Source organism: Ruegeria sp. BHSB058, from assembly GCF_059613285.1.
Genome location: NZ_JBXWSF010000005.1, coordinates 1 through 54382, shown reverse-complemented (window position 1 = coordinate 54382; position 54382 = coordinate 1). Strand labels below are relative to the sequence as shown.

Annotated in this window: 57 protein-coding genes (1 of these 57 cut by a window edge); 24 read left to right on the top strand and 33 right to left on the bottom strand. The window is 60.8% G+C overall.

Going from position 1 to position 54382, the window contains the following annotated elements; genetic code table 11:
* The 3 genes from AC2FNB_RS02285 to AC2FNB_RS02275 all read right to left on the bottom strand — a co-directional run.
* Positions 1 to 886, bottom strand: the 5' portion of a protein-coding gene (locus tag AC2FNB_RS02285) for an ABC transporter permease (RefSeq protein WP_480749420.1). 53 nt of this gene lie to the left of the window's left edge; 886 of the gene's 939 nt are visible here — the first part of the coding sequence; the start codon lies at positions 884 to 886; its stop codon lies off the left edge, out of view.
* A gap of 87 nt (positions 887 to 973) precedes the next feature.
* Complete coding sequence (locus AC2FNB_RS02280; RefSeq protein ID WP_496744217.1) at positions 974 to 2536, bottom strand: ABC transporter substrate-binding protein; 1563 nt, start codon at positions 2534 to 2536, stop codon at positions 974 to 976.
* Positions 2537 to 2564: 28 nt separating this feature from the next.
* Entirely contained in the window at positions 2565 to 4541 is a 1977-nt protein-coding gene (locus AC2FNB_RS02275; RefSeq protein WP_496744215.1) for a CocE/NonD family hydrolase, read from the bottom strand.
* Between the two features lie 131 nt (positions 4542 to 4672).
* On the opposite strand from AC2FNB_RS02275, the gene AC2FNB_RS02270 reads away from it, so the two are divergent.
* Positions 4673 to 5473: a helix-turn-helix transcriptional regulator gene (locus AC2FNB_RS02270; protein WP_496744213.1), complete on the top strand. Its 801-nt coding sequence runs from the start codon at positions 4673 to 4675 to the stop codon at positions 5471 to 5473.
* 367 nt (positions 5474 to 5840) lie between these two features.
* Here the strand turns inward: AC2FNB_RS02270 and AC2FNB_RS02265 are convergent, their stop codons facing one another.
* Positions 5841 to 6332, bottom strand: coding sequence for an RNA pyrophosphohydrolase (locus AC2FNB_RS02265; RefSeq protein WP_496744211.1), 492 nt, complete (start codon positions 6330 to 6332; stop codon positions 5841 to 5843).
* Between the two features lie 137 nt (positions 6333 to 6469).
* Between AC2FNB_RS02265 and AC2FNB_RS02260 the strand changes: the two genes are divergently transcribed.
* On the top strand, positions 6470 to 8497 hold the full coding sequence (locus AC2FNB_RS02260) for an FAD-dependent oxidoreductase (RefSeq protein WP_496744209.1): 2028 nt from the start codon (positions 6470 to 6472) through the stop codon (positions 8495 to 8497).
* A 172-nt stretch (positions 8498 to 8669) separates the two neighbouring features.
* Here AC2FNB_RS02260 and AC2FNB_RS02255 read toward each other — a convergent pair whose 3' ends face one another.
* From AC2FNB_RS02255 to meaB, 7 genes are all read right to left on the bottom strand, one after another.
* The gene (locus AC2FNB_RS02255) at positions 8670 to 9035 is read right to left on the bottom strand and encodes a YybH family protein (RefSeq protein WP_480749426.1); all 366 of its coding nucleotides are present in this window, start codon (positions 9033 to 9035) and stop codon (positions 8670 to 8672) included.
* 216 nt (positions 9036 to 9251) lie between these two features.
* Positions 9252 to 9692 carry a copper chaperone PCu(A)C gene (locus tag AC2FNB_RS02250; protein WP_496744207.1) on the bottom strand — a complete coding sequence of 147 codons (441 nt, stop codon included), beginning with the start codon at positions 9690 to 9692 and terminating at the stop codon, positions 9252 to 9254.
* A gap of 51 nt (positions 9693 to 9743) precedes the next feature.
* Positions 9744 to 10103: a hypothetical protein gene (locus AC2FNB_RS02245; RefSeq protein WP_480749428.1), complete on the bottom strand. Its 360-nt coding sequence runs from the start codon at positions 10101 to 10103 to the stop codon at positions 9744 to 9746.
* Between the two features lie 85 nt (positions 10104 to 10188).
* Positions 10189 to 10617 carry a CBS domain-containing protein gene (locus tag AC2FNB_RS02240; protein WP_480749429.1) on the bottom strand — a complete coding sequence of 143 codons (429 nt, stop codon included), beginning with the start codon at positions 10615 to 10617 and terminating at the stop codon, positions 10189 to 10191.
* Positions 10618 to 10768: 151 nt separating this feature from the next.
* Complete coding sequence (locus AC2FNB_RS02235) at positions 10769 to 11425, bottom strand: pyridoxamine 5'-phosphate oxidase family protein (RefSeq protein WP_496744204.1); 657 nt, start codon at positions 11423 to 11425, stop codon at positions 10769 to 10771.
* 123 nt (positions 11426 to 11548) lie between these two features.
* On the bottom strand, positions 11549 to 11836 hold the full coding sequence (gene rpmB / locus AC2FNB_RS02230; RefSeq protein WP_480599182.1) for a 50S ribosomal protein L28: 288 nt from the start codon (positions 11834 to 11836) through the stop codon (positions 11549 to 11551).
* A gap of 236 nt (positions 11837 to 12072) precedes the next feature.
* Entirely contained in the window at positions 12073 to 13050 is a 978-nt protein-coding gene (meaB, locus tag AC2FNB_RS02225; RefSeq protein WP_496744202.1) for a methylmalonyl Co-A mutase-associated GTPase MeaB, read from the bottom strand.
* 125 nt (positions 13051 to 13175) lie between these two features.
* Between meaB and hrpB the strand changes: the two genes are divergently transcribed.
* On the top strand, positions 13176 to 15623 hold the full coding sequence (gene hrpB, locus AC2FNB_RS02220) for an ATP-dependent helicase HrpB (protein WP_496744200.1): 2448 nt from the start codon (positions 13176 to 13178) through the stop codon (positions 15621 to 15623).
* Between the two features lie 47 nt (positions 15624 to 15670).
* Here hrpB and AC2FNB_RS02215 read toward each other — a convergent pair whose 3' ends face one another.
* A complete protein-coding gene (locus AC2FNB_RS02215) occupies positions 15671 to 17281 on the bottom strand; it encodes a GMC family oxidoreductase (RefSeq protein ID WP_480749433.1) in 1611 nt (536 codons plus the stop codon).
* Between the two features lie 125 nt (positions 17282 to 17406).
* Between AC2FNB_RS02215 and AC2FNB_RS02210 the strand changes: the two genes are divergently transcribed.
* Entirely contained in the window at positions 17407 to 18321 is a 915-nt protein-coding gene (locus AC2FNB_RS02210) for an alpha/beta fold hydrolase (protein WP_496744198.1), read from the top strand.
* A gap of 39 nt (positions 18322 to 18360) precedes the next feature.
* Here the strand turns inward: AC2FNB_RS02210 and AC2FNB_RS02205 are convergent, their stop codons facing one another.
* Positions 18361 to 19170 carry a class I SAM-dependent methyltransferase gene (locus AC2FNB_RS02205; protein ID WP_496744196.1) on the bottom strand — a complete coding sequence of 270 codons (810 nt, stop codon included), beginning with the start codon at positions 19168 to 19170 and terminating at the stop codon, positions 18361 to 18363.
* A gap of 168 nt (positions 19171 to 19338) precedes the next feature.
* Between AC2FNB_RS02205 and AC2FNB_RS02200 the strand changes: the two genes are divergently transcribed.
* Positions 19339 to 20097, top strand: coding sequence for a hypothetical protein (locus AC2FNB_RS02200; RefSeq protein ID WP_496744194.1), 759 nt, complete (start codon positions 19339 to 19341; stop codon positions 20095 to 20097).
* Between the two features lie 98 nt (positions 20098 to 20195).
* On the top strand, positions 20196 to 20693 hold the full coding sequence (locus tag AC2FNB_RS02195) for a GNAT family N-acetyltransferase (RefSeq protein WP_480749437.1): 498 nt from the start codon (positions 20196 to 20198) through the stop codon (positions 20691 to 20693).
* Positions 20694 to 20788: 95 nt separating this feature from the next.
* Here the strand turns inward: AC2FNB_RS02195 and gnd are convergent, their stop codons facing one another.
* On the bottom strand, positions 20789 to 22186 hold the full coding sequence (gnd, locus tag AC2FNB_RS02190; protein WP_496744192.1) for an NADP-dependent phosphogluconate dehydrogenase: 1398 nt from the start codon (positions 22184 to 22186) through the stop codon (positions 20789 to 20791).
* 198 nt (positions 22187 to 22384) lie between these two features.
* Here gnd and AC2FNB_RS02185 point away from each other — a divergent pair, with 198 nt between their 5' ends.
* Together AC2FNB_RS02185 and AC2FNB_RS02180 are read left to right on the top strand one after the other, a co-directional pair.
* Positions 22385 to 22807 (top strand): NUDIX hydrolase, encoded by a 423-nt coding sequence (locus AC2FNB_RS02185; RefSeq protein WP_496744190.1) that lies wholly within the window; start codon positions 22385 to 22387, stop codon positions 22805 to 22807.
* Between the two features lie 92 nt (positions 22808 to 22899).
* Entirely contained in the window at positions 22900 to 24378 is a 1479-nt protein-coding gene (locus AC2FNB_RS02180; protein WP_480749440.1) for an inorganic phosphate transporter, read from the top strand.
* A 21-nt stretch (positions 24379 to 24399) separates the two neighbouring features.
* Here the strand turns inward: AC2FNB_RS02180 and AC2FNB_RS02175 are convergent, their stop codons facing one another.
* The 4 genes from AC2FNB_RS02175 to AC2FNB_RS02160 all read right to left on the bottom strand — a co-directional run bounded on the left by AC2FNB_RS02175 (position 24400) and on the right by AC2FNB_RS02160 (position 29105).
* Positions 24400 to 25728: a metal-dependent hydrolase family protein gene (locus AC2FNB_RS02175; RefSeq protein ID WP_496744188.1), complete on the bottom strand. Its 1329-nt coding sequence runs from the start codon at positions 25726 to 25728 to the stop codon at positions 24400 to 24402.
* Positions 25729 to 25850: 122 nt separating this feature from the next.
* Entirely contained in the window at positions 25851 to 26852 is a 1002-nt protein-coding gene (locus tag AC2FNB_RS02170; protein ID WP_496744187.1) for a helix-turn-helix domain-containing protein, read from the bottom strand.
* Between the two features lie 217 nt (positions 26853 to 27069).
* On the bottom strand, positions 27070 to 28065 hold the full coding sequence (locus tag AC2FNB_RS02165; protein WP_496744186.1) for a 2-dehydropantoate 2-reductase: 996 nt from the start codon (positions 28063 to 28065) through the stop codon (positions 27070 to 27072).
* Positions 28066 to 28127: 62 nt separating this feature from the next.
* The gene (locus AC2FNB_RS02160) at positions 28128 to 29105 is read right to left on the bottom strand and encodes a sterol desaturase family protein (protein WP_496744184.1); all 978 of its coding nucleotides are present in this window, start codon (positions 29103 to 29105) and stop codon (positions 28128 to 28130) included.
* 103 nt (positions 29106 to 29208) lie between these two features.
* Between AC2FNB_RS02160 and AC2FNB_RS02155 the strand changes: the two genes are divergently transcribed.
* Positions 29209 to 30186, top strand: a complete 978-nt coding sequence (locus tag AC2FNB_RS02155; RefSeq protein WP_480749445.1) for a LysR family transcriptional regulator — start codon at positions 29209 to 29211, stop codon at positions 30184 to 30186.
* Here AC2FNB_RS02155 and argF read toward each other — a convergent pair.
* The 3 genes from argF to AC2FNB_RS02140 all read right to left on the bottom strand — a co-directional run bounded on the left by argF (position 30161) and on the right by AC2FNB_RS02140 (position 32854).
* Positions 30161 to 31087 carry an ornithine carbamoyltransferase gene (argF, locus tag AC2FNB_RS02150; RefSeq protein ID WP_496744182.1) on the bottom strand — a complete coding sequence of 309 codons (927 nt, stop codon included), beginning with the start codon at positions 31085 to 31087 and terminating at the stop codon, positions 30161 to 30163. The two genes, AC2FNB_RS02155 and argF, sit on opposite strands and share 26 nt — an antisense overlap.
* A gap of 76 nt (positions 31088 to 31163) precedes the next feature.
* Complete coding sequence (locus AC2FNB_RS02145; protein ID WP_480749447.1) at positions 31164 to 32351, bottom strand: aspartate aminotransferase family protein; 1188 nt, start codon at positions 32349 to 32351, stop codon at positions 31164 to 31166.
* A gap of 242 nt (positions 32352 to 32593) precedes the next feature.
* On the bottom strand, positions 32594 to 32854 hold the full coding sequence (locus AC2FNB_RS02140) for a zinc ribbon domain-containing protein (protein ID WP_209598147.1): 261 nt from the start codon (positions 32852 to 32854) through the stop codon (positions 32594 to 32596).
* Positions 32855 to 32928: 74 nt separating this feature from the next.
* On the opposite strand from AC2FNB_RS02140, the gene AC2FNB_RS02135 reads away from it, so the two are divergent.
* From AC2FNB_RS02135 to AC2FNB_RS02125, 3 genes are all read left to right on the top strand, one after another.
* The gene (locus AC2FNB_RS02135) at positions 32929 to 33294 is read left to right on the top strand and encodes a MerR family transcriptional regulator (protein WP_496744180.1); all 366 of its coding nucleotides are present in this window, start codon (positions 32929 to 32931) and stop codon (positions 33292 to 33294) included.
* A gap of 52 nt (positions 33295 to 33346) precedes the next feature.
* Entirely contained in the window at positions 33347 to 34225 is an 879-nt protein-coding gene (locus AC2FNB_RS02130; RefSeq protein WP_496744178.1) for a DMT family transporter, read from the top strand.
* Between the two features lie 130 nt (positions 34226 to 34355).
* A complete protein-coding gene (locus AC2FNB_RS02125; protein ID WP_496744176.1) occupies positions 34356 to 35597 on the top strand; it encodes an MFS transporter in 1242 nt (413 codons plus the stop codon).
* Here AC2FNB_RS02125 and AC2FNB_RS02120 read toward each other — a convergent pair.
* Entirely contained in the window at positions 35594 to 36397 is an 804-nt protein-coding gene (locus AC2FNB_RS02120; RefSeq protein WP_480749582.1) for an ABC transporter permease, read from the bottom strand. The genes AC2FNB_RS02125 and AC2FNB_RS02120 overlap by 4 nt on opposite strands.
* Before the next feature lie 129 nt (positions 36398 to 36526).
* On the opposite strand from AC2FNB_RS02120, the gene AC2FNB_RS02115 reads away from it, so the two are divergent.
* Entirely contained in the window at positions 36527 to 37102 is a 576-nt protein-coding gene (locus AC2FNB_RS02115; protein WP_480749451.1) for a GcrA family cell cycle regulator, read from the top strand.
* A gap of 259 nt (positions 37103 to 37361) precedes the next feature.
* On the opposite strand, the gene AC2FNB_RS02110 is transcribed toward AC2FNB_RS02115, so the two are convergent.
* A complete protein-coding gene (locus tag AC2FNB_RS02110; protein WP_496744174.1) occupies positions 37362 to 37877 on the bottom strand; it encodes a YHS domain-containing (seleno)protein in 516 nt (171 codons plus the stop codon).
* A 246-nt stretch (positions 37878 to 38123) separates the two neighbouring features.
* Between AC2FNB_RS02110 and yghU the strand changes: the two genes are divergently transcribed.
* Positions 38124 to 39002 carry a glutathione-dependent disulfide-bond oxidoreductase gene (gene yghU, locus AC2FNB_RS02105; RefSeq protein ID WP_480749453.1) on the top strand — a complete coding sequence of 293 codons (879 nt, stop codon included), beginning with the start codon at positions 38124 to 38126 and terminating at the stop codon, positions 39000 to 39002.
* A 48-nt stretch (positions 39003 to 39050) separates the two neighbouring features.
* Here yghU and AC2FNB_RS02100 read toward each other — a convergent pair whose 3' ends face one another.
* Positions 39051 to 39839, bottom strand: coding sequence for an SseB family protein (locus AC2FNB_RS02100; protein ID WP_496744172.1), 789 nt, complete (start codon positions 39837 to 39839; stop codon positions 39051 to 39053).
* Positions 39832 to 40422 (bottom strand): uracil-DNA glycosylase family protein, encoded by a 591-nt coding sequence (locus AC2FNB_RS02095; protein ID WP_496744171.1) that lies wholly within the window; start codon positions 40420 to 40422, stop codon positions 39832 to 39834. Before AC2FNB_RS02095 ends, AC2FNB_RS02100 begins: the two co-directional genes overlap by 8 nt.
* A 227-nt stretch (positions 40423 to 40649) precedes the next feature.
* Between AC2FNB_RS02095 and AC2FNB_RS02090 the strand changes: the two genes are divergently transcribed.
* The 4 genes from AC2FNB_RS02090 to AC2FNB_RS02075 are packed head-to-tail and all read left to right on the top strand — an operon-like array spanning position 40650 to position 45215.
* The gene (locus AC2FNB_RS02090; RefSeq protein WP_480749456.1) at positions 40650 to 41309 is read left to right on the top strand and encodes an ABC transporter ATP-binding protein; all 660 of its coding nucleotides are present in this window, start codon (positions 40650 to 40652) and stop codon (positions 41307 to 41309) included.
* Positions 41287 to 42864, top strand: a complete 1578-nt coding sequence (locus AC2FNB_RS02085) for a KpsE/RkpR family capsule polysaccharide export protein (protein WP_480749457.1) — start codon at positions 41287 to 41289, stop codon at positions 42862 to 42864. Before AC2FNB_RS02090 ends, AC2FNB_RS02085 begins: the two co-directional genes overlap by 23 nt.
* A 5-nt stretch (positions 42865 to 42869) precedes the next feature.
* Complete coding sequence (gene kdsA / locus AC2FNB_RS02080) at positions 42870 to 43703, top strand: 3-deoxy-8-phosphooctulonate synthase (RefSeq protein WP_496744169.1); 834 nt, start codon at positions 42870 to 42872, stop codon at positions 43701 to 43703.
* 15 nt (positions 43704 to 43718) lie between these two features.
* Positions 43719 to 45215, top strand: coding sequence for a phosphomannomutase/phosphoglucomutase (locus AC2FNB_RS02075; protein WP_480749459.1), 1497 nt, complete (start codon positions 43719 to 43721; stop codon positions 45213 to 45215).
* A gap of 134 nt (positions 45216 to 45349) precedes the next feature.
* Here the strand turns inward: AC2FNB_RS02075 and AC2FNB_RS02070 are convergent, their stop codons facing one another.
* Positions 45350 to 47284, bottom strand: coding sequence for an AsmA family protein (locus tag AC2FNB_RS02070; protein WP_496744167.1), 1935 nt, complete (start codon positions 47282 to 47284; stop codon positions 45350 to 45352).
* 98 nt (positions 47285 to 47382) lie between these two features.
* On the opposite strand from AC2FNB_RS02070, the gene rimO reads away from it, so the two are divergent.
* From rimO to AC2FNB_RS02055, 3 genes are all read left to right on the top strand, one after another.
* Positions 47383 to 48831 carry a 30S ribosomal protein S12 methylthiotransferase RimO gene (gene rimO, locus AC2FNB_RS02065; protein WP_496744165.1) on the top strand — a complete coding sequence of 483 codons (1449 nt, stop codon included), beginning with the start codon at positions 47383 to 47385 and terminating at the stop codon, positions 48829 to 48831.
* 52 nt (positions 48832 to 48883) lie between these two features.
* Positions 48884 to 49651: a hypothetical protein gene (locus AC2FNB_RS02060; RefSeq protein ID WP_496744163.1), complete on the top strand. Its 768-nt coding sequence runs from the start codon at positions 48884 to 48886 to the stop codon at positions 49649 to 49651.
* A gap of 166 nt (positions 49652 to 49817) precedes the next feature.
* A complete protein-coding gene (locus AC2FNB_RS02055; protein WP_496744161.1) occupies positions 49818 to 50177 on the top strand; it encodes a hypothetical protein in 360 nt (119 codons plus the stop codon).
* A gap of 6 nt (positions 50178 to 50183) precedes the next feature.
* On the opposite strand, the gene AC2FNB_RS02050 is transcribed toward AC2FNB_RS02055, so the two are convergent.
* On the bottom strand, positions 50184 to 50540 hold the full coding sequence (locus AC2FNB_RS02050; RefSeq protein WP_496744159.1) for a diacylglycerol kinase: 357 nt from the start codon (positions 50538 to 50540) through the stop codon (positions 50184 to 50186).
* Positions 50541 to 50631: 91 nt separating this feature from the next.
* Between AC2FNB_RS02050 and AC2FNB_RS02045 the strand changes: the two genes are divergently transcribed.
* Entirely contained in the window at positions 50632 to 51444 is an 813-nt protein-coding gene (locus AC2FNB_RS02045) for a trypsin-like serine peptidase (RefSeq protein WP_496744157.1), read from the top strand.
* A gap of 51 nt (positions 51445 to 51495) precedes the next feature.
* On the opposite strand, the gene AC2FNB_RS02040 is transcribed toward AC2FNB_RS02045, so the two are convergent.
* Complete coding sequence (locus AC2FNB_RS02040; protein ID WP_480749466.1) at positions 51496 to 51684, bottom strand: hypothetical protein; 189 nt, start codon at positions 51682 to 51684, stop codon at positions 51496 to 51498.
* A gap of 204 nt (positions 51685 to 51888) precedes the next feature.
* On the opposite strand from AC2FNB_RS02040, the gene AC2FNB_RS02035 reads away from it, so the two are divergent.
* On the top strand, positions 51889 to 52131 hold the full coding sequence (locus tag AC2FNB_RS02035; protein ID WP_480749467.1) for a CDGSH iron-sulfur domain-containing protein: 243 nt from the start codon (positions 51889 to 51891) through the stop codon (positions 52129 to 52131).
* On the opposite strand, the gene AC2FNB_RS02030 is transcribed toward AC2FNB_RS02035, so the two are convergent.
* The 5 genes from AC2FNB_RS02030 to AC2FNB_RS02010 all read right to left on the bottom strand — a co-directional run bounded on the left by AC2FNB_RS02030 (position 52132) and on the right by AC2FNB_RS02010 (position 54060).
* Positions 52132 to 52389, bottom strand: coding sequence for a DUF6455 family protein (locus AC2FNB_RS02030; protein ID WP_480749468.1), 258 nt, complete (start codon positions 52387 to 52389; stop codon positions 52132 to 52134). It abuts the gene before it with no gap.
* Positions 52389 to 52658, bottom strand: coding sequence for a DUF6455 family protein (locus tag AC2FNB_RS02025; protein ID WP_496744155.1), 270 nt, complete (start codon positions 52656 to 52658; stop codon positions 52389 to 52391). The genes AC2FNB_RS02030 and AC2FNB_RS02025 overlap by 1 nt, the downstream gene beginning before the upstream one ends.
* Positions 52659 to 52670: 12 nt before the next feature.
* On the bottom strand, positions 52671 to 52922 hold the full coding sequence (locus tag AC2FNB_RS02020; protein WP_480749470.1) for a DUF6455 family protein: 252 nt from the start codon (positions 52920 to 52922) through the stop codon (positions 52671 to 52673).
* A gap of 68 nt (positions 52923 to 52990) precedes the next feature.
* Positions 52991 to 53359 carry a YigZ family protein gene (locus AC2FNB_RS02015; protein ID WP_496744153.1) on the bottom strand — a complete coding sequence of 123 codons (369 nt, stop codon included), beginning with the start codon at positions 53357 to 53359 and terminating at the stop codon, positions 52991 to 52993.
* Positions 53356 to 54060, bottom strand: coding sequence for a M48 family metalloprotease (locus AC2FNB_RS02010; RefSeq protein ID WP_480749472.1), 705 nt, complete (start codon positions 54058 to 54060; stop codon positions 53356 to 53358). Before AC2FNB_RS02010 ends, AC2FNB_RS02015 begins: the two co-directional genes overlap by 4 nt.
* A gap of 122 nt (positions 54061 to 54182) precedes the next feature.
* On the opposite strand from AC2FNB_RS02010, the gene AC2FNB_RS02005 reads away from it, so the two are divergent.
* Positions 54183 to 54382: DUF8831 family protein (locus AC2FNB_RS02005; RefSeq protein ID WP_496744151.1), on the top strand; the 200-nt coding region annotated here is incomplete at its 3' end.

Below are 54382 nucleotides of genomic sequence, written 5' to 3'. Positions count from 1 at the left end.
GTGCCGTGGACGCTACGAACAGCGCGGTTGAGATAAGCACCGACCCCATCACGATCGGATAGTTGCGGGTAGTGATCGAGTCGATTACCAGCTTGCCCAGACCGGGGCGGGCAAAGACGATCTCGGCAAAGACGGCGGAGGAGAGCAGGAAGCCCATGCCGACGCCGATCACGGTCACAACAGGCAGGATGGCGATGCGCAGCGCATAGACCATGACCACGCGCCGTTCGTTGATGCCAAATGCACGGGCAGTACGGACGTGGTTCTCTCCCATCACCTCGAGCATCGAGGCGCGCACCAGCCGGGCGATATAGCCCACCCAACTGAGCCCGATGGCGAAGGCAGGCAGAACCAGGTGATCGAGGCGATCCCAGAAACCTTCACCCGCGCCGATGGCGGGAAACCATTGCAGATGAACCGCGAAGACCAAAAGCGACAACAGCGCCACCACAAAGGCGGGCGCGGCCACAAAACTGACCGAAACGGCGGCGGCAACGCGGTCGATCAGCGTATTGGGATGTGCCGCGGCATAGGCGCCGAGCGCGATGCCAAGGGCCGCCGACCAGGTGATCGAGGCGAAGATTAGCCAAAGTGTGTGCGGCAGTTGCTCGAACACGATATCCGTCACCGAGCGCCCGGAAAAGACGTCGATACCCAGATCGCCCTGAAGGAGGTTGCCATAGAAGATGACGAGCTGTTTCCAGATCGGCTGATCCAGCGCCAGTTCGGCGGTCAGGCGGGCCTGAAGCTCGGGCGTGGCGCGCGGCCCCAGCATGATCTGGACGGGGTCGCCGGGAACGGCGCGGATCATCAGGAACATGACGGTGACCGCCACGAACAGGATGAGCAACGCCAGCCCGAAGCGACGGGTTGCGAAATTCAGCATGGCCGCATGGCTCCTTTGGCTTGTGCGGTCGATTGCCGCTCCCGGCCACCACGAAATCGCATGGCCGGGACCGATTGGCGAAACAGGTTACGACTTGCCAAAGTACCGCAGTAGCGCCAAACCGTCGGGGCGCAGCGCCGGGGCAACGCCTGCCGAATGGATCACCGGTGTTGCCTCGTGGGTCAGGAAGCGATAGGCGCCGCTTTCCTCCATCAGATCCTGCGCACGCTGGTACATCGCCGCGCGTTTGGCGTTGTCAGTTTCCTGATAGGCCGAGTTGTGGATCTGGTCGAACTCTTCGTTCTTGAACCGCTCCCAGTTCCAGATGCCGGCCTGTTCCGTGGTGAACCAGGCGGTGGCATAATAGGGATCCGGCGTCATCGAGAAGCGGTTCAGAACCAGTTGCAGGTCTTCGTTGTCGCCGCTGGCCCAGAAGGCCCCGGATTCCAGCACGTTGACCTCAACCGTGATGCCAATCTGTGCCAGCGTGGCCTGAATGACCTGCGCGGCGGTGGTGAAGGTGGTCTTGTTCAGCGTGTCGAGTTTGAGCGTGACGTTGGTTTCACCGGATTCAGCCAACAGCTCGGCTGCTTTGGCGAAATCGGCCTGCGGCGGCACCAGAGATTTCTCGCGATGCCCGGCAAGGCCCGGTGCGATGATGCCAGTTGATGGCTCGACCGCGCCGAAATAGGCCGCCTGCAGAACGGTGGGCACGTCGATGGCATGCTGGATCGCTTGACGCAGTTTCGGATTCTGCAGTTTGGGATGATCCAGATTCATGCCCAGCCACGCATAGTAGAGCGACGGGTATTCCAGAAGGGTTCCGCCATTCGGCACACCAGCGCGATAGCGCTCGACCGAGCCCAGAGATACACGGGTGAAGTCCAGCTCGCCTGCCTCGAACGCGATCTCGGCAGTGTTCTCGTCGTCGATCGGATAGATCTCGATCGTATCCCAGACCGGCGCATCGCCCTTCCAGTCGGGATTGCGCTTGAGAACGGTCTTTTCCTTGGGCGACCAGCTGGCCCGCAGATAGGGACCGGATTCCGCCACCGGGTCGGCGCCGATGCGGCCGCCTGCGGCCTCGGTCGCCGCCTTGGAGACGATGTTGCCGGTGATATAGGGCAATGCGATGGTCCAGAGCGGGGCGAAGGGTTCGTTCAGAACGATGGTGCCTTCGCGCTCTCCGGTCACTTCGACATGGCTGAGCGGACCCATGTCGGGCTTGTTGGGGCTTTCGGTGGCGTCATCGACGATGCGTTCAAAGCTGAATTTCACATCTTCGGCGGTCATCGCGCCATGGCCGTTGGTAAAGCCGATGTCGTCGCGCAGGGCGAATTTGATATGTGTCGGGTCGACCTGTTCGATCATCGTGGCAGCGTCCAGTTGCCAGTCCCATTCGCGGCCCGGCTTGTACTGGATCAGCTTGTTGTAGATGGCGGCGTGTACCTCTTCCTCGACCACGCCAACGCTGTGCGCGGGGTCCATGTTCTGCGCGTCGCCATAGGAGCGCACGCGCAAGACACCGTCAACGGCGGCAAAGGCCCGTTGTGCCCATCTCATTGGCAAGGCCGTGGCCGCACCCAGCGCGGTCGCGCCTTTCAGAAATCCACGACGGCCCACTGCCGCCTTGGTCCATTCGATCTTCATGGTATCCTCCCTTGGATCAGATCTTGGGTCAAAGAATCCCGCGTGGAACGGTTTCGGACCATTCCTTTGTCAGGACTTCGGAGTCGTTCGCGCCTTCGGTGGCGCGCAGTTTCCGGCGCAGGTGAAACATGTCGCCGTCACAGGTCATGCAGCTTTCGGTCTCGATGGCAACTTGCCAGTCGCCGCGTTCAAAGGTAAAACGCCACTCTGCCTTGAACTCGGCCGAGGCGGGGTCGTCTGGGTGTATGCCGTAGTGCATAGTAACATGACTGCCGACGATCAGCCCGTGATAGGGATCGCGTGCCTTGCCGTAGTCGTCGAAGGTGTCCAGAACCACCCGCCCCTCCTTGGTGACGTGGCGGTTCGACGTGCCGGATGGCGGGCGCAACTGCTCGGCTGCGAGCACCGGGAACGCCTGCGCAGTAGTGGGATTGGCGGGCTCGGTTTCCTGCATGACTTGCCGCACGGGCAGGTGCAGGGTGCAGTTTTGCAGATGCAGTGACACGCGGGTCGTCCGTGGTGAAGGCCAGACGATCGGCCAGTAGGACGTTGACAGCGACAGTCGCAGGATGTGGCCCTCCCGCAGGTGGTGGGCGCATTCGTTCAACTCGACCTCGGCCTCGTAAATCCGACCGGGCACCAGTGGCTCGGGCGTTTCGTGGCTGTTGTAATGGCACAGGTTGAGCGGACGATAGGTAATCCGCTGTGACACGCCCTCGGGCGAGACATCACACAGCCGTGCCACCAGCTGCGCCACGGGCTTGTCGACGGAAAATGCGAACTTCAGGCACGGTCGACCCAGCAGTTCCAGCGGGGCGTCTAGCGGCGCGGTATCAAAGCAGGTCGACAAGGCATCGTCAGGGGTCTGATCTTCTGCCAGTTCGTTGTCGATTCGCATGCCGGGGCAGAAATATCCCGCCGCTTGTCCAGTGTGGGCGGGTGAAGCAACATCAACCGTGCCTGCTGTAGGGACGTCGGCAAAGCCGCCGGGGGCAAGGTGCAGGACGCGATCCTTCACGTTTGGCGAGGGCCAGATCGCCTCGGCGATCCAGCGGCCCGTGCGCGGCTTGTTTTCCTTGGTCGGGTTGAAATGTTCCTGCATGAAGGTGCGGTAGTCTGGCAGGTCTTCGGCGCCGTTCTGTTCCCGCTTCAGCCAGCGGTCGAACCAGCCAATCACCTCGGAATGGAAATCCGCCGGGTCGAGCTTGGAGATATGGGGATAGCGATGCTCCCACGGGCCGATGATGGCTTTGGCGGGCACGGTCAGATTGGCCGCAAGAGCGGGCGGTGCGTTCACGTAGGCGTCGGCCCAACCGGTGATGGCGAGGGTCGGGGCTTGAATGGCGGACCAGTCCTCGCATACCGAACCGTGTATCCAGAACGCGTCGCGGGTGGGGTGGCGCAACCAGTCAACTGAAGAAAAAGGCACGTTTTCGAGCCGCGCGATCCAGTCCTCGCGCCAGTCAGGGCGAAGGTCCGGGTCTGCTGGTCGGGTGAGATAGGCGAACATCTGACTGCCCCAATTGGCATTGTCACTCAGCAAACAACCACCCATGAAATGGATGTCATCGGCATAGCGGTCCACTGTCGAGGCCACGCTGACCACCGCCTTGAGCGGTTCGGGGTGGCGAAAGGCCAATTGCAGCCCGTTGAAGCCACCCCAAGAAATGCCAATCATGCCGATATTGCCGTCGCACCAATCCTGCGCCGCGATCCAGGCCAGTACCGCTTCGCCGTCGCTGAGTTCCTGTTCGGAATACTCATCGTCAAACCGGCCTTGGCTGTCGCCGGTTCCGGCTATGTCGACCCGTACACAGGCATATCCGGCCTCGGCAAATACCCGGTGAGTGGTCTCGTCCCGGGGCGCGGTGCCGTCGCGTTTGCGATAGGGCAGATATTCGAGGATCGCAGGCGCAGGGGCCGCATCGGGCAGCCAGAGCCGGGCGGCCAGCCGGCGACCGTCAGGCAGGGTGATCCAGGTATTTTCGGTGACACTGATCGACATGTTGGCCTTTGGATTCGGAAACTTGATGTGCAAGAAGATGACGTGTTCTCGAAAGAAAGAAATTGTGCGATTTTGCGCGATGTGATGCATATTGAAGTGAAATAGCGTCAGGTAGCGAAAGAATTTGCAGCATGTCAGAAAGTTTTTCCCGAAATCTTCGCCAGCTTTGCGCCGAGCATGGCAGCATCTCGCAGATCTGCCGCGACATCGGGCTGAACCGTCAGCAGTTCAACCGCTATCTGAACGGGTCGAGCATGCCTTCGGCGCACAACCTCCGCCGTATCGCCCGCCACTTTGACATGACCGAGGCACAGCTATTTGCCGCCGCACCGGAGTTTGAAGTGCTTTTGACGCAATCGTCGCCCGGTCAGGTGGCCTCGCCGTCCAAGACGTTTCTGGAACCATTCCGCGATCAGCAAAAGAATCTCAAACGCTATCTGGGATTCTATCACTCGTTCTTTCGTACCCCGTCCTGGGATGGGGTAATCTTTTGCTCCTTGATCCGGCTGAGCGAACGGGATGGGCTGATCACTATCCGGTCGCATGAAAACGCCACCTCGCCCGACAAAAGCATACGGCAGCTTTCACGCTATGAAGGGCTTGTCACTCTGAGGGGGAACCGGATTTTTGTGACCGAACACGAAAGGGCGCGCGAGGGCAGTGTTGCGCAGACGATACTTTATTCGGCGCACCGGCAGCAACTCAAATACCTGCGCGGTATGACTATGGGGGTCGCGTGGCGCCCCTATCCACGGCCCTATGCGGCCAAAACGATCTGGAAACGGCTACCCGAAAGGGTAACCGCGCGCGAGGCGCTTGCGGCCTGCGGGGTTTATTCCGTTTCAAGCTCGTGGATCGACCCGACGGTTCGCACCTATCTCGATTCCTCGGACAAGGATATGCCTGACCTGCCAGATAGTGTGCTGGTCTGACGGCCCGGTTCCGGTCCGGCGATCCCCGGCAAACTCATCAAGCTTTCGCGTGGGATGGCTCAATAGCACCCTCAGCACAAAGAAAGAAACCTAAAAACTTGCTCCCGAAAAGAGTTTAATCAAAGAACCGCATTCTAGGAGACTAACCTATCATCAATCCATCGAGATGACAGTCTCGTCCCGCAGTTTTCGGTTTTCGGTATCGCGGCGAAAGTGCGGCATTGAAGCGGATTTCGAAGCTGGCTGGTAATGCCTGGTTTGCATATCTTGGCTGCAACCGCCAAGTATTGCTGCGGCGGCAATTGCCGCAGTTGCACATATCCGGATTGCCTGCAAAGCAGCCCGTTTTTAACAACACCCCAAGCGATTATAACTTGCCCAAGTGGCTGGAAAAAGCCTCGACCACGCGCTCATACACATCGCGCTTGAAGGGTACGATTTCGGCGATCAGCTGGTCGGGTTTTTGCCATTTCCAGCGGGTAAATTCAGGGTGGTCGGTTTCGATGTTGATCTGATCGTCAGCGCCGGTGAAGCGCAACAGGAACCATTTCTGTTCCTGCCCGCGATAGCGGCCTTTCCAGATATGGGGCACGATGTCATGGGGCAGGTCATAGGGCAGCCAGCCCTTGGTTTCGGCGATGATTTCGACCAGATCAGCTGTGACCCCGGTTTCTTCCCACAGCTCGCGCAGGGCTGCGACGCGGGGATCTTCGCCCTTGTCCACACCGCCCTGCGGCATTTGCCAGGCGTCCGCGTGGCGGTCGTTGCGCTGTCCCACGAAGATCTTGCCCTCGGCATTCATCAGCATCAGCCCGACGCAGGGGCGATAGGGCAGTTTGGCGATTTCTTCGGGGGTCATGCGCGGCCTCATCGGGTTGTTCCGCCCACCTCTAGCAATCACCGACGCCAAGGCAAAGAGGGTGACGTGGGGTTTCGCGTGACAAAGTTGACGCGAACGTCAATCTAGCGGGCAAATTCAGGAGGGAGAGTTCCGCCATGACTGCGTACCCGAATATGCTAGCCCCGCTGGATCTGGGCTTTACCACGTTGAAAAACCGCGTGCTGATGGGCTCGATGCATACGGGGCTTGAGGAGACCGGCGACTGGAACCGGGTGGCCGAGTTTTACGCCAACCGGGCGCGGGGCGGCGTGGCCTTGATGGTGACGGGTGGGATTGGTCCGAACCCTGAAGGCTCGGTCCTGCCGGGGGCCTCGATGATGGTGAGCGACAAGGACGTGGCGCACCATTCCATCGTGACGCAGCGCGTACATGACGCGGGCGGCAAGATCGCGATGCAGATCCTGCATGCGGGGCGTTATGCCTATGGGCCGAAATGCGTGGCGCCCAGCCCGGTGAAATCGCCGATTTCTCCGTTCCCGCCGCATGAGCTGGACGAGGAAGGGATCGAGAAGCAGATCGGTGACATCGTCAACGCCGCCGTGCTGGCGCGGAAGGCGGGCTATGACGGGGTCGAGATCATGGGATCCGAAGGCTATTTCCTCAACCAGTTCCTCGTCACCCACACCAACAAGCGCACCGACCGCTGGGGCGGGTCCTATGAGAACCGGATGCGCCTGCCGATCGAGGTGGTGCGCCGCACGCGCGAGGCGGTGGGCACCGATTTCATCATCATCTACCGGCTGTCGATGATCGATCTGGTACCCAACGGATCGACCCATGACGAGGTGGTGCAACTGGCGCAGGAGATCGAAAAGGCCGGGGCCACGATCATCAACACCGGCATTGGCTGGCACGAGGCGCGGATCCCTACCATTGCCACCAGCGTGCCGCGCGCGGCCTTTGCCTGGGTGACCAAGAAGCTGATGGGCAAGGTGGGGATACCAGTGATCACATCGAACCGGATCAACACCCCCGAGGTGGCCGAAGAGGTTCTGTCGACCGGTTGCGCCGACATGGTCTCGCTGGCCCGCCCGATGCTGGCGGATGCGGATTTCGTGGCCAAGGCGATTGCGGGTGAGGCCGCGAAGATCGCGCCTTGCATTGCCTGCAATCAGGCCTGTCTGGATCACACGTTCAGCGGCAAGCTGACCTCGTGCCTCGTGAACCCGCGCGCCTGTCATGAGACAGAGCTGGTGATTGAACCGGCCAAAACGCGCAAATCCATTGCCATTGTGGGGGCAGGCCCTGCCGGTCTGTCGACCGCAATGATCGCGGCCCAGCGCGGCCACGATGTTACCTTGTTCGACCGCGCTGATGAGGTCGGCGGGCAGCTGAACATGGCCAAGCAGGTGCCGGGGAAAGAAGAATTCTGGGGCCTTGTCGACTGGTACCGCACCATGATGGATGATCTGGGCGTGACCGTCGAACTGAACCGCGAGGTAGGCGCAGATGACCTGACCGGCTTTGACGAGGTGGTCATCGCCACCGGTGTCAGCCCGCGTGATCCGCAGATACCGGGGCAGGATCGGGACAACGTGCTGAGTTACATCGACGTACTGCGCGGCAAGGCCGTGGTTGGCAAGTCTGCTGCCGTGATCGGGGCCGGTGGTATCGGTTTTGATGTGTCCGAGTTCCTGCTGGAAGAGGGTCACAGCGCCACGACCGACCTGCCCTTGTGGATGAAGGAATGGGGCGTGACGGACCCGGCTGAACACCGTGCGGGGTTGGCGCCCGATGGGCCGCAACCCAGCGCGCCCGCGCGTCAGGTCACCTTGTTGCAGCGCAAGAAACAGGCGCATGGAAAGGGTCTTGGCAAAACCACCGGCTGGATTCACCGGGCAACACTGAAGATGAAGAACGTCAATTTCGTGGGCGGCGTGAATTATGAGCGCATCGACGATGACGGTCTGCATGTCAGCTTTGGCGAAGAGCGCGCGGACCCGACGGTGATTGCGGCCGACACCATAGTGCTGTGTGCCGGTCAGGTGTCCGAACGGTCACTGGCGGACGCGCTGATCGAGCAGGGTATCACCCCACATGTGATCGGGGGTGCGGATGTCGCCGCCGAGTTGGATGCCAAGCGCGCGATCAATCAGGGCACGCGGCTGGCGGCTACATTCTAGCAACTGTAATTCTCAAGATTTTCGCAGATCGTTTTCGGGACGCGGAAAAGCCAAACAAGGTCATCATCACAGCAGTCGCTAGAAAGCTGGTCACAATCGTGAACGCACTCCTCAAATCTCAGCAAAACCGGTCGGCTCAGGCCGCTTGGGAAATACAGTTGCTAGAAACGCTTTAAGGCCGGTCGCTGTTGAAGATAGAGACGGCGACCTTCCAGGTACCATCGGGCTGGCGTTTCAGGACGTTGACGAACTTGCCCTCTTCGGGCGGGGTTGCACCGATGACGGCGTAGGTTCCGATCTGATAGGCCATGTCGCCCTCGACACCGTATTCGATCAGCGCATTGGTATGGGTGCCACCGTCGGAGACTTCCATCCGCGAGCGGTAGACTTCCTCGAACGCGGCGCGGCCGCGGATCATGGGCTGACCGGGCGCCAGCAGGACGACATCCTCGGTAAAGAACGCGGCGCAGGCCGCGGCGTCACCCCGGTTGAAGGCGTCGTTATACGCCGCGTCGAAGTCTTCGAGTAACTTTTTCATGTCCATGGTCAAAACCCTCAATCACCAATCCCGGCGCGTGGGCGCAATAGCTGCGGCACCGCTTTACAGCCCCATCGTAACACGAAACGCGCGGCCACCAGGCCGGCTGTATGCGATTGCCGAAGGGCGCAACGGCAACAGGCCGGGGGATACCCGGCCTGACGCATTGACGAGGGCCGCAGCGCGGTGCGAAGACAGGCGCTGCCGCCTGCCGGATCAGCGGTTCAGATCGACGGGGATCTCGACCTCGATCTCGCCGGCGTTTTCAAAGATCAGCGTGACCGGGATCGTTGCGCCCTGCTCGAAGGGAGCCTTGATCCCCATGAACATCACATGGTCGCCGCCGCGCTGCAGATTGTGGGCCTCGTTCGCGGGAATGACGAAACCTTCTTCGACATGGACCATCTGGGCCACGCCTTCGGAGTTGATCTGGTGAGTGTGCAGCTCGACGCGGCCGGCCACGCCCGATTTCGCGTCAATCAGACGGTCATCGGCATCAGACTGGTTCGTGATGGTCATGAATGCGGCCCCGGCCTTGGCATTCTTGCCTGACGAGCGGGCATAGGCGTCTTCGATCACGATCGCGCCGTCGGCCAGCGCGGCACCGGCCAGGGTCAGGGTTGCAACTGCGGTAAGCAGGGTGGATTTGAGCGACATGGCGCCTCTCCCATTGTCTTGATTGTCTGTATTGCGAGTTGAATGCGAAAATCAGACAACAAGTGGAGGCGCGCGCGCGGCGGCGTGCAGATGCGGTACAGGAGCGTTCAGATCTATTGCGTAAAGGGCTGCGGGCCGGTCGTGATCCGGTGCGGCGGGCAGCGGTGACTGGTCCAGCAGAACCGCACCCAAAAGGGTCAGGGCATAGTCGGGGCAGTAATGCGGCGGTTTCGTCGGCTGGCCCTGTTCGTCCATGTAGACCATGACCGGGCCAGTGCCGGTGCACAGTTCCATCTGGCCCATAGCGGCGCTCATCCCGCGCGAAACGGCAAGGCTTTGGCCAGTGAGGACCAGCAGCAGCGACAACACAAGCGCCAGATATGGGCGGAACGGATGGTTCATTTGAGTCATTGCATACGCCTTGCGGACGCGGTGCTTCAAGCGCATTGCGCGACCCTGCGACAGCAGGGCGCTGGGGCCCCTGGCGGACACGGGGTCAACCACTGATATAGCGTTCCAGTTGTTCGATCACGAATTGCTGGTCGCTGATGATGCTTTTGACCAGATCGCCCATCGACACGATGCCCACAAGTTGCCCCTGATCCATCACCGGCAAATGGCGCACGCGCAGGTCGGTCATGACCGCCATCGCCTCCTGCACGGTCTGGTCGGGCGGCGCGTAGGAGACCCGGGTCGCCATGACATCGCCCACCCGTGTTTTCGGAGAGGAGCGGCCTTTGAGGAACACTTCGCGCGCATAGTGGCGTTCGGTGAAAATCCCCATCACCTTGCCGCCCTGCACTACCACGATTGCACCGACATCGGCGTCGGCCATTTTCTGGATGGCATCCAGAACCGTCGCGGTCGGATGAATTGTCAGAACCTTCTGACTTTTGGAATTGAGCAATTGCTGAAGTGTCGGCATGGTCCTCTACCTCGCTCAGTAGATGGTGACCTGATGAAAAATCATTGCCACAAACCGTAAAAAAAACAATGATTCAGATCAATTAATGACCATTCTTTTCAATCTTTTGTACACGCAATAAAAGACCGGAACTCCGCCACAGGAGATGGGCCTACTCCAGACCTTTCCAGAATTTCCGCCGATACTCGGTTTCGGTGGTTGTCTCACCGCTTGCCGCCGCTTTCTTGCGGTCCGGTTCCGGCAGCAGCTCCTGCAGGTAGTCGACGCGTTTCCAGTCAGGGACGGGCGTTTCGACGCCGGGCCGTGGCACGAAATCCGAAGCCTGTTGACGCTGGTAGCGGTGGATATAGCGGGGGCAGTTTGTAAAGATGTTTTCCAGATCGACCCGCACCACCATAAGCGCCCCGGGATAGGTGTCGAGCAAGGGCGATGACGTCGACCCTTGTGCCCGCCCGTGCAGGCGCAGGCGGCGGGGCTGCTCGAAATCGATGAACAGCATGCCGACTCTGGCGGTATCGGCGATGTTTCCGGCCGAATAGAACATACCGTTGCCGTCATAGATCGGAAAACACAGCGTGCGGTCGTCGAGGATGCGTACGAAGCCGGGTGCGCCGCCCTTGTAGGAAACCGAGGGAAAACCGAGGTGGTCGATGGTGGACAGGAAAAAGAAGTCGCTGGCCGTGATGAACCTGCGGTCCATCGGGGCCAGTGCCGAGCGCATGACCCTGTCGTGCAGCGCATCGGCCAGTCTTCGGGTTTCGAACTTGTCCTGCAGATGCCGGTGGGCGCTGGAATAGAACTCTGCCATGAGCGGTCTCCCTTTGGAGGCGCATCCTAGCAGATTTGCAGTTGCCCGTCGCGCGGACAGCACACAAGCAAAAACCCCGTACCGGCATAGTACGGGGTTTCAAAATCCGACTTTCGAAAGCTATCAGGCCGAGGCTTGGGCCTTGGCGATCTCTTTTTTGACTTTCAGCGCGTTGGCGGACAGGTCTTCGTCCTTGGCCTTGGCCAGGAACGCGTCCAGACCACCGCGATGATCAACCGAGCGCAGAGCGGAAGCCGAGATGCGCAGCTTGACGCCACGGCCCAGGGTTTCCGACTGCAGCGTAACATCGTTAAGGTTGGGTAGAAAACGACGCTTGGTTTTATTGTTGGCGTGGCTGACATTGTTGCCAGTCATCGGGCCTTTTCCGGTCAGTTCGCAACGGCGCGACATGGTTACATCCTTTGTTTCTGGTGGCAGGGCATCCGGCCTTCTGCCAAATCACAAGGGGCGCAACCCGAAGTCGCGCCCGAAAACTGGTTGGATGCGTTTAGGAGGAATCGCCGGAAGGGTCAAGATGGCGGATGCGGAATCTTTCAAGAAGCTTGCGAAGTTTGCAAGGTTCGGCGGAATAGCCCGTACCGGGCCATGCCTTCGGCTTGAGTATTTGAAAAAAGATGAAGTGGGGATCAGGCCCCCGAGAGCGTTGCCAGCATGCGTTCGGCGGCGGCGGCGGGGCTGAGCGTCCCCTGCGCCACTTCGTTGTTGAGCCGTGCCATGTTGGCCCGGGCCTCGGCGGTGTCGAGGCGCGCAAGCAGGGCATGGCGCACTTCCTGATCGAACCAGTAGCGGGCCTGTGCGGAGCGATTGGCATCCCAGTGGCTGTTTTCCTTGCGCCAGTCGACCAGCGCCTGCATTTCAACCCATGCCTCGGCCAGCCCCTGTTCTTCGACCGCCGAGACCATCAGAGCCTTGGGAAAACCGGCCGGATCCTGCGGGCGTTTGCGCAGCAGCCGCAGCGCGCCGGCATAATCGGCGCAGGTTCGGATCGCGGTTTCCCTAAGGGCACCGTCTGCCTTGTTGACGAGAATCAAGTCGGCCATTTCCATGATGCCGCGCTTGACGCCCTGCAACTCGTCGCCACCGGCGGGCGCCAACAGCAGCAGGAACAGGTCGGACATTTCCGAAACCACGGTTTCGGACTGGCCGACGCCCACGGTTTCGATCAGGATCACATCAAAGCTTGCCGCCTCGCAGAGCGCCACCGCCTCGCGCGTGCGGCGGGCGACGCCGCCCAGATGGGTCTGGCTGGGGGATGGTCGGATAAACGCATTCCGCTCGCGGCTGAGGCGCTCCATCCGGGTCTTGTCGCCGAGGATCGAGCCGCCGGATCGGGCCGAGCTGGGATCGACTGCAAGCACGGCAACGCGCAGCCCCTGCCCGGTCAGCAGCATGCCGAAGGATTCGATGAAGGTGGATTTGCCCACCCCCGGCGTGCCGGACAGACCGATGCGCAGGGCCTGACGACCGGCGGGGGCAAGATATTCGAGCAGTTCGGTCGCCTGTGCGCGGTGGTCGGGGCGCTTGCTTTCGACCAGGGTGATCGCGCGCGCCAGCGCCCGGCGGTCGCCGGTCAGTACCTTGTCGCCAAGCTCTGCGATGTTCATGCGCGCCCCCTTCCCGGAATTTTGCCCTTGATGACGTAGCGGGACGGGGTTTGTCCAGTGTCGGAAGCGGCGGGATTTGCCGCAGGCGAACTGGACGCCGGTCTGTGCTTTGGCGATAAGACGGCATGGACCAATTGCCGATAGATGATGCCCTGCCCGATCTGATTGCCGCGCTGAAAGCGCGCGGGCGGGCGGTGTTGCAGGCTCCGCCGGGGGCAGGCAAGACCACAAAAGTGCCACTGGCGATGCTGGAGGCAGGGCTGTGCGAGGGCCGCATCGTGATGCTGGAACCGCGCAGGCTGGCGGCGCGGGCCGCCGCCGAGCGCATGGCCGAGACGCTGGGGGAACGCGCGGGCGAGACCGTGGGGTATCGCGTTCGGGGCGATGCCAGGGTGTCCGGGGCGACGCGGATCGAGGTCGTGACCGAAGGCATCCTGACCCGGATGCTGCAATCCGAACCGGACCTGCCCGGCGTGAGCGCGGTGATCTTTGACGAGTTTCACGAACGCTCCCTGAATGCCGATCTGGGACTGGCGCTGTGTCTGGAAGTGGCGGGCGCGCTGCGGGACGACCTGATCCTGCTGGCGATGTCGGCAACCTTGGATGCCGAACCGGTGGCGGTGCTGATGGATGCGCCGTTGGTCAGTTCCGAGGGGCGGAGTTATCCGGTGGAGACACGCTGGCTGGAGCGTCCGCTGGGGCCGCAGGCGCGGCGTCTGGACGCGCTGGCCGATCTGGTCGTCCGGGCCGAGCGGGAGACACGCGGGACAGGCGGCGGGATGCTGGTGTTTCTGCCAGGCGAGGGCGAGATCCGTCGGACCGAGGCGGCGCTGGCGAAACGATTGCCCGAAAGTTGCGTGCTGCGCCCCCTGTTCGGCGCGATGCCCTTTGCCGCGCAGCGGGCGGCGATTGCGCCGGTGTCGGCGGGGCGCAAGGTGGTACTGGCGACCTCGATCGCGGAAACCTCGCTGACCATTCCCGACATCCGGGTGGTGATCGATATGGGCCAGGCCCGGCGGGCGCGGTTCGATCCGGGCGCGGGACTGTCACGGCTGGTGACCGAGCGGGTGACGCGGGCAGAGGCGACCCAGCGGGCGGGTCGCGCGGGCCGGGTGGCCGAAGGTGTGTGTTACCGGCTGTGGTCCAGGGGCGAGGACGGGGCGCTGGCCGCCTTTCCACCTGCCGAGATCGAGGCGGCGGACCTGACCGGACTGGCGCTGGAGCTGGCGCTATGGGGGGCCGAGCCGACAGAATTGGCCTTTCTGACGCAGCCGCCCAATGAGGTGATGGCCGAGGCGCGGGCGTTGCTTGCGATGCTGGGCGCGCTGGATGGCAAGGGACGGATCACCGATCACGGGCGGGCGCTGGCCGCCCTGCCCCTGCACCCGCGTCTGGGGCATATGCTGGTGACGGCGGGGGGCGAGGCAGCACCTTTGGCGGCGCTGATGGCCGAACGTGATCCGCTGAAGGGCGCGCCGGTGGATCTGAGCCTGCGGCTGGAGGCATTGCGGGATGCAAAGACGTTTCAGCGCAACCGGCCCTATGCGCTGCACATGAGTGTGCTGGAGCGAGTGCGGGCCGAGGCGAAGCGGCTGCGCGGGCAGACGAAATCCTCTGACGAGCGGATGAGCGTCGCGGCCATGGCGGCGCTGGCCTATCCCGACCGTATCGGGCAGCGGCGCAAGGGGGGCACACCCAGGTTCGTTCTGTCGGGCGGCAAAGGCGCCGTGTTGGAGGCCGGAGACGGGCTGGCAGGGGTGCCGTATCTTGTGGCAATCGATACCGATGGCAATCCGCGCGAAGCCCGGGTTCGGCTGGCCGCCCAGATCTCGGAACGGGACATCCGGGAGCTGTTTGGTGAGCAGATTGTCTGGGTGGACGTCTGCGAATGGTCAAGGCGCGACCGCAGGGTGGTGGCGCGGCAACAGGAGCGCTTCGGCGCGATCACGCTGGAGGACCGGGTCTGGAAAGACGCGCCCGACGCGGCGGTGGCGGCGGCGATGCTGGACGGGGTGCGCGATCTGGGCTTGCGGCTGGAAGGCGCGGCCGCGCGTCTCGCCGCGCGGGTGGAACTGGTGCGGGAAAACGGTGCCGATCTGCCGGATTTTTCCGAACAGGGGCTGCTGGCAAGTCTGGAGGAGTGGTTGTTGCCGATGCTGTCCGGCGTGCGCAGCGCCGAAGAATGGAAGCGGTTCGACCTGCTGCCCGCGCTCAGGACCGCACTGAGCTGGGAGCAGTTGCAGGATCTGGACCGCCGCGCGCCGGGGTCCTTTACCACGCCGCTGGGGCGGAAAGTGCCGATCGACTATGGTGGCGCGGTGCCGGAGATTTCGGTGCGGTTGCAGGAGTTGTTCGGGGTCACGCAGCACCCGGTGATCGGGGGCGAGCCTTTGAAGATCACGCTTTTGTCGCCGGCGCGGCGACCGATCCAGATTACCCGCGATCTGCCGGGATTCTGGGCCGGGTCCTATGCGGACGTGCGCAAGGACATGCGAGCGCAATACCCCAAACATCCCTGGCCGGAGGACCCCACAGCAGCCGACCCGACATTGCGGGCAAAGCCGCGGTCATAGGTGGCTCTGCCCCCGGCGCGGCGAGCCGCGCCTCCCCCGGAGTATCCTCAAAAAGATGAAGTGCGGATCATGTCGGCGGCTTTCTCGGCGATCATGATGACCGGGGAGGCGGTATTGCCGCTGACGATTTTCGGCATGATCGAGGCGTCGATCACGCGCAGACCCGAAAGGCCGTGGACGCGCAGATCTGGTGCGGTGACGGCCATCGGGTCGGCGCCCATCCTGCAGGTTCCGACCGGGTGGAAAATCGTGGTGGCGATGTTTCCGGCCTCGCGCAGAAGGTCGGCATCGGTGGCGATTTCCGGACCCGGCAGGAATTCCTGTGGGCAGTAAGGTTGCAGCGCCCGCGCGGTCATGATCCGGCGCGTCTGTTTGACGGCGGCGACAGCGACCTGTTTGTCGCGCTCGGCGCTGAGGTAGTTGAGGCGGATATGCGGCTGCGGGTCGGGCTGGCTGGTGGTGATGTGGCTGTGGCCCACGCTTTCGGGGCGCAGATTGCAGACCGAGACAGTGATGGCCGGAAACGGGTGCAGAGGGTCGCCGAGCCTGTCCGTGGAGAGCGGCTGGACATGGTATTCGAGATCGGGCGTGGCGAGCGCGGGGTCGGATTTGGTGAAGAGGCCGAACTGGCTAGGCGCCATGCTGAGCGGGCCGGAGCGGGAAAGTGCGTATTTCAGGCCGATACCGATGCGACCCAGCACAGAGTTGGCCGTTTCGTTCAGGGTTTGAGTGCCCGAGACCTTGAACACGGTGCGGATCTGCAGGTGGTCCTGCAGGTTCTCACCCACTCCCGGCAGGTCAAGAATGGGCGTGATACCCAGGGCAGAAAGGCGGTCGGGCTGGCCGATGCCGGACAACTCCAACAGCTTGGGCGAGTTGATGGCACCCGCGGCGAGCAGCACCTCGGCCCGGGCAGTAACGGTCAGGAGGCGGCCTTTGTAGCGAAAGACGACGCCGGTGACGCGGCGGCCATCCAGGATCAGCCGGTCGGTTGTCGCATGGGTCAGCACCCGCAGGTTGGGGCGTTTTAACGCCGGGCGCAGGAAGGCCTTGGTGGTGTTCCAGCGGACCCCGTTTTTCTGGTTCACCTCGAAGAAACCCGAGCCTTCGTTGTTGCCGGAATTGAAATCCGGGGTGGGGCCGTAGCCGAATTCCTGCGCACCCTCCTGAAAGGCGCGCAGGATGTCCCAGCTGACGCGCTGGGTGGTCACCTTCCACTCGCCCCCTGCCCCGTGGAGATTGGTCTCGCCCTTGTGGTGATCCTCGGATTTGCGGAAATAGGGCAGCACGTCGTCCCAGCCCCAACCCGTATTGCCCATCTGCCGCCAGCCGTCGTAATCGGCGGCCTGCCCGCGCATGTAGATCATGCCGTTGATCGAGGTGCAGCCGCCCAGAACCTTGCCGCGTGGATAGACCAGCGAGCGACCGTTCAGCCCTGGTTCCTCGGCTGTCTTCATCATCCAGTCGACGCGGGGATTGCCGATGCAATAGAGGTAACCCACGGGGATATGCACCCAGTGATAGAGGTCGTTGCCGCCCGCTTCGAGCAACAACACCCGAGTATCGGGATTTTCGCTCAGGCGGTTGGCGAGCACGCAGCCGGCGGTACCTCCACCGACGATCACATAGTCATAGTCCCCTGTCAGCTGTTCGGTCATGGTGCTCTCTCCTTACCCGCCAGCTTGCCGATTGGGGCGGGGGATGCAATGGGGGTGTTCGGGCATTTTCCGGTAACCTTCGCAGACAGCCGTGGTCACGATTAAAGACGCGTGCGGTTTGTGCTATGCTTACGGACATGCTCAACTTGACCTCGGTCCAATCGGTGGAGGTGAACGGCACCGTTCTTGCTGCCTTGGAAAAAGGTGGCGGCGACCCGTTGGTGCTTGTGCATGGCAGCGCGTCGGATTTGCGAACATGGTCCCATCAGATCGATGTTTTTCCGCAACGCTTTCGCACCATCGCCTATAGCCGCCGCTTTCACGCGCCCAACGCGCCAATACCGTCAGATGCGCCCGATCCCATTCAAGCCCATGTCGATGATCTTGCCGCTCTGTTCAGAGCAATGGATGCCGGGCCTGCGCATGTCGTCGGGCATTCCTGGGGCGCGCTTGTTTCACTTTTGGCCGCCGAGCAAGTACCAGCGCTGTTTCGCAGTCTCATCCTGATTGAACCGCCAGCGATTTCGATGCACGTGAGCATTCCGCCGACGGCAAATCAATTGATCCGGCTTCTGGTTTCGGAGCCCCGGCTTGCCTTCGCAATCATGAAATTCGGTGCACGAACCGTGGGCCCTTCGGAAAAGGCTTTTCGCAGGGGGGAGGACAAGCTGGCTGTTGAAATCTTTGCCCGAGGGGTGCTGGGCGAGCGGTATTTCGAAGCCTTGTCGGAGGAACGTTTTGCGCAGGTCTGGGACAATCGGGGGCCTGACCGCGCACTGGCCCTGTATCAGGGGTTCCCTGATCTGTGTGGAAAGACATTCCAGAATGTCCGTGTTCCCGTGCTTCTGATTGGCGGCACCGACAGCCCACCGCTTTTCAAGCTGCTTCTTGACGGGCTGTTCCATTGCCTTTCGGATGCGCGGATCAAAATGATCGAGAACGCATCGCACATCGTTCATGAGGACGCGCCCGAGGCTTTGAATGCATTTATTTTGGAGTTCCTTGACGAAGTCGGACAAGGGCCTATCGCGCCCGCTTGAGAGGGAGATGGAATGGACGTGTTTTCCGACGCGGAATTCTCAGGAAGGTTTTGTTCCCGAGACGACAAAACTCGGCATTGGGATAGCGACCGCTCCGTCGCGTTCAAACTTGAGAATGCCCTCGGTGACGTCGGATTCGATTGCCTTCACGGCTTGGGGTGTTTGCTGGTCCATGATGATGGGCGTTCGAACGCTGAATTGCAGGAACTCGGACCAGAAGCCGCTTGATTGACCATGGTAACAACTTGGAACGTCGATGACTTGTATATCTTCAAAACCTGTGACCATCAGTGCTTTTGCGCACAGATCGCGGTCGGAATAGGCGAATGCGTCTGGTGACGGCGGGACTTCGCTCATGTCCGCGTGCCGCAAGACCGCTCCGAAAACCGTGGCGAACAATGCGGAGTCTTTCGGCGAGCACCACTGGCTGAAGGCGTAGCGCCCGCCCGGTCGGATGACACGGAAGGCTTCGGAAAATGCTTTCGTTGGGTCCGTGAAGTGAAAGACGCCAAAGTTGCAGATTGCGGCGTCATAGCTTTCGTCTTGTGCATCGAGCGCAAGCGCGTCTCCCTCCCGGAAAGGCACGTGTGGAAAGCGTCGGGCTGCGGTTCGGACCATGGAAGGCGCAAAATCAACGCCTTCGGCATGCGCCCCGATTGCGTCGGCGGCGCCCGCGGCGAAACCCGGCCCGGTGCAGATGTCGAGCACTTTCAGACCGACGCGCGCGCGAATGGCGCTGAGCAGGGCGGGGATTGCCTGGGTCGTGACACGCGCGGTCAGGGTTTCGTAATTCTCGGCCCGCTTGTCCCAGCCGTCCAATTCCTGTTTGCGAAATTCCTCGAATGCCATGGCCCCCTCCGGTTTACTGCCAAAGCATAACACGAAAATTGCGCGAAAGGCCGGTAACGCCAAAGAAACCAACCGGCCGCTCAACGTTTTAGAGTGCGCCGTTTGTTTTGCGGCCACAAAGCATGTACTCTGGATTGACTTGGCGCTGCTTCCTTCAGGAGGTGCACAATGTTAGTCAGGCGTTTCGTTATCTTTCTGGTCCTGCTTCTGAGCGCGTTACCGTCTCAATCGCGGGCAGAAACACCGCTGGGGTCCACGATTTCCGAGGAAGTCTTTCTGTATTTGAAGGTTAGTTCCGAGGCGGCTCAGAGTTTGTTGCCTGAGGGCTGGACGCTGGCCCCCTGGACAAAAGGCGCTTGGGCGGGGGCCAACCTGCTGATTATCCTGGGTGAAACGCATTCCGATCTGAATCCCGAAGGAAAGCCGCGGCGGGATACCGGCTATCTCAACATGCGGCTGTTTACATGGGGTCGCAACGAAGCGGTCAAGTGGCGTATCTTCAACGCGGGCCGGTTTGCCACCGACGATCTGACCCCAAGTTCGACCACCCGCGTTAGCATGGTCAACATGCGCCGTTCGGTATCGCGGGTTACTGAAAGTCGTGGTCATGCTGCGGTCACCGACCATTGGGAAATCGACGCCGAAAGCGGGACGCTCAGGCTAGAAATGTCATACTCGGGGCTGGCACCGCGATATTCGACGCAGCAAGGGAAGGTGGTTGATCCGGATGCCCCGGAAGGAGACCCGGTCGGTTTTCGGATCAAGCAGATTTCCTATATGATACAGGGGCTGAACCACCCTAACAGTGTCACGTCCGTTGATCTGGAAAATTCGATCCCGGATCTGTTGCCGCTTTTGGATGGGGACGAAGAAATCCTCGCTACCTGGATATTGCCGGTGAAATTCACCGAGCGTTTTGGGCCCTGAGCCTGCTGGCGGAGCAAAGGAAACTCTCATCGTCGTGTGCATCATAGCAGAACCGGTGTTAAGATCGACTTGCCCCACATGTGCGGGAGTAGAAAGTTATGAACATTTGCGAAGCACGATCGCAGGCTGAGATCAACCACGCGGCAAGTCTCATGCGAGGTTTGTATGAAGCGAACAAAGTTCTCTACCACGACGACCTGGAAACCATCGAAGAGTACTACCGGGGGTCGTGGTTTTTTCAGCGCTCACCACAACTTCCGGCTGTGTACCTTCCGCCGCAAGGAAATGTCCTTGTTGCTTATTTGGGCAGCAAACCGGCGGGAACGGTGGCGACCTATCGAATGGATGGTGAAAACTGTGAGCTGAAATCGATGTTCGTTGCTCCTGCTTTCAGAAAAAGCGGCGTTGCACATGCCCTTTGCGAGGCGGTGATCAAGCTGGCCAGAGAACAAGGATATCTCAACGTCAGGCTAACAACCGGGGAGCGTCAATTGCCAGCCCGACGCCTGTATGAACGGCTGGGGTTCAGGATGGTTGCGCCCTGGGACGTCAATCCGCCCGAAGGCTACGATTACTTTGAGTTGGGCATCGGTTAGGGTTGTGATCTGATCGGGTCGATCTCTGCAACCTGACCGGAGCGGCTTGGGGTAGACTTTCTTTCGACGGTGCTGAACTCTTCAGTTTATCCCGCCTATCCCCACTCGCCATGCGTTTCCCCCGGGCGATCGGTGCGCTCGAACCCGTGATGGCCGAAGAAATCGCGTTGTGCCTGGATCAGGTTGGCGGTGCCGGTGGCCTGGCGGATGCTGTCGTACCAGCCGAGCGCGGAGGAGAGCGCGGGAACCGGCAGGCCCGAGGTGATTGACTGCGCCACGATAGCCCGGAGGCCTTGCAACGCGGGGGCGAGAAGGTCCGGTACGGCCGGGGCGAGGAAGGCTGGGCGTTCGGGCCTTTCACGCAGGGCCGGGGCGAGGTCGTCGAGCAGGGATGAGCGGATTATGCAGCCCGCGCGCCAGATCTCGGCGATGCGGGCAAGATCCAGCGACCAGCCGTATTCGGCCGAGGCGGCGCGAAGGATGTCGAAGCCCTGAAGATGTGCCAGAAGGCGGCCTGCAAAAAGAGCCTGCGTCAGCAAATCTGGATGGGGAGTCGACACTGTGCAATCTGCGGGCGGCAACTGCGCGGCGGCGGCCAGCCGGGCGGGTTTGGCGGACGACCAAGCGCGGGCGCCGACGGCGGCCTCGATAACCGAGGCGGACTGGCCCAGTTTCAGCGCCTCGATCACGGTCCAGCGCCCGGTGCCCTTCTGGCCGGCCCGATCGCGGATCATGTCGACCATCGGTCGGCCCGAGAGCGGATCGGTGGCTAGCAGGACGCGGGCGGTGGCCTCGACCAGGAACGAGGCAAGCGGGCCGGTTTCCCAACGCCGGAACAGCGCGCCGATGCGCGGTGCCTCCCACCCTGCCCCATCGCGCAGGAGGCCGTAGATTTCTGCAATCATCTGCATGTCGGCATATTCGATGCCGTTGTGCACAGTCTTGACGAAATGCCCCGCGCCGTCAGGGCCAAGATGCGCGACGCAAGGATCTCCGTCGAACTTGGCGGCAATCGGTTCCAGCAACGGTCGCAGGTGGTGCCAGCTGTGATCCGAGCCGCCCACCATCATCGAAGGGCCGTGGCGCGCGCCCTCTTCTCCGCCGGAAACGCCCATGCCGACGAAGTGCAGCCCCGTTCCCGCAAACTCTGCCGAGCGGCGGCGGCTGTCGTTGAAATCGGCGTTGCCAGCATCGATCAGGGTATCGCCGGGCGACAGAAGCGGGCGGATAGCATCGATCATGGCATCAACCGGCGCGCCCGACGGGATCATCAGCAGAATCAGGCGCGGGGTTTCGAGCTGCGCGACAAACTTTGCCAGGGTTGGGGCCGTGCTGATCCTGTCGGCCAATGGCCCGGCCCGGGTCACGAATGGATCGATCCAGTCCACCTCGCGATTTGTGACGCAGATGGGGATGCCATTTTCGGCAAAGTTCAGGGCCAATGCGCTGCCCATCGTTCCCAGACCGTAGACCCCGATCCTTGCCTTGCCCATGCCTGTCCCCGTGCTGTTTGACCGGCGCAGAATGCGATATGGCGGAAACCGGCGCAACCCGGTGACGGTTGTGAATAAATTCTGCGCCTCCCGTTGAATCCGACCGCGAAACCTTTATTTAAAGCGGCATCGATTTATCAGCGCGAACACGAAATCGGTCCGATGAACAAACGGTTACGGAAAGCTTGGGAAGAGGTTGTGCGACCTCTGGTCCGGCGCCCTGACGGGGTGCAGGTTGCGGCGCTGTGCACGCGGCCCACCAAGCGCGGCGACGAGGTTCTGCTGATCACCAGCCGGGGATCGGGCCGCTGGATCGTGCCCAAGGGCTGGCCCATCGACGGGCTGGACGGGCCGGAAAGCGCACTTCGCGAGGCGTGGGAAGAGGCCGGCGTGCGCAAGGCGAATGTCTGGCAAGACCCGGTGGGACGGTATTCCTATGACAAGGTGCTGGATGACGGGTCGTCGCAGACCGTCCGGACCAGCGTCTACCGGTTGCTGGTCGACAGCCTGTCAGACGATTACCCCGAGGCGCATGAGCGCAAGCGGAAATGGATGTCTCCGGCAGATGCTGCCAACCGGGTGAACGAACCCGAACTGCAGGCCATTCTGCGTCAATTGTAGCGCATTCACGAAGGTTTTTTGACGTTTCTCTTGCGAGTCGGGGGGCAAGCGACTAGTCGCGGGCGCGACGTGACACCTGCTGCCGAAAGATCATGACCGATTCACCGACACCAACCCGCTGGAAATCCCTCGATAAGGACCTCAAGCGCATCTCGCGTGTGGAGGCGGCCACGAGCTATGTCTCGCGTCCGCTGGTTGCACCGGGCATATCGCTGGCCTTCATCGTGCTTGCAGGTCTGGTGGCGTCAGTTTTTTTTGGCGGTGTCAGTGGCAACGTCATTGTCATCGCGGCGGCGGCGTTCGGGGCCTATATGGCCATCAACATCGGCGCAAATGACGTGGCCAACAACATGGGGCCTGCGGTGGGCGCCAATGCCCTGACCATGGGCGGGGCCATCGCCATTGCAGCAATCGCCGAAAGCGCGGGCGCCTTGCTGGCGGGCGGTGACGTGGTGTCGACCATTTCCAAGGGCATTATCGATCCGGCATCGGTCGAGGATACCCAGGTCTTTATCTGGGCGATGATGGCGGCGCTGATATCCTCGGCCCTGTGGGTGAACCTGGCCACATGGGTTGGTGCACCGGTATCGACCACGCATTCGGTCGTGGGCGGCGTGATGGGGGCCGGCGTCGCAGCGGCGGGCCTGTCGGCGGTCAGCTGGTCGACGATGGGCACGATTGCGGCAAGCTGGGTGATCTCGCCAGTGCTGGGCGGTGCGATCGCGGCACTGTTTCTGGCGCTTATCAAGCACAAGATCCAGTATCAGGACGACAAGATCGCCGCCGCGCGCCGCTGGGTCCCGATCCTAGTGGCTGTCATGGCGGGCGCTTTCTCCTCTTACCTTGCGGTCAAGGGACTGAAAAAGATCGTCAAGATCGATCTGGAATACGCCCTGCTGATCGGTCTTGTCGCCGCGGTAGCGTCCTGGGCCATCACCGTGCCGCTGGTGCGGCGCAAATCCGAGGGCATGGAGAACCGCACCAAGTCGGTCAAGACGCTGTTCGGCCTACCGTTGGTCATTTCGGCGGCGCTGTTGAGCTTTGCCCATGGTGCCAATGACGTCGCCAATGCGGTCGGTCCGCTGGCGGCCATCGTGCACGCGACCGAGTTCGGCAGCTTTTCCGCCAAGGTATCGATCCCGAGCTGGGTGATGGTGATCGGGGCGTTCGGCATCTCGTTCGGCCTGTTCCTGTTCGGCCCCAAGCTGATCCGCATGGTTGGCAGCCAGATCACCAAGCTGAACCCGATGCGCGCCTATTGCGTGGCATTGTCCGCCGCCATCACGGTAATTGTCGCAAGCTGGCTGGGCCTGCCGGTCAGTTCCACCCATATCGCGGTGGGCGGTGTCTTTGGCGTAGGATTCTATCGCGAATGGCATTCCGATCGCCGGCGGCGGAACTCGGCCAGCCAGACACCGGCCGAGTTGCGTCTGGCGCGTGAAGAACGCCAGCGCCGCAAGCTGGTGCGGCGGTCGCATTTCATGACCATCGTTGCCGCTTGGGTGATCACTGTGCCTGCCGCCGCACTCATGTCGGCGGTGATCTTCCTGATCCTGAACACGCTGGTTTGATCTGAGTCGTCTGTTGGCAGTTCAGTTCAGCGTGTTCTTGTGGATCACTCCGTCTTTCATGATGATCCTGAGGTTCTCGTGGTTCGTCACCGCGCTCAGGTCCTCGAGTGGGTTGCCATCCACAAGCAGTAGATCGGCATATCCACCTTCGGCGACTGTGCCCAGGGTCCCTTCCTGATAGGGATTGCGCATATCGCCGCTGAAGGCGAACAGTTCCCCGGCCGTGCTGGTCGCCATGCGCAGAATTTCCACCGGCTTGTACCAGGGTAGAAGGCGTTCCATCATTTTTGCCTGCTCCTCGAACATTTCGGCAGGGACAAAGAACAAATCGGTACCGTAGGTCACCTTGAGGTTCGGAATTTCCTTGGCCCATTGATAAACATTGGCGGTACCCTCGCAGACCTGAGCCAGCTTGGCGTTCGAGAAATCGTCCAACTGCGGTTCGTTGCAGACGGTAAAGGGCTGGGTGCTGAGGAACACGCCCTCTTCCGCCATGCGCTGCAAGATTTCCTTGGTCAGAAGCTGGCCGTGGCCGACATCCTTGACACCTGCGTTGATCGCCCGCTCGATGGCGCTGGGGTGATAGGCGTGTACGGTGACATAGGTGCCCCAATCGGCAGCTGTATCGACAGCGGCCTTGATTTCCTCAAACGTGAACTGGTTACCCAACAGAGGGTCCGCCGGCGAGCTGTAACCGCCACCGGCCATCACCTTGATGTGCGAAGCCCCAAATTTCAGGTTCTCGCGCACCGCCGCAAGTACTGCAGGCACCCCATCGACCAGGAAGCCGTGACCCTGCTTGTAGGGGGCTGCCAGATCGCCGCCAAAGCTGGGGTTCGCCTGATTTGGAAAGCGGAAATCGCCGTGTCCGGCAGTTTGGCTGATCGCACCACCGGCCGGATAAATCTGCGGCCCCGGAACCAGCCCCTCGTCGATGGCTTTTTTCAGCCCGAATGTGTTTCCGCCCATGTCCCGGATCGAGGTGAAGCCGCGCATCAGCATAGCTTCGGCGTCGATGGTCGAGTGAATGTAGTTGTAGCCTTCGAGGCCAACCAGGAAATTCACCTGGCTGAGCGAGCCGAAGGCAATGTGGGTATGTGTATCGGACAAGCCCGGCATCAGCGTGCGCCCCCCGCCGTCGATCACCGTGGCCCCGGCGGCATCGATTGCCTCGGTCGAAAACTTTCTGATCAGGTTTCCTTCGACAAGCACGTTGGCATTTTCAATCCTGGTGTCGCTGACCCCGTCAAACACATGTACATTCGTGAAAAGAACTTGTCCGGCATCCTCTTGCGCGGATGCCAGCGATGCGGTCGCTGCTGCAATAACTGAAAGAACCAAGCATTTCATTAGCATCTCCTGTTGGTAGAGAATTTGCGCCATCAAACGAGACGTTTCGTTCACTGTGCTACGTTGGCTGGTATTTGTATTGACATTTCGCGCCACCTGAAGTGGCAAACCATTCCGACAAGTCAATGCGTGTAGAGGCCTTGCCATGCGCCCGGGGCGATACCCATTGTCCTGCTGAATGCACGGGTAAAGCTTGATTGTTCTGAGTAGCCCAAGGCCGTACTGATCTCGGCCAGCGACAGGCTGCGGTCGCGCAACATATGCATCGCCAACCGGGTTCTTTCCTGCGTCAACAATGCCGAAAACGTCAGGCCGTTTCCCTTGAGCTTGCGTTGCAGGGTGCGCGGACTGACTTCGAGAATTGCCGAAAACTCTGCCAAGTTTTGGACTTGCCCGTCGAGAAGATAGGGCCTCAGCACTTCGCCCAATGTTCGCGACGGCTGCGATTTCGCCGTCTCATACAAATGCCCCGGACCCGGTGGGGTCGAGGTGACTGCAGCAAATCTGCGCGAAAGGAGCGCCCCGGGAAACCTGACCTCGAGTTGAGGACAACCGCATGACACCCGGGTTCCCGGCAATAGTCTGTCGATTTCCGCAGGGCTGGCCCACGTTGACATCACGGCCACGGAGTCAGGCGCGAAATCCGGGCCAAGTACACTGCGCATGATCTGAACGATGATCCACACGCAGTTCCAGTCCGAATAGTTCAACCACGTCGAATTTGGCCGCGAATCCGCCACCGTTATGATGACGACCGCTGTCTGGTTCCGGATCTGAATTGCGCCGCATCTGGTGGGGTTGACGATGTTCAGGGCGACAAAAAAACGCAACAGCGCCTGCCAGACGGATAGCGCCCCGGCGACCCAGCTTTTGAAGGGGTCTTCGAAAGCTTCGAACTTTTGTTCGGACGAGGCGTAAAAACCCAGGTTTGCGAATCCCTCACGCCTTCCGAGATCGTGCAGAACTCGGTAAGTACGTGGTGAATACAATCTGACGTCGGGACGCTCAAGCGCGAGTGTCGGCAAACCGTTTCGGGCGAAGGCGTGTTCGACATTCAACCCGGCCCGGGACAATGCCCGAATATGGGGAAGAATCCTTGCGGACCGTGTCGATTGCATAATCATCGTAAACGCAACTCTGAATACGAAAAAGGCATACTTCGTCGTTGTCTGATCGCAGCCGACCTTGTCGTACGGCACGATTGGCAGGCCGGATCGACCAATTTTGCATTAAGATGTCCGTATTTGCCAGTATTTTGGCACGGGACGAACCGACGGCCCATAGGACACCCAGATCACCCACACCTATAACCGAAATGCCAAGGCATTTGAGTGCTGGATTTCAATTCACCGCCGCAATCCACGCAGAGTCGAGACCGGGGTTGCGGTTGCCCGATCGTGAGGCGTCGCGGATCAGCGTGGCGACCCTGTTGCAGATCGGGGTCGGGACGGAATGCACTTCGCCCAGCCGGATGATCTCGCCCTGCAGGCTGTCGATTTCGGTTGGGCGCCCCGCCTTGAGGTCATATGCCATCGACGTGCGCGCGCTGGGGTCGATGGTCAGCATCTGCGCGGCGATCCGGGTAAAGACCGGCGTGGGCAGGCGCAGGATATGAGGCACCATCCAGGCAGGCACCGGCGTGTGCGAAGCCACCTCGATGCGGGCGGCTTTCAGCACGCCCAGCGCCTCGGCCATCTGGTCGGCCATCAGCCGCCGCCACTCCCGGTCCAGCAACTGTTCGCGCAGGGTCAGCCCGGACAGGGCGTTGAGCGCGTTGTTGAGGTTGATCACCAGCTTGCCCCATTGCACCGCTTCGATCCGAGTGGTCTCGACAATCGGCAGGTATGGCACCGACAACTTCCAGGCCAAATCGCCCGGACCGCCCTTTATCATGATATCGCCCGATGTCGCCCGATGCCAGGTCGCCGGGCCGGTGGGGACCACGTTGAACGGCACCATCGCGGGGCGGATATCCCGTTTGGGCAAATGCGCGCGGAGCATCCGGGCATTTGCAAGACCGTTCTGGAAGGACAGCACCGGGGTGATGGCCAGCGCGTATTGGCCGATCAGGTCCGCCATCTCTTGGGTTGCGCCGCTTTTCACGGTGACGATAACGGCATCGGCCAGCGCCATGCAGGCGGGATCCGTCGTCAGGGTAAGACGGTCGACCGGGACGGTCAGCTTGAGTCCCGAGAAATCGGTGACCGTGAGACCGTGCTCTTCGATCCGGTCGAGAATGCGCGAACGGCCCAGCAGCGTGACGTCATGGCCACTTGCCGCCAGCAATCCGCCGCAAAAACAGCCGATGCTGCCCGCGCCCGCGATGGTTATGTGCATGCCCCCGTGTCCCCCTTTCCCCGGCGCTATCATTGGGTGAATCCGGCGCCAAGGCAACGGGGCTATTGCGAGCGGCGCTGGCGGCGGTCTTTTAGGCGGGTGTGGGCTTCGGGTGTACCATCATGGAAGGTGCCGAACCAGAGGTCCCATGGCATTTCCAGATTGCCATAGTTCACCTCAAAGTAGCGGTGGTGCATCTGGTGGTGGAAGGTACCCAGCGCCAAAGTTTTGCGATCGCGCACCAACAGGCTTTCGAAACCGGTATGCGAACTGGCTGCCGTCAGGCCCTGATGGAACAGGTGGAACAGGACGTGCATGGGGTGCGACGGTACGATCAGGTGGATCACAACGGAGGAGAAAAAGAATAGTGCCTCGACAGGGTGCATGGACAGACCGGACCACGGACCAACATTGACGTTGCGATGATGCAGAGCATGCGCCAGCCGATAGAGCGGCCCCCAATGCAACACCCTATGAATCCAGTAGAAGTGGAACGAAATCCAGACCGGTGTCAGCAGCAGGATCAACACGAAGAGAAAGGGGTGGTCTGACGGCATGAACACCGGCAGCCAGCCGCGCGCCATGCCATGCAATATTGCCACTTCCCAGAGCGTCCAGCAGCCGACACCGCTAGTCAGGCTCCAGAACATGTTGTCATGTATCTGATTGGAAAAGCTGAACTGCCGCCCCTTGTCCGACAGCGGGCGCGGGTCGAATTTCAGGCGGTCACCCTGCAGTTTGCGACCGAAGAAGAACAGGTGCAGCCCGCCAGCAACCAGCAGCATCAGCCCGATGTTGCGCAGCCAGATGAGCGCAATCCAATCCGGTGACAGGGTGACCATACGGTCAAGCGAAGGCGTCAGCCAGATCCAGCTGATCATGGCCAGCGCCAGCACGATCACGTTCTCGGCGACGCCAAGCCACCGCGCGGTAACCCAGCGCACCATGCGGCGCGGGTCAGGCGGCCATGAAAAGAATGGAGAAACCAGAATTGGCGTTTCCGGAATGTGAGCCCATCCGGGCAACTGCGGTTTGGTCATCGGAGGCTCCGTACGGATGCAGCACACCGTGACAGCTTTGACTTCCCATGAAAAACAGAAAATATTGGAGAATAAGAACAGAAAAATCGAATTGGGCCTGGATATGGATGAATTGCGCCTGTCGTTGCGCATGCTGCGGTCTTTCATGGTTGCGGTCGAAACCGGATCAATCGCCGGCGCGGCAGAGGTATTGAATCTGGCACCATCGGCAGTTGCCGCTGCGCTGGACCGGGTTGAGGCCGAGTTCGGCACAACGCTGGTCCGGCGCGCACGGGCCCGGGGCATAGCGCCAACCCCGGCTGGTCAGGCGCTGGCTGCGCGGGTGCGTGGGCTGATTGAGAGCTATGGCGACGTCATGCACGAAGGGTACGCGTTGGGTCATGCGCTACAGGGCAAATTGCATATCGGTTATTATGCCCCCACCGCGCCCGCGTTTCTGCCAGCCATTCTGAACCCACTGCTGGCAAGGCACCCGAATATCACGCTTGATTTGCGTGAATGCGACAACATCACCGCGCAAACCGGTTTGCTGGAGGGCAGGCTGGATATCAGCATCTTTGCCGGAGACGAGTTGCTGGCCGGTGTGGAAACGCGTCCGCTGCTGGATTTGCCGCCCTACGTGCTGCTGCCCGAGGGCCATGCCCTGGCCGCAGACGCAGAGATCGATCCGCAAGCTTTGACGGGACAGCCGATGGTGGTGTTGGATCTGCCGCTTGCAGGCCCTTATGTGCGTGGTTTGCTACGGCGGGCCGGGATAGAGCCGCACATCGCTGCCACGGCCAGCACGCTGGAAATGGTGCGGGCGCTGGTCGGGGCCGGGTTGGGTATCGCCGTATTGAACATGCGCCCCAAAACGATGCTGAGCTATGCAGGGGATCCGCTGGTTGCGCGACCGCTGGGCGGCGGTCTGCCCGGTTTGCATCTGGTTTCGGGGAGGGCCGAAGGTCCTCCGCGCAAGGTGGTTCAGGTAATAGAGACGGCGCTGCACGACTGGTTCGCAGGGCCGGAGGCGCAGGCATTGGTTATGCCCGGCGCGACGGCCGGGCAATCCCCGATCACTGCTCCAGACACCAGCGCATGATGGCCTTTTGCGCGTGCAGGCGATTCTCGGCCTCATCGAAGATGACCGAGTTCGGCCCGTCCATGACCTCGGAGGTTGCTTCTTCCTCACGATGTGCGGGCAGGCAGTGCATGAACAGCGCGTCAGGTTTGGCATGTGACATGAGTTCCGCGTTGACCTGATAAGGGCGCAGCATGTTGTGACGACGTTCCTTGGCGGATTGACTGTCATGCATCGAAACCCAGGTGTCGGCAACCACCAGATCAGCGCCCTCGACCGCTTTGTGCGGGTCCCGTTCGATGACGACTCTGGAACCCTTCTGGCGGGCAAAACCCATGAACTCTTCTTCAGGGTCAAGCTGGGCCGGGCCGCTGAAGGTCAGATCGAAGCCGAATTGACCGGCGGCGTGCAGGAACGAGGCGCAGACATTGTTGCCATCGCCGGTCCAGACCACTTTCTTGCCCGCGATGGGGCCGCGGTGTTCCTCGAACGTCAAAACATCGGCCATGATCTGGCAGGGATGGGTGCGATCGGTCAGGCCGTTGATGACGGGCACGTCGGAATATTCGGCCATCTCGGTCAGGATGGTCTCATCAAAGGTGCGGATCATGATCATGTCGACATAGCGCGACAGCACACGGGCCGTATCGGCAATGGTTTCGCCGTGACCCAGCTGCATGTCCTTACCTGACAGCACCATGGTCTGGCCGCCCATCTGGCGCACGCCAACGTCAAAGGACACGCGCGTCCGGGTGGAGGGCTTTTCGAAGATCAGCGCGACCATGCGGTCTTTTAGCGGCTGTTCGTCATCAGGGGCGGCCTTGGGACGGCCCAGACGCGCCTGTTTCATCGCGCCCGCCTGATCGATCATGGACCGCAACGCGGTGGCATCGGTTTTGTGGATGTCGAGAAAATGGTTCATATCGCTTCGCTTTTGGCTGGTCGGGCGGTGGGGGCCTTGCCCCCACACCCCCGGAGTATTTGGGAAAAGATGAAGCTCAGGCAGTTGCGAGCTGTGTTTCGATCTGATTGGCGGCCTTTTCGAGGCGGATCATGGCCTGGGCGATATCATCCTCGGTCAGGGTCAGGGGCGGCAGCAGGCGGATGACGTTGTCGGCGGCGGGGACGGTGATGACCAGATTGTCATAGCCCGCATTGACCACATCTATATTTGGCGCCTTGCATTTCAGGCCGAGCATCAGGCCCGATCCGCGCACCTCTTCGAAGACCTCGGGGTGATCGGCGACCAGGCCTTCGAGTTTCTGGCGCAACAGGCCGGCCTTGCGGTTGACACCTTCGAGAAAGGCGGGTGTGGCGACCTGATCGATCACCGCACAGCCCACGGCGCAGCCCAGCGGGTTGCCGCCATAGGTGGAGCCATGCGTGCCTGCGGTCATACCGGACGCCGCATCTTCGGTTGCCAGCACAGCGCCGAGGGGGAAACCACCGCCGATGCCTTTGGCGACCATCATGATATCCGGGGTGATCCCGGCCCATTCATGGGCGAAGAGCCTGCCGGTCCGACCGACGCCGCATTGCACCTCGTCCAGGATCAGCAGCAGACCGTGTTCGTCGCAAATGGCACGCAGGGCCTTGAGTTCGGCATCGGGTACGGGGCGGATGCCACCCTCGCCCTGAATCGGTTCGATCAGGATGGCTGCGGTATTTTCCGTGATGGCGTCGGTGACACCGTCGAGATCGCCAAAGGTGACGTGGACAAAGCCCGGCAAAAGCGGGCCAAAGCCTTTGGTCATCTTCTCGGACCCGGCCGCTGCGATGCCCGCCGACGACCGGCCATGGAAGGAACCATCGAAGGTGATGATCTCAACCCGTTCGGGCTGGTCTTTGTCATAGAAATACTTGCGGGCCATTTTCACGGCCAGTTCACAGGCTTCGGTACCGGAATTCGTAAAGAATACCGTATCCGCAAAGGTGTGTTCGACCAGCTTGTCTGCCAGTGCCTGCTGTTGCGGGATGTTGTAGAGGTTCGAGACATGCCACAGCGCATGGGCCTGTTCCGTCAGGGCGGCCACCAGCGCCGGATGGGCGTGGCCCAGCGCGTTCACCGCGATCCCTGCGCCGAGGTCCAGAAAACGTCGGCCATCCGCCTCGGTCAGCCAGGCGCCTTCGCCCTTTACAAATGACAAGGGCGCGCGGTTATAGGTCGGCAGAACGGACGGGATCATTGGATCATCCTTTTCGGGTCGTTTGAGCCTCGTGAGTGATACACGAAGGCCCGGTTCGTCAACAGATTTGGTGAGATTTGTGCCAATTTGGCAGGCACATGGGATCAAACAGGCCGATTACGCAGAGAGGCGTCGGCGTCGGAGCAGCTGGATATGTGCGCGTTTGATCATGGCCGCTCTATAGACGTGAAAAGACAGCCTGAAAACCCTATTATTGCCGCAGGGTCAAAATTGCCGCCGGATCATCCCGCCGAGCGCCAGCGGTCGAGCTTGCCCATGCCGCGAGTGAAAGCCCAGGCAAGGATGCGGGGCATGCCTTTGGCGACAAGGGCATCGACGCAATGAGACTGAAACTCTTCCAGCGATGCGTCGGGATGGCGGAACGCACCGTTTTCGTAACACAGCGAGCAGTAACGCGTGCTTCGCCCGCCGTCAGCTTCGGACCCGCCGCCCTGGGGATCTTTTGACAGCGGCATGCCGCAACTTTGGCATTTGGGACCCATGGTGCTTGTCCTTGCAGATAATGACTGTCTGACATAGGATCAAAACCATGGAGTTAAGTCAACGGTTTTGAAACATGCGGATCGGGGAACTTGCGCGGCGCAGCGGGCTGAGCCGCGACACGCTGAGGTTTTATGAACGCCAAGGGCTGATCCGGTCAGATCCGGGGCCGGACAACACCAACAGCTATCGCGACTATCCCGAAGACGCGCTGATCACCCTGGAGCAAGTTGCCGATGCACAGGCGGCAGGCATCAGCATTGCGGAACTGGTCATGTTGCTGGGGCAGTTGGAAGCCGCCGATCCCGACAGCTTTGACGGCGAGGCGTTTCTGCAGGACCGGATTGACGAGGTCGAAGCGCGGATTGTGCGGGCGGAGCGTTTTTTGGACAGCCTCAAACAAGCCAAGGCGGCGCTGGCGGCCCCACCGGTTTTGCGCTGAGCGCTGAATTGCGTCTTGCCAAGGCCCCTTTTTTGGCGCACCGCTTTCGCCCATGTTCACCCCGAAGGCGCAAAATCCTGCTTTGGCCGCAGGGCTGATCTTTGTCGCGACCGCCTTTATCGCGGCGACGACGCTGTTGGCCAAGGCCTTGGGGACGGATACACTCGGGCCTCCCTTGCACGCGATGCAGATCAGTCACGGGCGGTTTCTGTTCGCTTTTCTGGTTATCGTTATGGCGGTGGCGGCGTTCCGCCCACACCTGACGCGGCCCCATTGGAGGCTGCATCTGGGCCGGACGAGTTTCGGCTGGGCCGGTGTGACGCTGATGTTTGCTTCGGTCGCCTATATTCCGATGGCGGACGCCACCGCGATTTCCTTTCTCAACCCGGTATTCGGCATGGTGCTGGCAATCCCACTTTTGGGCGAGCGGGTTGGCCCGTGGCGCTGGCTGGCGGCAGGTGTCGCGCTTATCGGGGCACTGGTTCTGCTGCGCCCTACGCCGGCGAGTTTTCAGCCTGCGGCTCTGCTAGCGCTGACGGCAGCGGCAGTGATTGGAATGGAGCTGATTTTCATCAAAAAGCTGGCGGGGCGCGAGATCGCCTTGCAGGTTCTGCTGATCAACAACGCGATGGGCCTGACCATTGCGTCGGTGGCCGTGCTATTCGTCTGGCACGAACCCACGCCCGCCCAATGGGCGGCGCTGGCGGGCGTTGGCGTTTTGATGGCTTGTGCGCAATTCTGTTTCGTCAATGGTATGGCGCGTGCCGATGCCTCTTTCGTGGCGCCGATCAGCTATGCCACGCTGATCTTTGCTGCGTGTTATGACTTTGCTGCCTTTTCTGTCGTTCCCGATCTGGTCACGGTCACGGGGGCCGCGATCATCCTGACAAGCGCGCTTATCCTGGTCTGGCGAGAAGCGAGACGCCGCTAAGCTTATGTTCCACGCAACCCAGTAAAATTCCCGAAATCCGGGTCCATGCGCGACGCCCATGTCGCAATTGTTGATGAAGCAATGGTGCAATCCGGCAATTTTGGCGCTTGTTGGTTAGAAAGATTGCCGCATGCACGAAAGACGCATTCCCGAGTGGGTTCGCCACGCTCCTGCCCCATCCGTTCGCGATTTCGGCATCCTTGCCGGTCTCGAAGCGGTTGTGCGCGGCATTCTGATCTCGGTCTTTCCCCTGGTGCTGTACCGGGCGCTGCAGGATGCGGCACAGGTCTCGTTTCTGTATTTCCTGGTTGGCATCGCCTCGCTGTCCGCAGGTCTGATGGTACCTTTTGCCATCCGTTTCATCCCGCGCCGCTGGGCCTATACGGGCGGTACGCTACTCTATGTCACCGGGGCCGGTCTTGCCATTCAGGGCACGCCTGAAACCGTCATGGCGGCGCTGGCCTGCAATACGGTGGCCGCAGTTGTCACCTTCATCTGCTTCAACGCCTATGTGCTGGACTATATCGATCGGATCGAGCTGGGAAGATGCGAAACGAGCCGAATGTTCTATAGCGCTTTGGGCTGGACAGCCGGGCCGATGGCCGGGGTGCTATTGATGGAGGTCTGGCCACCTGCCCCGTTTGTCATAAGCGGTACGGCAGCGATCCTGATGCTGGCGGTGTTTTGGTGGCTGAGGCTGGGCAACGGCAAGCTGATCGCAAAAGCGCGCGGTCCGGCACGAAATCCACTGGCCTTTCTGCCGCGCTTTTTCGCGCAGCCGCGGCTGGTTGCCGGGTACATGTTTGCCATGATTCGGTCCTGCGGCTGGTGGATTTATGTGGTCTATCTGCCAATCTTTGCCATCGAAAACGGGTTAGGTGAGCAGCTGGGCGGCATCCTGTTGTCGCTGACCAACGCCATGCTGTTTGCAGCGCCGCTGATCCTGCGCTGGGTGCAGGGGCGGTCGCTGCGCAGCGCGGTCCGTATCGGGTTTCTGGCCTGCGCGGCCTGTTTCGCCGGGGCGGGCGTGTTGTCGGGCTGGCCCGTCGTGTCGGTAGCCAGTTTGGTCCTCGGCTCGGTCTGGTTGATCGTGCTGGATATCTGTGCCGGACTGCCATTCCTGCTGGCAGTCAAACCGTCCGAGCGCACCGAGATGTCGGCGATCTATTCCAGTTATCGCGATGTCTCGGGCATTCTGACACCTGGCGTTGCCTCGGTGGTCTTGCTGGTAGCACCGGTTGCGGGCGTTTTTGCCGCCGGTGGTCTTGCGCTGTTCGGCGCCTGGCAGGTCGCGGCGCGCCTGCATCCCAGGCTTGGACGACCGCGCATAGCGTTGCTGCCGGGTACGCTGGCCGAGCCGGAAACCGCCTAGGATTTGAGCCGGTATCCGGTTCTGATCATCTGCCATGTCACGCAACAAACCGCGACAGTCGCCAGCGTGCAGATCACCAGACCCACAAAAGGAGAGCTGTCGGAAACGCCGATCATCCCGAAGCGCAGCCCGTCAATAAGGTAAAAAACCGGATTGGCATGGGACAGCCGGTTCAGTACCGGCGGCAGCGCTTCGACCGAGTAGAAGGTGCCGGACAAGAAGGCCAGCGGCGTAACGATGAAGTTGGTGATCGCCGCCATCTGGTCGAACTTGTTGGCAAAGATCCCGGCAAATAGGCCAAGTGCACCCATGAAGGCGCCGCCGAGGATGACAAAGGCAAGGGCGACGAGCGGATGGTACGGAATCATTCCCAGCACCAGCGCCAATGCGATGCTGACGGCCAGCGCAATCAGGACGCCGCGGGCAACGCCCCCGGCAAGATAGCCCAGCAGAATTTCCAGCGGCGAGAGCGGCGGCATCAGCGTGTCGACGATATTGCCCTGCACCTTGGCTATCACCATTGACGACGAGGTGTTGGCAAAGGCGTTCTGGATCACCGTCATCATCATGATGCCTGGAGCCAGGAAGGTCAGGAATGGCACTCCCATCACATCGGGGCGCCCGGGCCCGATTGCGATGTTGAAGATCAGCAGGAACAGCCCGGCGGTCACCAGTGGCGCCAGCAAGGTCTGGGTCCAAACCGCGAGAAATCGCTGCACTTCGCGCTGCGCCAGCGTATAGAGACCCATCCAGTTGCAGCGGCCAAAGCGTGGTGCGCCCCGATCGACGAAATTCTGCATCATCCGCCCCTCATCCGATTCGAAGACAGCTTGTAACTCGGCGCACAGTGATTAGAATAGGGGCCTATGACGAATTCCGAAGGCGGCCGCGATCAAGGGGGCCGCTTTCCCGCTTTTGAAAGGCAACCCATGTCCTGGACTGACGAGCGTGTAGAGCTGCTCAAGAAAATGTGGGGCGAAGGCCAGTCGGCCAGCCAGATCGCCAAGGAATTAGGTGGGGTCACCCGCAACGCGGTAATCGGCAAGGTGCATCGTCTGGGCCTGTCGAACCGCACTACGGGCGCAGCTGCGGCCAAACCGGAACCCAAGGAAAAACCGACCCCCGCCCCGAAAGCCGAAGCAAAACCGAAACCCGCCCCCAAGACCGAACCGGCGCGCCCAGCCCCGGCGCCTGCGGTCGAGACCAAACCGGCCACACCGCCGCGCCGCCAGATCATCCCGGCGGGCCAACCGCTGCCGCCGCAACCTTCGGCCAATGAAATCAGCCCCGAAGCACTGGCCAAGGTCAACGAGATCGAGAAAAAGGCCAAGAAGCTGACACTGATGGAATTGACCGAGCGGACTTGCAAATGGCCCGTCGGCGATCCGGCGACCGAGGATTTCTGGTTCTGCGGCCTGCCTGTGGAACAGGGAAAACCCTATTGCGAGGCGCATGTGGGCGTGGCCTTTCAGCCAATGAGCGCCCGCCGCGACCGGCGGCGCTGAAACCTTTCCACAACCAGACAATGAACTACTCCGGTTTTCGGCGTGGTTTTGTTGCAGGGCATTACTGAACAGGAAGGTTGCTTGAACGCGTCGCGCCCCTTTTGGGGAAATCAGGGGCGCTGCCCCTCTTGCCCTGCGGGCAATTCACCCCCGGGGTATTTGGGACTAGAATGAAACAGACGCAGCCTGACTGAGTTGCAGACATAAAAAGCCCGGGCAGTACGCCCGGGCGTACACTCGTTACTCACATTCAGCCGATTTACTTGGTCGGAGCGCTGGAGGTGAAATTCGGGATCACGTTGGTCGATGCGGCATCGGGCTCGATGCCCGGCCAGTTCCCCTGAGCCAGATTGATGTTGCCGGGGATATCCTCTTCCCAGAAACCGACAACGTTCTTGGTGATGTTGAGATAAAGCTTGTCATCCACGATGCGCCACAGGTTCGGGTTGCCCGGAACCTTGCCGCCGCGCGACACGCCATAGGCGCAATGGCCGTCGTATTGCGGCGCGAAATGTTCTGGATTTGAAAGAAACTTTTCGCGATTCTCCTCGGAGACGAATGCCCAGGTGGCGCCGTTGTATTCGGCGGTGAAGGCGGCGTTGCCCTTGACGCCTTCGGGCTGCGCCTGACCGACGGCCGATTGCGACAGATCGCGATAGGCGACGACATCATAGCCGGACGCGGCGTAGCCGGTTCCGTCAACATATTGCGGGCCGGCATAGGCAGGAATGGCAAAGGCGGCCGTGGCGGCCAGCGCAGCAAGAAGACGTTTCATCAAATCGGTCCTTTCGGTTTTCCAATGCGCCGTGTGGCGGCGTCGGTTGATCTGCGAGGACAATATGCATTTCGGGCCGGGAACGAAGAGGGCCTCGCGGCTCTGTGACGGGCAAAGAAGTTTCGTGAGCTGAAATCGGGATATGTTACAGCTTTTTTATTCCACCTCTGGGGGTAGACATAGAAAAATGAAATATTAACTGAGCAAGAGGCACCCGGTGGCACGAACAACTCGAAGAGGCGCAGAATGAGCGATCTAACCAGCTATACTCCCCCGAAGATCTGGGTGTGGGACCGGGAAAACGGCGGGCAATTCGCCAATATCAACCGTCCCATAGCCGGCGCGACCCATGACCAGGACCTGCCGGTAGGCAAACATCCGATACAGCTTTACTCGCTGGCCACGCCGAACGGGGTGAAGGTGACGGTCATGCTTGAAGAGCTTCTGGAGCAGGGGCACGAAGGCGCCGAGTACGATGCGTGGCTGATCCAGATCGGGGACGGCGACCAGTTCAGTTCGGGCTTTGTCGAGATCAATCCGAATTCAAAGATCCCTGCGCTCGTCGACCGGTCCGGGGATGAACCGGTGCGGGTATTCGAGAGCGGTTCGATCCTGTTTCATCTGGCCGAAAAGTTCGGGGCTTTCCTGCCTGCAAGCGGCCCGGCGCGCACCGAGGTGATGAACTGGCTGTTCTGGCAGATGGGCAGCGCGCCCTATCTGGGCGGCGGCTTTGGTCATTTCTACGCCTACGCGCCGGAGAAATGGGAATATCCGATCAACCGCTTTGCCATGGAGGTCAAACGGCAGTTGGATGTGCTGGATCGGGAGTTGGCGAACAAGACCTATATCGCTGGTGAAGACTATTCGATTGCGGACATGGCGATCTGGCCCTGGTACGGACAACTGGTGCTGGGCCGAAACTATGGCGCGGCCGAATTTCTGGATGCGGAAAGCTATGAGAACGTGATGCGCTGGTCCAGGCAGATCGACGCCCGCCCGGCGGTGAGCCGGGGCCGCATGGTCAACAAGACATCAGGCGAGCCGAAGTTCCAGTTGCGCGAGCGGCACGCGGCGTCGGATTTCGAAACCCGCACGCAGGACAAGCTGGAGGACGCGGCGGAATAACCGCCCGACTGCTGCTTGAAGCGCCATGTTGTGATGGTGCGCCGGGCGTCACTTGAGGATCGGCGGCTTGGACGGGTCGCTGCCCGGTGTCGGGCGCAGAGGCTGCGGCGTCTCGGGCTGAGGCAGATCAAAACACAATCCCGTCTTCGCCAGCTTTTCAACGGCGCTGTCAGAGGCGGAGAAGAACCCGACATCCATTGTCCCAGCCTCGATGCCGGAAAAGGTCAAAGCCTCGGAGGCGGCCTTGGCCAAAGCCCCCTCCGCGCCATCTACAGCACCGACAAAGGCCAGAAGGTGCCCGCGGGTGCCAGTTTCGTCTTCGGTCCCGACCAGATACGCGCGTTGGACCAACCCGGCCGCAGTCGCAAGCTTGACGTCGAGCGCCTGGATCAGGACATCCGGCAAGCCCTTCGGGGCGAGAAACCGAGTGATTCGCGCCGATACCTCGTCGGGTTCGTGGCCGAGCGCATCGCTGAGCCACGCCAGCGCTTCGGCCGGGATCAGGATCGAGGATGGGGCAACTTCGAGGTTCAGACCCAGACCGATACCCTGCCCCGCCAGCATCGACGACAGCACCCGTCCCGACAATGCCGCATAGGGGGCGGGACGCCCGGCGAATTGCGCCAGCCTGTCCTCGCGGTCGAAAGCCAGCACGAAGCGGCCATCCGCCACGTCGAAAAGCTCGGGCGAGATGTTTTCACCCTGCGCCTCTTTGGTCAGCATCAGAAACAGTTCGCTGTCGGCCAACCTTTCATAGAAGCGCAAACGGGCGGCGTCGCTGTCGGGGGTGGCCTCGATTGCCGCATGAGCGACGTCCAGGGCAGTTGTTTCAGTCATTCAGAACCTCCTGCACCCGGGCGCGCAGCACCGGCAGCAGCTCTGCCTCGAACCACGGGTGTTTCCTGAGCCATGCCGTATTGCGCCAGGACGGGTGAGGCAAGGCAAAGACCCGCGGCGCATGGTCTCGCCAATTGCGAACGGTCTCGGTGACGGGGGCGCGGGCACGCAGGTGGTATTTGTGGGCGTGGCCGCCAACCAGAACGGTCAGAGGCATCTCTCCCAACTCGTCGATGACACGGTCGTGCCAGGTGCGGCGACAGATCGGCGGTGGCGGCAGGTCTGCATTGCGGGCATCGTACCCGGGAAAGCAGAACGCCATCGGAACCACGGCAACGCGGGACAGGTCGTAAAAGATATCCTCGTTCAGCCCAAGCCAGTCGCGCAGCCGGTCACCAGAGGGATCGGTGAAGGGGCGGCCCGACGCATGGACCCGTGCGCCCGGAGCCTGCCCCGCGATCAGGATGCGCGCACCGGGACGGAACCAGACAACCGGGCGCGGCAGATGCGCGGTTGCCGTTGCCGCGAACTTGTCGGCACACAGGCGACAGGCGCTGATTTCCCGGGCCACGGTCGATGTCATTGCAGTGTCTCCCCGATCGGGGCGACTTGTGCCGTCTGGCCCCGTAATGCTAGAGGCAGGTCAATGCCCGACCGCACAATTGGCCGGACGCATCAATCCCACGTTGATCATTTGTTTCACATTTCGACATAATGTGGCCAAGATAAAAGTGTACCCGGCATGCGGCCTGTACTGGCAGGGTCCGCGCCCACCGACAAAAACAGAGGCCACCCAGCGGCAGACGCACGATGCTAGAATTCGAGAATGTCAGCAAATCCTTCTGGACGGGCACCCAGCGTAAGGTGATCCTCGACCGCGTTTCCTTTCGGGTCGAGCTGGGAAAATCGCTGGGCATTCTGGCCCCCAATGGTACAGGCAAGACGACGCTGATCAACATGATGGCGGGGCTGGAAAAACCGGACGAGGGCATTATCCGCCGCGAATGCAACATCTCGTTCCCGCTCGGATTCATGGGCGGCGTAATCGGACGCATCTCGGCCATGGAGAACGCCCGCTATATCGCCAGGCTGTATGGAATGGACCCGGATTATGTCGAGGCTTATTGCCGGTGGCTGTGCGATCTGGGAGAGTATTTTGACCAGCCACTTGGCACTTATTCCTCGGGCATGCGGTCACGGTTCACATTTGCGTTGATGCTGGCATTGGATTTCGACATGTATTTGATCGATGAGGGGATGCCCGCAACAACGGATGTGGAGTTCAACAAGAAAGCAGGGTCGATCCTGCAGGAACGGTTGCGCACGACAACCATCGTGATCGTGTCGCACAGCCCGCAGATTCTCGAGAAATTTGCGCATCAGGCTGCCGTCCTGATGGACGGTAAGCTTTATCACTTTGAAACCTTGGAAGAGGCAACGCAGCTTTATGACTACCAAACCCAAGGCTAGGAAATATCGCATCCGGCGCGATCAGGCATCCGGCGCAGGTGAGGACGGACACGAAACCGGTCAGCTTTCACCAGCCGAGCGGATTCGCCGTGCATTGGGCCAGCACGAACCCGAGACGCAGGTGGGTGAAGAACTGGAGGCCATCAAGCGCGAGGGGCTGACCGGGCGACAGTTGCGCGTAGCAAGGCGTCTGGCGCAAAAGCACAAACTGCCCGCAACATCGGATTATGACGCGGTGCGTTTGCTGCGGCAGAAAGGGATCGACCCGACTAGCCGAACCAACGTGCTGGATCTGGTGGTTACGCAAACCCAGTCCGACGATGAACAACCACGCGACCGGATACAGCTGCCGCAAACCATCCGCGAGCGGCGCGAGACCCTGCCCTCGACCGAACTCAGCCCGTCGCAACGTCGCGAGATGGAGATCGGCAAGATTCAGCGCGATATTGCTCGGCGTCGCCGCAGAAAGATGTTCGGCCTTATGGCCCGTCTGGCGATGTTCGTCATATTGCCCACCGCGCTGGTCGGAACCTATTTCTATCGCTACGCCACGCCGATGTATTCGACCAAGTCCGAATTTGTCATCCTGCAAGCCGACGGAGCACTGGGCAGCGTTGGCAGCCTGTTTGCAGGCACCCAGTTCGCCACCAGCCAGGATTCGATCTCGGTCCAGTCATTCCTGGAATCGAAAGAAGCAATGCTGCTTTTGGATCGCGACGTCGGGTTCAAGTCACAGTTCCAGCAACCCTGGATCGACGAGATACAACGCCTGCCTGGCGATGCCAGCAACGAGGCGGCCTACAAGATCTACAAGCGATCAGTGAAACTTGGCTATGACCCGACCGAGGGTGTCATCCGGATGGAAGTGATCGCCCCTGATCCGCTGGTGGCCACGGAGTATTCCGAAAAACTGATCTCGTATGCCGAAGAACGGGTGAACGACCTGTCCGAACAGAAGCGCGAGGACCAGATGAAGGACGCGCGCGACAGTTTCGAAATGGCGCAGGCGGAACGTCGAAACGCGCAGGAGGCACTGGTCCAATTGCAGCAGGAAGGTGCGATACTGGATCCGGCCAGCGTGATTGCCAGCCTGCGCGCGCGGATCGACCAGGTCGAGGTGCAGTTGCAGGACAAGGAGCTTGAACTGGCCGCATTGCTGGACAACGCCCGCCCGAACAAGGCCAAAGTCGACGGTGCCCAGGCTGATATCCAAAGACTGGAAGCGGTGCTGGCATCGCTCAATGCCGAGATGCTCGACGCCTCGAACGGCGAGAACTCGCTGGCACAGCTTAACGTTCGCATTCAGATGGCACAGGCCGACCTGGCGTCACGGGATCTGATTCTGCAAACAGCATTGCAGCAAATGGAAACCACCCGGATCGAGGCCAACCGTCAGGTGCGCTATCTGACGGTGTTCGTAAACCCCGTGCCCAGCGATGATCCCAGCTATCCACGCAAGTTCGAAAATACGATTTTGGCATTTCTGGTTTTTGCTGGTATCTACCTCATGATCTCGCTTACCGCGTCGATCCTTCGTGAACAGGTATCCTCGTAAGACTCATGAAACATGTAAAAATCGCCGATCTGACAGTGGGCAACGACCTTCCGCTCACCATCATCGCGGGCCCGTGCCAGCTTGAAACCGCCGATCACGCGCAGATGATCGCAGGGCAGATGAAAGAAGCCTGCGACGCCGCTGGCGCGCAGTACGTTTTCAAAGCCAGCTATGACAAGGCGAACCGGACCTCGCTGTCTGGAAAACGCGGCATGGGCATTGATGCGGGGTTGCAGGTTCTGGATGGTATCCGCAAGACGATGGGCATACCGGTCCTGACCGATGTTCATACCGAAGCGCAGTGTGCCATCGCCGCCGAGGCGGTAGACGTCCTGCAGATCCCAGCGTTTTTGTGCCGCCAGACGGATATGCTGCTGGCTGCGGGTAATACGGGCGCAGTGGTCAATGTAAAAAAGGGTCAGTTTCTTGCGCCGTGGGAGATGCCGAATATAGTCGAAAAGATCGAAAGCACTGGCAATACCAACATCCTGCTGACCGAACGTGGCACTTCGTTCGGCTATAACACGCTGGTGGCTGATATGCGCTCCCTGCCACAAATGGCCCAGACCGGGTATCCGGTGGTGATGGATGCGACCCATTCGGTGCAACAACCCGGCGGGCGCGGCGGTTCGTCCGGCGGCCAACGTGAGTTTGCGCCTGTGATGGCGCGGGCGGCGGTATCGCTGGGAATCGGCGCAGTGTTCATCGAAACCCATCAGGACCCGGACAACGCGCCGTCGGACGGGCCGAACATGATCCCTCTGGATCAAATGCCGCAACTGATTGCCACCCTGATGCGCTTTGATACGCTGGCCAAAGCCAACCCGATCCGGATTTGAACCAAGAGATTACCCATGAGCAAACCCATTACCGAAGTGACACCGAACACCTGGAGTTTTCTGCGGGACGCGATGATCAGGTCGACAGGCTTTCGCGAATATGACGCGCGCTGGAAATACCCCGAAGAAATCAATCTGCCGGGCATGACCGCTCTGGGCCTTGGCCTGGGCACTCAGATGCACAAGCACGGGATTGCGCCGGTAATCGCGGTGGGCAACGACTATCGCGACTATTCTCTGGCGATCAAGAATGCGCTGATCCTCGGGCTGATCCAGGCCGGGATACAGGTCAAGGACATCGGACCGGCCCTGTCACCGATGGCGTATTTCGCCCAATTTCACCTGGATGTGCCCGCGGTGGCGATGGTGACTGCCAGCCACAACCCCAACGGCTGGACCGGGGTGAAGATGGGTTTTGACCGTCCCCTGACCCACGGCCCTGACGAGATGACCGAGTTGCGCGACATCGTGCTGAACGGCGAAGGCATGGCGCGTTCGGGCGGGTCCTATGAGTTCGTGGATGGCGTGAAAGAGGCTTATATTGACGATCTGGTTGGCGATTTCCGCATGTCGCGTCCGCTCAAGGTGGTCTGTGCCACGGGCAACGGCACGGCATCGGCTTTTGCGCCCGAAATCTTCCAGCGGATGGGGGTCGAGGTGGTGCCCAGCCACAACCGGCTGGATTACACGTTTCCGCACTACAATCCCAATCCCGAAGCGATGGAGATGCTGCATGACATGGCAGCCACGGTGAAAGCGTCGGGCGCCGATCTGGCGTTGGGCTTTGACGGAGACGGCGACCGTTGCGGTGTGGTGGACGACGAGGGCGAAGAGATATTCGCCGATAAGGTGGGCGTGATCATGGCGCGCGACCTGTCAAAGCTGCATCCAGGTGCGACCTTTGTGGCGGACGTGAAATCGACCGGCCTGTTCGCCTCGGACCCCGAGCTGCGCAAAAACGGCGTGACGGCGGATTACTGGAAAACCGGCCACAGCCACATGAAACGGCGCGTGAAAGAGATCGGCGCGCTGGCCGGGTTCGAAAAATCGGGGCACTACTTTCTGGCGGAGCCGGTGGGGCGTGGTTATGACTGCGGCATGCGCGTGGCGGTCGAGATCTGCAAGATGCTTGACCGCAACCCCGGCAAATCCATGTCGGATCTGCGAAAGGCGCTGCCCAAGACGTGGTCGACCCCCACAATGTCGCCCTATGCGTCGGATACCGAAAAATACGAAATTCTCAACCGGCTGGTGGACAAGCTGGTCGCCAAGCATGGCGCTGGCGAAACCTTTGCCGGGCGTGCAATCAAGGAAGTGGTTACCGTCAACGGCGCGCGCGTGATCCTGGATAATGGCAGTTGGGGACTGGTGCGAGCGTCATCCAACACACCCAACCTTGTGGTCGTGTGCGAAAGCAGCGAAAGCGAGGATGAGATGCGCTCGATCTTTGCCGACATCGATGCGGTGATCCGCACGGAACCCGGCGTCGGCGAGTACGATCAGAAGATCTGAAACTTTCTGCGAGGCTCCGCTTCGCGCTCCGGGGTATTTGACACCGGAAAGAAGCAAGGACGCCTCCTGTTTCTTTCTGGTTCGAACAACCCCCGGGGGGGGGGCGTGGCCTGCCGCGACGGAGACAGCACACCCTAGTCCACACCCAGCAGCTTGAGCAGGCCTTTTTTGGTTTCGTTCTCCAGCCGGTCCTTGATCAACTCCTCGATGTTCTGGTCTTCGGTCACGGTAGTGTCGAGTTCCTCGCTCAGCTTTTGGCGCAGTTGGTCCTTTGCCTGTGTTTCGACATCCTTGATATTCTTGCCAGTCGCGGCCTCGATCACCTGGCTCAGATCCGGCCGGATCTCGGGGTTGGCCCAGGGACCCACGATCCGAACCGGAATTGCAAGCCCCTCTCCGGCATTGGCGCGCAGGGCAACCGGGGTGAAAAGATAGTCAAGATCCCGCATGCCCAATCCGACGCGTCCTTCGCCATCGGCGCGAAAATTGTCCAGTTGCAGCAACAGATCCCGGTTGAACAGGTTTCCTTGGTCAATGGTGTAACTGGCCGTCAGGCTGTTGAATACGGTGGTGCCCCCCGACCCGGTTCCGGATGTCATCAAGCGGTCCAGATCTATCCCTGAAATGACCCCGCGCCCCATATCGATGCGCCCGTTTCCGGAAAGCGAGCGCATGATCTGATCTTCACTTTGGCCCTCGCCCAAAAATTCCAGCTCCGTCGATGCCAACCCCGACAGGCGATTGATACCGCCCAGGGTTGACAGAGCCTGTTGCGCGTCGATGTCCCGACCCGCCAACTTGCCTGCGACCGACAGACCGTTACGGTTGTTGGCAACAAGTTCGCCGGTCAGTTTGCCGGAAAACAACGTGACCGGGTCCATCTTCAATACGGCGCGCGAGCGATCGAGTGTCAGTGCCACACTGCTTTGCCCCATCTTCAAGTCCAAAACCGAAATCGCCTCGGCGTCGAGTCGGAGCGTGCCGTTCGCCAAGGCCAGAGGGGATGCGTCGATGGTAGATTTCGACCATCCATTCGCGCCACCACCTGCCGATCCGCCAGCGTGCTGACCGGCGGAGCCGATCTGCGTCAGATCGAGATGGCCGGTGCGGAGCCTTGCGGTAACCTGCGGCAGGTCACCGAGAAGGATATCGGCCTCGCCGGCAAAACTGTTCTGGTCGAGACTGACGTTGAGGTCGCGCAGGGCCAGTCGGCCATCCTGGGTATAGGTCGCCTGAGCGATGACATCTACCGCTTGCCCCAGCCCCTTGGGGAGGCGCGTATCGGGCCGACCAAGTGCCGCCAGAAACCTTGTACTGTCCGAGGTATTGATCCGGATCGTCCCGGATACCTCGCCAGCAATGTTGGCCGATCCGGAAAAAGTGGCGTTGCCGCCCGGTGCTGTCACAACGCTCTTCAATGCGGTCGCGGCACCTGTGCCAAAAGCCGGGAGATCCGCGATTTCCAGGTCCGCTTCGACGCCGCCCCTGCTGGCCTGCACGCTCAGCGGCGCTTCTACAGATGGCCAGATGGCGGTCAGGTCCACCATGTTGAAGTCAAAGCGGGCCGCACCATCCTCGACATAGACCAGCCACGCGTTGGTGAGACGAAGCTGGTCCAGCGTCACCGCCTGACGGGCAACCGAAGTATCGGGCGCGCCAGAGCCACCCTCGGACGTTCGGCTGGGCGCCGGGCCGAACTGCCAATTGCCCCGCCCCTCCGCGAATTCAAGCCGCAGGACCGGATCCTTGGCCACGATCTGCTTGATCTTGATCTGCCCGGACAACAACGAAGCCGCATCGACCCCGACGGACAGCGCGCTGGCGCTGAGCATCGGGTCAGGACCGGCCCAATCGGCATTGGCAAACGTCACGGGGCCGGTCTCGATGCCCAGCACCGGCCAAAAGGATATAGCGACATCACTGCTCAGCGTCAGATCGCGACCGGTCTGCGCCTTGATCTGATCGGAGACGATCTTGCCCAGCTTGTCTCCCGGCATCAGCAGCAGCGCGCCGATCACCAGCCCGGCCACTGCAATCAGGATGAAAACGATCCGCCACAACCAGCGCATATCCCTGCTCCATTTTTTGCTTATGCAAAGCATATGACGCGCCGGTGGGCCGCGCGCAACAATTGCATGGGGGTCACTTCACCTCTATACGCGCGGCCATGAGCACGAACCCGCCAAACCTCCGCCCCGACCTGGCGCCCGCCGCCCGGATCACCGACGCCCCCCGCGCGGGACAGCCGACAATCGGCATGGTCTCGCTGGGCTGCCCCAAGGCTTTGGTGGACAGCGAGCGCATTCTGACGCGGCTGCGCGCCGAAGGTTACGGCATTTCCCCAGACTATGCAGGGGCCGATGCCGTGATCGTGAACACCTGCGGGTTTCTCGACAGCGCCAAGGCGGAAAGCCTGGAGGCGATCGGTGAGGCACTGGTGGAAAACGGCAAGGTGATCGTGACCGGCTGCCTGGGGGCCGAGCCGGACTATATCCGCGAGCATCATCCGCGTATTCTGGCGGTCACCGGGCCGCACCAGTATGAACAGGTGCTGGACGCGGTGCATGCCGCCGTGCCGCCCGATCCCAATCCGTTTGTCGATCTGCTGCCCGCGAGCGGCGTCAAGCTGACCCCGCGCCATTACAGCTATCTCAAGATTTCCGAAGGCTGCAATCACAGGTGCAAGTTCTGCATCATTCCCGACATGCGTGGGCGTCTGGCCAGCCGGCCGGCCCATGCGGTGTTGCGCGAGGCTGAAAAGCTGGTCGAGAACGGCGTGCGCGAATTGCTGGTGATATCACAGGACACCTCGGCCTATGGGCTGGACCGCAAGTATGACGTGAACCCGTGGAAGGACCGTGAGGTGCGCAGCCACATCACCGATCTGGCGCGAGAACTTGGACAGTTCGATGCCTGGGTGCGGTTGCACTATGTCTATCCCTACCCGCATGTGCGCGAGTTGATCCCTTTGATGGCGGATGCGGGTTGCAACGTGCTGCCCTATCTGGATATTCCGTTCCAACACGCGCACCCGGATGTGTTGAAACGCATGGCGCGACCCGCAGCGGCGGCGAAAACGCTGGACGAGATCGCCGCGTGGCGCTCGGTGTGTCCCGACGTCACCCTGCGCTCGACCTTCATCGTGGGTTATCCGGGCGAGACCGAGGCCGAGTTCCAGACCCTGCTGGACTGGATGGAAGAGGCTCAGTTGGACCGTGTGGGTTGTTTTCAGTACGAAAACGTGGACGGCGCGCGGTCAAATGACCTGCCGGATCACGTGCCTGCCGTGGTCAAGCAGGAACGCTGGGAGCGGTTCATGGAAAAGGCGCAGGCGATTTCCGAGGCCAAGCTGGCGGCCAAGATGGGCCAGACCATCGAGGTGATCGTGGACGAGGTCGACGCCGAGGCCGCCACCTGCCGCACCAAGGCCGACGCGCCCGAGATCGACGGAAACCTGTTCATCGATGAAGGCTTCGAGGGGTTGAAGCCGGGGGATATCGTGACGGTCGAGGTGGACGAAGCCGGGGAGTATGATTTGTGGGGACGGCTGTCGCGTTCTAAATCGATCCTTGACCTTGACCCGCATATTGAATCCCCGCATCCACAAGGTAATTAAAACACCGTAGATACATTTGCCTTGCCCTGATCCTTTCCTTTGGCAAAGAAGCATGAGATTTGAACGAAAATTCCTTTTTTACAGCTTATTGATAACACTGGGTTTTGTTCAGCTGCCAACTAGCTTGCCGGAAGTGGACTCTCCCCGGAGTGCACCGTGGGCTTACCTCCTGTATTGGGGACTATCCTGCGCCCCTCTGGTTCCACTTTTTCTAGCTCAAATTTGTGCCGTGACCGGTTGGCGCTTTCCAAATGCTGTTGCCTCAAGCGGAGCGTTTTTGATCGGGTTGGTCGGGACTTCTCTTGGCAGCGCTTTGGCAGTTTTTTCCGGCGCAGGATCGAACTTGGCGCTCATTTACAACCTTTCAATAACCACCGCTATCGTCGCCTCAGTTTTGCTTCTGTCACAAAAGCGCAAAGGGCGTGAATTGGAAACATACGCTTGGAAGGTTTTCTTGCTTCCGGTAGTTGTGTCGATTTGGTCTGTCACGATGGTCGGCGTCACCTCCGTAAAAGCCATTCTATTGTCTGGTGGAAACCCATATTGTATCGCCGCGCATGGCATCGATTCCGATGTGAGTACCTTTGCCCAACTCCGTGCCCTGTCATTCTACACAACAAAAACGGGTTACAAGTTGAATTCGAAATGGTACTTTCATGGCTTGCTTATCATCGAAACTCACGAAGAGCAGGAAGTATTCAATTGGTCGCCTAGACGAATGGATTTTTTTCGCCTCGATCACCCCGAGAGATTCTTTGTCAATCCGTCAGACAGTTGTACGCCTCGCAAAGGGTTTTTAGGGCGATTGACACTCATTTGATGCTCTTGTGAAAATCGACAGTGAAGCCAAATAGCGTCCGTGAGATGCATTTCTCTATTCTTGCCTTCTGTGCCTTTCCCCAAACCGTGACCCGAATTCATTGGCCTTTCGGTCCGACTCCCCCCATCCTTGACGTGGTCCGCCGACCCTGAAAAAGGAGGCTTTCATGTTCAAACCAGCATTACTTGCGGCGACCGGCGCGGTGGTGGCTTTGGTGGCAAACCTTCTCGCCAGCCCGGCTTCGGCCCATGACAGTGACGACTCTATCGCGGGGTTCATTGCGCTGGGGGCCGTCGCGCTCAGCCTGCAGGACCGCAGCAAGCACCGGGTGCACCGCTATTACATCGCACCGCAGCCCAAACCGCATGTGCGCAAGCCGAACGTACATCACAGTAAACCGTATGCGCCGCGCCGTTACCAAGGCGCCAAGCGCCGCGTGTATGGGTATTATCCGTATTACGCACCGGTACACCGTCCGGCCCGCAGTCACAGTTTCAACCGGGGCTATCGCTATTACGGGTTCTGAGCGGGCCTATAGCAGCCCCAGCAGCACAACCGCCCAGGCCACGCCCGCAGCAATCGCGGTCAGGGCAACGCCGGCGCTGGCGGCGTCTTTGGCCTGCCCCGCCAGTTCGTGGTGATCGGTCGACGTGTGATCCACCGCCCGTTCGATCGCCGTGTTGAACAGCTCGGCGGCCAGAACCAGAACACCCAGCGCCAGGATCAGCGCGCGTTCACCGGTAGTGATCGGCAAATAGAACGCCAGCGCCGCCGAGATCAGGTTGGCCCAGATCCATGAACGAAAGGAGTATTCGCTGCGCCATGTGGCGACCAGGCCGTACCAGCTCCAGACTGTCCGGTTTTTCGTATGTTCAATGAATTGCCGCATCGACCCTCCGCGCGGTCACTTTGGCGCGAGAGGGCTTTGGATGCAACGGGCGGGGTTGCCATTTGCATCCGTGCGTGGCGAAGCTGCCGGCATGGCGATCCGACGACTGTTTACTTTTGCTGCGCTAGGACTAGCGGCAAGCTTTTTGCCACCGGTGGCGCGGGCCGAAGGGCTGTTCCGGCCCGGGCTGGATGCGATCTGTCAGGCAGGGGACAAACTGGATCAGGGATGCGAGGCGATCCGTGGGCGTCAGGTGGTCGATGCCGCCCAACCGCCATGGCGTGCCATCGGGCGGGTAAATTTCGCCAGCATTCAGGTGCGCAGCCATTGCACCGGCACGTTGGTGGCCGAGCGTGTCGTGCTGACGGCGGCGCATTGTCTGTTCAACCACGCGCGAAAGACGTGGATACCGCCGCAAAGCATTCGCTTTGCTGCCGGATATCAGCGCGGCGAGGCTCTGGCGGTGAGCGAGGTCGAACGGTTCGTCCTGCCATCGGTCATCGACACCACCAGCCGCGCGTTCAAGGTTCCGCTGGCCTCGGACTGGGCCCTGCTGGTGCTGAAAGACCCGATAGGCGCGCGAACGGGGGTTCTGGGCATAGAGGAACAGAAGCAGAGCAGCCTGGCGGTAGGTGGATTTCTGATGGCAGGTTATGCCGGTCTCAGGCCGCACGTGCTGAGCGTCGAGTGGAACTGCGGTGAACCACGGTCGCAGGACAGCCTTCTGTTGCAGAGATGTGCGGCGATGTCCGGGGATTCCGGTGCGCCCCTGCTGGTCGAGATAGACGGGGAGATGATGGTGATCGGGGTTTTGTCCGGCGTCGCCGCGAATGATCCCCCCGTCAGCATCGGCGTTCCGACGGCGCAGATAGCGGATGCGCTGAAACGCGCCACCGCCAACTAGGCGTTTCGGGCGTGAAAAGGGGCGGCCCTTATGGACCGCCCACTTGGGAAGTTATTGCGTTACAGGTGCGCAGACGGTTTCACCAGCTTCGGTGGTTGCCAGCTGATAACCTGCCGAGCAGCTGGGTGCGCCATACTTGTCATAGCTAGGCTGGACATAGACCGGTGTCGGCTCTTCCTGCTGCGAGCAGGCGGTCAGAACGACGGTGATTGCACAAAGGGCCGCGAGTTTCAGTTTCATGTCCTTCAATCCTTTTTTGTCGACAACTTTTATTCCCAAAAGCGCTTTGGGCGTGCGATCAGGATAGGAGCGGCATTACCACATTGCAATCACGGGATTCTTTGCGCCCCCGGCGCTGGCGGAAGGTTGCCGTCGACACCCCCTACCAATTCCCAAAACGCCCGCTATTCTCAACATGAGGTGTCAGCCAGCAGGGAGAGCCACATGTCAGACGCGCCCCAGATTGCACAAAAAGGGCCTTTTCCGATCGAAGTTACCGAAGGCAAAACCTATTTCTGGTGCGCCTGCGGGCGGTCCAAGAAACAGCCGTTTTGCGATGGGTCGCACAAGGACACAGGCTTTTCGCCGGTGAAATTTACAGCCGAGGCCGACAAGAAAGTGTTCTTCTGCGGGTGCAAGCATTCTGGAAAGAAGCCGCTGTGTGACGGCTCGCACTCCAAGCTCTGATCACCGCAAATTGTCGAGAGTTTCGGCATTGGCGCAAAAATCGGGAGCCGCTTGCGCCCGGCATTGTTGCGCGGCCAGCCAGTGCTCGCATGCGGCCTGACAGTGGGCGGCGCGGCAGCGCGTGACCAGTTCGGCGTAGCCCTGTTCGCTCATGCGGCCCTCTGCCATAGCCTCGGACAGAGACAGCCCCATGCAGCGCGCCACGGATCGGGTGAGCCAAAAATGTTTCTCGATGTCGCCAAGCGGAATCTGGGCCATCATTCTTCCTCTGTCTGCTGCTGCCTCAGCGCCCATAACCGGGTGCGGTTGGGGCAGGTTTCCGGGGCACCGTCCAGCTGATCGTGTTCGTCCAGCAAGTGCTGACACCGGCCCACTGATTCGCAGGCACGGCAGGTTGTGACCATTGCCGCCCAATCCGCTTGACTGAGCCGTCCTTCGTTATGCGCCTCGACGATATCGGTTCCCGTCGCCCGTCCCATCCGCATAACGAGGCGAAGATGGGTCATGATTTTTCCGAGCTTGGGCATTGGCATCCGGGGTCAGGATTTCAGATCCTTGAACAGGTCCTTGTTGCGACAATATTCCGGCACGTGGTCCAACTGGCTCAACTCGGCCAGCAGTTTCGTGCAGTGTTCTGGATTGGGGCAGTCGCTGCACCGCAGGACGACGTCAGAAATGTCGTCGATGCTCAACTTGCCCTGAATGGCGGCTTCCTGCAGGTCGATGCCCTGCACGGCGGCCATCCTGTCCACCAATTCGGCATGTTTTCGGAACTTGTCTCGATCAGACATGGCGTGTCCTTTCTGTCGCGCGTGGCACGGAGATTAGACGCTGACGCAGTTATCGCCCTTGATACAGGTCAAGGTTCGGATCCGACGTGATCCAGATAGGCGCGGGTGGCGTCCTGAACCCGGCGGAACCGGTCGCCGCCCAGCTTTTTGCCGCCATACCAGCGCGTCACGATGATCACGTGGTTTTCAAGTTCCGCCCGTTCCATCATCCGCAAGATCACCATACCCGCGCCGGATTCGCCGTCATCCGCCTTGAGCGCCCCGGACGGAAGCACCGCAGCCCAAGTATTGTGGGTGGCCTTGGCGTAGACACGGTCGGCTTTCAATTCGTCCAGCACCGCGTCCACATCGTCGCGGCTGGAGACGTCGGCACCCGATACAGCGTATTTCGAGCCGCGATCGGTCAGAATGACGCCCAGCCGCGTAACCCTGGTCACTGCACCAGACCCACCTGCGCGGCGGTCCGGCGCACGATATCGACGCGCTGCGCATTCGGCGGATGTGTACCGAGGAACCGGTCGCCGGGATCGGGAATGCGATCAAAGAAGTAAACCCCGATCAGCGGATTGTATCCGGCATTGTAGGTGATGATTGTGCCCAGCTGATCGGCCTCCAGCTCAAACTCTTTTGAGTAGCTGCGCGCGCCCACTACGGCCCCCAGCTGTTGCGCCGCTTCGATCGAGGCCGAACCGCCACCAGTTATGCCCGCAAGCTGCCCAAAGATAAGGGCGCCGGCCGCCGCGTTCTGGTTCTGGCGGGCGATGTGGCCCCTGATGTGATGCGCGGCTTCATGGCCCATGACAAAGGCCAGTTCATCGCCATTGCGCGCCGAGTTGATCAGGGCCTGCGTGAAAATGATCACAGGTCTGCCTTGCTTATCAAGAGTTTGATACGCGTTGGCCTGAGCGCGCGTGTTGGGATCAATCCCGATCTGAAAATCGCAATTCGCGCCGCTGGTCCGCCGCAGGCATTCGGCGCGCGCCTGGGTTCCTACTGCCTGTCTGACCGCGTAAAAATCCCGCGGTGCGGCCTGCGCGTTCAGCGTCACCCGGCTGGGTTGTTGTGGCGGCACGGCAACCGGCTGCGGCACATCGCAACCAGCGAGAACAAAAACCATAAGCAGGGCGAACTGCCGCATGAGCAAGCCTTTCGAGTCAATGCATCGGAACGGCACATTATCCTGCGTCCCAACCGTGTTCCAGACCGGATATTCGGCATCGGCGGGTTGCATAACCTGCGCACCATCGGCAGTCTGCAGGCATGTTTAGTATCGAGCATGAATTCGACTCAACCGTCATTACCCTGGTCGACGAAGGCCCCGCCCCCTTGCAGGAGGACGTGGTCATCAACAATTTCGCGGAATGCGTGACGCTGGAACAATTCGACCCGCGTACCGAGCAGATGCAAAAGATCACCCTGTCACCGGAACAGGTGCGCGATCTCGCGGCGGCGCTGGATTT

What these genes read in the sequence shown, in the direction of transcription:
- AC2FNB_RS02175 (WP_496744188.1), bottom strand. Translation starts at nt 25,728, where the DNA reads ATGAAATGCTTGGTTCTTTCAGTTATTGCAGCAGCGACCGCATCGCTG.
- AC2FNB_RS02275 (WP_496744215.1), bottom strand. Translation starts at nt 4,541, where the DNA reads ATGTCGATCAGTGTCACCGAAAATACCTGGATCACCCTGCCTGACGGT.
- AC2FNB_RS02140 (WP_209598147.1), bottom strand. Translation starts at nt 32,854, where the DNA reads ATGGGTCCCAAATGCCAAAGTTGCGGCATGCCGCTGTCAAAAGATCCC.
- AC2FNB_RS02255 (WP_480749426.1), bottom strand. Translation starts at nt 9,035, where the DNA reads ATGAAAAAGTTACTCGAAGACTTCGACGCGGCGTATAACGACGCCTTC.
- AC2FNB_RS02195 (WP_480749437.1), top strand. Translation starts at nt 20,196, where the DNA reads ATGAACATTTGCGAAGCACGATCGCAGGCTGAGATCAACCACGCGGCA.
- AC2FNB_RS02235 (WP_496744204.1), bottom strand. Translation starts at nt 11,425, where the DNA reads ATGGCAGAGTTCTATTCCAGCGCCCACCGGCATCTGCAGGACAAGTTC.
- AC2FNB_RS02055 (WP_496744161.1), top strand. Translation starts at nt 49,818, where the DNA reads ATGTTCAAACCAGCATTACTTGCGGCGACCGGCGCGGTGGTGGCTTTG.
- AC2FNB_RS02210 (WP_496744198.1), top strand. Translation starts at nt 17,407, where the DNA reads ATGCTTACGGACATGCTCAACTTGACCTCGGTCCAATCGGTGGAGGTG.
- AC2FNB_RS02265 (WP_496744211.1), bottom strand. Translation starts at nt 6,332, where the DNA reads ATGACCCCCGAAGAAATCGCCAAACTGCCCTATCGCCCCTGCGTCGGG.
- AC2FNB_RS02035 (WP_480749467.1), top strand. Translation starts at nt 51,889, where the DNA reads ATGTCAGACGCGCCCCAGATTGCACAAAAAGGGCCTTTTCCGATCGAA.
- AC2FNB_RS02180 (WP_480749440.1), top strand. Translation starts at nt 22,900, where the DNA reads ATGACCGATTCACCGACACCAACCCGCTGGAAATCCCTCGATAAGGAC.
- AC2FNB_RS02245 (WP_480749428.1), bottom strand. Translation starts at nt 10,103, where the DNA reads ATGACTCAAATGAACCATCCGTTCCGCCCATATCTGGCGCTTGTGTTG.
- AC2FNB_RS02025 (WP_496744155.1), bottom strand. Translation starts at nt 52,658, where the DNA reads ATGCCCAAGCTCGGAAAAATCATGACCCATCTTCGCCTCGTTATGCGG.
- AC2FNB_RS02100 (WP_496744172.1), bottom strand. Translation starts at nt 39,839, where the DNA reads ATGACTGAAACAACTGCCCTGGACGTCGCTCATGCGGCAATCGAGGCC.
- AC2FNB_RS02215 (WP_480749433.1), bottom strand. Translation starts at nt 17,281, where the DNA reads ATGACCGAACAGCTGACAGGGGACTATGACTATGTGATCGTCGGTGGA.
- AC2FNB_RS02280 (WP_496744217.1), bottom strand. Translation starts at nt 2,536, where the DNA reads ATGAAGATCGAATGGACCAAGGCGGCAGTGGGCCGTCGTGGATTTCTG.
- AC2FNB_RS02085 (WP_480749457.1), top strand. Translation starts at nt 41,287, where the DNA reads ATGACTACCAAACCCAAGGCTAGGAAATATCGCATCCGGCGCGATCAG.
- argF (WP_496744182.1), bottom strand. Translation starts at nt 31,087, where the DNA reads ATGAACCATTTTCTCGACATCCACAAAACCGATGCCACCGCGTTGCGG.
- hrpB (WP_496744200.1), top strand. Translation starts at nt 13,176, where the DNA reads ATGGACCAATTGCCGATAGATGATGCCCTGCCCGATCTGATTGCCGCG.
- AC2FNB_RS02090 (WP_480749456.1), top strand. Translation starts at nt 40,650, where the DNA reads ATGCTAGAATTCGAGAATGTCAGCAAATCCTTCTGGACGGGCACCCAG.
- AC2FNB_RS02240 (WP_480749429.1), bottom strand. Translation starts at nt 10,617, where the DNA reads ATGCCGACACTTCAGCAATTGCTCAATTCCAAAAGTCAGAAGGTTCTG.
- kdsA (WP_496744169.1), top strand. Translation starts at nt 42,870, where the DNA reads ATGAAACATGTAAAAATCGCCGATCTGACAGTGGGCAACGACCTTCCG.
- AC2FNB_RS02030 (WP_480749468.1), bottom strand. Translation starts at nt 52,389, where the DNA reads ATGGCCCAGATTCCGCTTGGCGACATCGAGAAACATTTTTGGCTCACC.
- AC2FNB_RS02125 (WP_496744176.1), top strand. Translation starts at nt 34,356, where the DNA reads ATGCACGAAAGACGCATTCCCGAGTGGGTTCGCCACGCTCCTGCCCCA.
- AC2FNB_RS02135 (WP_496744180.1), top strand. Translation starts at nt 32,929, where the DNA reads ATGCGGATCGGGGAACTTGCGCGGCGCAGCGGGCTGAGCCGCGACACG.
- AC2FNB_RS02095 (WP_496744171.1), bottom strand. Translation starts at nt 40,422, where the DNA reads ATGACATCGACCGTGGCCCGGGAAATCAGCGCCTGTCGCCTGTGTGCC.
- gnd (WP_496744192.1), bottom strand. Translation starts at nt 22,186, where the DNA reads ATGGGCAAGGCAAGGATCGGGGTCTACGGTCTGGGAACGATGGGCAGC.
- AC2FNB_RS02040 (WP_480749466.1), bottom strand. Translation starts at nt 51,684, where the DNA reads ATGAAACTGAAACTCGCGGCCCTTTGTGCAATCACCGTCGTTCTGACC.
- AC2FNB_RS02250 (WP_496744207.1), bottom strand. Translation starts at nt 9,692, where the DNA reads ATGTCGCTCAAATCCACCCTGCTTACCGCAGTTGCAACCCTGACCCTG.
- AC2FNB_RS02010 (WP_480749472.1), bottom strand. Translation starts at nt 54,060, where the DNA reads ATGCGGCAGTTCGCCCTGCTTATGGTTTTTGTTCTCGCTGGTTGCGAT.
- AC2FNB_RS02130 (WP_496744178.1), top strand. Translation starts at nt 33,347, where the DNA reads ATGTTCACCCCGAAGGCGCAAAATCCTGCTTTGGCCGCAGGGCTGATC.
- AC2FNB_RS02020 (WP_480749470.1), bottom strand. Translation starts at nt 52,922, where the DNA reads ATGTCTGATCGAGACAAGTTCCGAAAACATGCCGAATTGGTGGACAGG.
- AC2FNB_RS02160 (WP_496744184.1), bottom strand. Translation starts at nt 29,105, where the DNA reads ATGACCAAACCGCAGTTGCCCGGATGGGCTCACATTCCGGAAACGCCA.
- AC2FNB_RS02145 (WP_480749447.1), bottom strand. Translation starts at nt 32,351, where the DNA reads ATGATCCCGTCCGTTCTGCCGACCTATAACCGCGCGCCCTTGTCATTT.
- rimO (WP_496744165.1), top strand. Translation starts at nt 47,383, where the DNA reads ATGAGCACGAACCCGCCAAACCTCCGCCCCGACCTGGCGCCCGCCGCC.
- AC2FNB_RS02270 (WP_496744213.1), top strand. Translation starts at nt 4,673, where the DNA reads ATGTCAGAAAGTTTTTCCCGAAATCTTCGCCAGCTTTGCGCCGAGCAT.
- rpmB (WP_480599182.1), bottom strand. Translation starts at nt 11,836, where the DNA reads ATGTCGCGCCGTTGCGAACTGACCGGAAAAGGCCCGATGACTGGCAAC.
- AC2FNB_RS02155 (WP_480749445.1), top strand. Translation starts at nt 29,209, where the DNA reads ATGGATGAATTGCGCCTGTCGTTGCGCATGCTGCGGTCTTTCATGGTT.
- AC2FNB_RS02260 (WP_496744209.1), top strand. Translation starts at nt 6,470, where the DNA reads ATGACTGCGTACCCGAATATGCTAGCCCCGCTGGATCTGGGCTTTACC.
- AC2FNB_RS02115 (WP_480749451.1), top strand. Translation starts at nt 36,527, where the DNA reads ATGTCCTGGACTGACGAGCGTGTAGAGCTGCTCAAGAAAATGTGGGGC.
- AC2FNB_RS02050 (WP_496744159.1), bottom strand. Translation starts at nt 50,540, where the DNA reads ATGCGGCAATTCATTGAACATACGAAAAACCGGACAGTCTGGAGCTGG.
- AC2FNB_RS02110 (WP_496744174.1), bottom strand. Translation starts at nt 37,877, where the DNA reads ATGAAACGTCTTCTTGCTGCGCTGGCCGCCACGGCCGCCTTTGCCATT.
- AC2FNB_RS02165 (WP_496744186.1), bottom strand. Translation starts at nt 28,065, where the DNA reads ATGCACATAACCATCGCGGGCGCGGGCAGCATCGGCTGTTTTTGCGGC.
- AC2FNB_RS02045 (WP_496744157.1), top strand. Translation starts at nt 50,632, where the DNA reads ATGGCGATCCGACGACTGTTTACTTTTGCTGCGCTAGGACTAGCGGCA.
- AC2FNB_RS02075 (WP_480749459.1), top strand. Translation starts at nt 43,719, where the DNA reads ATGAGCAAACCCATTACCGAAGTGACACCGAACACCTGGAGTTTTCTG.
- AC2FNB_RS02170 (WP_496744187.1), bottom strand. Translation starts at nt 26,852, where the DNA reads ATGATTATGCAATCGACACGGTCCGCAAGGATTCTTCCCCATATTCGG.
- AC2FNB_RS02120 (WP_480749582.1), bottom strand. Translation starts at nt 36,397, where the DNA reads ATGCAGAATTTCGTCGATCGGGGCGCACCACGCTTTGGCCGCTGCAAC.
- AC2FNB_RS02200 (WP_496744194.1), top strand. Translation starts at nt 19,339, where the DNA reads ATGTTAGTCAGGCGTTTCGTTATCTTTCTGGTCCTGCTTCTGAGCGCG.
- AC2FNB_RS02205 (WP_496744196.1), bottom strand. Translation starts at nt 19,170, where the DNA reads ATGGCATTCGAGGAATTTCGCAAACAGGAATTGGACGGCTGGGACAAG.
- AC2FNB_RS02060 (WP_496744163.1), top strand. Translation starts at nt 48,884, where the DNA reads ATGAGATTTGAACGAAAATTCCTTTTTTACAGCTTATTGATAACACTG.
- AC2FNB_RS02070 (WP_496744167.1), bottom strand. Translation starts at nt 47,284, where the DNA reads ATGCGCTGGTTGTGGCGGATCGTTTTCATCCTGATTGCAGTGGCCGGG.
- yghU (WP_480749453.1), top strand. Translation starts at nt 38,124, where the DNA reads ATGAGCGATCTAACCAGCTATACTCCCCCGAAGATCTGGGTGTGGGAC.
- meaB (WP_496744202.1), bottom strand. Translation starts at nt 13,050, where the DNA reads ATGAACATCGCAGAGCTTGGCGACAAGGTACTGACCGGCGACCGCCGG.